The organism is Pseudomonas saxonica, assembly GCF_007858365.1.
Lineage (GTDB): Bacteria > Pseudomonadota > Gammaproteobacteria > Pseudomonadales > Pseudomonadaceae > Aquipseudomonas > Aquipseudomonas saxonica.
The window spans coordinates 1314100-1370075 of the sequence record NZ_VFIO01000001.1 but is presented as its reverse complement, the minus strand read 5'-3'; the positions used below and the strand labels follow the sequence as shown (position 1 = coordinate 1370075).

The window sequence follows — 55976 nt, the reverse complement described above, 5'->3', positions numbered from 1 at the left end:
TATCATTCCCGCTGTCAGGCAGCCAGAAAGTAAAAAGCCTCCCGGTCTCTCGACTGGAAGGCTTCGCGGCGATAGCTGCCTTTGCCTTTGGCGGGGCGTTCCTGGCGGCTGCGGAACAAGGGCTGTGCGACGATGGATTTGGCCTTGTTGGGGCGTTTGCTCATGGCAGTGACTCTCGCATGGTTTGAACAAGCGCAAATCATCGGCCAGTTTTTTTGGGTTGTCCAGTGTCAGGTTAGGCGCGGCTTAAGGTCACTCTGCTGGCAGGTTCAGGCGTTGCCCACACATTAATGAGGTCAATCGGCTCAGACTGCTCCAGGCGGAACCCGCCGCCTGCCCTTTGATTTGGGCATCAATACGCTGTGCATCCATTAGCAATTGGGCCCAGCGCTGCGCCGAATAGCGCTGCAAGGCTTTGCTCATCAACGGTTTGCGCTTGTCCCATACCGGCGGTCTGGCCTGGCTGAACGCTTTGTCCAGCGGGATGCCCTGACTGTATTGCAGTGCAATATTGGCCAGTACCCGTAGTTCTCGTGCCAGCGCCCACAAGATGACCGGCGGTTCGACCCCTTCACCTCGCAGGCCTTCGAGCATACGCAGAGCGTGCGCGGCCTCACCGTTGAGCACCGCATCGACCAGGCCGAACACATCAAAGCGCGCACTGTCGGCCACCGCCGCTTGCACGGTTTCAACCGTGATCTGGCCTTCTTCGGCCATCAGTTTGAGCTTTTCGACTTCTTGTGCGGCGGCCAGCAAATTGCCTTCAACCCGGGCAGCAATCAACTCGACGGCATCATGGCTGGCTGTCAGGCCGGCCTGTGACAAGCGCTGGCGAATCCATTGCGGCAACTGGTTGGCGTCCACTGGCCAGATCTGAATGAACTGGGTATGTGAGCCTTCAACCAGTGCTTTGCCCCATTTGGTTTTTTGGGCGCTGCCGTCAAGCTTGGGGAGGCTGATCAACAGCAGGGTGTCTTCGGCCGGACGCGAGCAATACTCGATCAGTGCCGCAGCACCTTTGTCACCAGGCTTGCCCGACGGCAGGCGCAGTTCCAGCAGGCGTTTTTCGGCAAACAGCGACATGCTCGCGCCAGCTTGCAACAGTGAACCCCAGTCAAAACTGGCGTCGGCACTGAATACCTGGCGTTCATCGAAACCCTGTTGGCGGGCAGCGCTGCGTATGGCATCTGCAGCTTCCTGGCAGAGCAACGGATCATCACCGCTGACGATGTAAACCGGAGCAAGGCTGCCTTGCAGATGTTTGGCAAGTTGGGCGGGGGCGAGTTTCATAGGGGCTTGATAGATGACGGGGCGCTTGCGCGCCCCGTATGCCTTACTGGTCTTGCAGTTCGAGTGGCGACTGCTGAGGGGTTTCTTCTTGAGCCTTGCGGGCCGCTTCAATAGCGGCAGCTTCGGCTTGAGCCCGTTCATCAGCCAGTTTTTGCAGTTCGGCCAGTTTCTCAGGCGTCAGCTGTTCAAGGCGCAGCACCATCTGCTGTACGACTTCGCGACGCATTTCCTGCTTGGCCATGGCCGCTTCTTGATCAGAACCTGTGATGTTGCTGGTGTCCTGCAAGTACATTTTATGAACTTCGATTTTGTTGCTGAGCAAAGGCAGGTGGTTCTGGCCTTCGATCTCGTAGTTCAAGACGTTGGTCAATTGATACTCAACTGTGCCGCCGACGCCTGTGTAAGTGGCCGCGCGCTGGGATTCCTGCTCGCTGGTCAGTACCAGTTTGTAAGGTGCGCTGGCGGTGATTTTGACGCCGCTATTTTCCAATACCTGACGCAGTTGGCGAACGGTATCGCCGTAGGCATTGCGCGCAGTCACATCAAGCTCGGTGATGCTCAGTTGATTGGTGCCGGTACCGCGCAGCTGAAAGCCGCAGGCGCTCAACAGAACAGCGAGACCCATCACCAGCAAATTGCGTTTGATCATGTGTAGCTCCCCTTGAAACCGGATAGGCCGACGATGCGGCCCTGAAGGCTTTAATGGGCACCTGCATTCATTGCAGGTGCCTGTTCCTGTTTAGCTGGCGACGATGTTGACCAGTTTGCCCGGCACCACGATCACTTTGCGAATCGTCAGGCCTTCGGTAAACCGGAGCACGTTTTCATTGATGCGGGCAGCCGCTTCAATCTCTTCACGGCTGGCACCGGCTGGCATGTCGATCTGACCGCGCAGTTTGCCGTTGACTTGAATAACCAGTTGCAGGGTGTCTTGAACCAGCGCGCTTTCGTCGAGTGTTGGCCACGCTGCGTCGATGATGGCACCGGCATGGCCCAACTGGTTCCACAGGTCATGGCTGATGTGCGGCGTGATCGGCGCCAGAATCAGTGCAACGGTCTCCAGGCCTTCTTGCAACAAGGCGCGATCCTGCTCGGTGGCCTGCGGGGCTTTTTCGAGCACGTTCATCACGATCATGACCTGAGCAACGGCCGTGTTGAATTTGTGATGAAGGCCGACGTCCTGGCTGGCTTGCTTGATTGCATGATGAATTGCACGGCGAACAACTTTTTGCTCGTCATTGAGGCTGGCGATGTCCAGTGCGCCGGGCAGGCCCTGGCCAACGTGGTTGTAAGCCAGACGCCAGACGCGCTTGAGGAAGCGGTGCGAGCCTTCAACCCCTGAGTCGGACCATTCCAGGCTCGCGTCAGGTGGCGAAGCAAACATCATGAACAGGCGGCAGGTGTCAGCGCCGTATTGTTCAATCATGTATTGCGGGTCGACGCCGTTATTCAGCGACTTGGACATCTTCTGCGTGCCGCCGATTTCGACAGGCAGGCCGTCACTCTTCAGCTTGGCGCCGATGATTTTGGCCTTGGCATCACGTTCGATTTCAACGTCGTCCGGGTTGAAGTAATCCTTGCCGCCGTTGTCCAGCGTACGGAAGTACGTCTCGGCAATCACCATGCCCTGAGTGAGCAGGTTCTTGAACGGCTCATTGGAGCTGACCAAGCCTTCGTCGCGCATCAGTTTATGGAAGAAGCGCGCGTACAGCAGGTGCAGGATCGCGTGTTCAATGCCGCCGATGTATTGATCAACCGGCAACCAGTGGTCAGCCGCCGATTTTTCAACCAGGCCGCCTTCATAGTGCGGCGAGGCGTAACGGGCGTAGTACCACGAGGACTCGACGAAAGTGTCCATCGTGTCGGTTTCGCGTTTGGCCGGGGCGCCACATTTAGGGCAGCTGCATTCGTAGAACTCAGGCATGCGAGCCAATGGCGAACCAGCGCCGTCGGGTACGACATCTTCTGGCAGCACGACAGGCAATTGGTCTTCCGGCACCGGAACGTCACCGCAGGTATCGCAGTGTACGATCGGGATCGGGCAACCCCAGTAGCGCTGACGGCTGATGCCCCAGTCGCGCAGGCGGAACTGGGTGCGCGACTGACCAAGGCCTTTGGCAGTCAGAGCGGCTTCGATGGCGTCGAAAGCCGCCTGGAAGTCCAGACCGTCAAACTCGCCGGAATTGATCAGCACGCCATGTTCGTTATAAGCGTCTTGCCACGGGGCCGGGGTTTCGTCGCCAGCACTGGTGCGTACGACGGTTTTGACAGGCAAGTCGTACTTTGTAGCGAATTCGAAATCGCGTTCGTCGTGTGCCGGTACTGCCATGACGGCGCCATCGCCGTAATGCATCAACACGTAGTTGGCGACCCATACCGGAAGCTTTTCGCCGGTCAACGGGTGAAGTACGAACAACGGTGTAGGCAGGCCCTTTTTCTCTTGGGTCGCCATATCGGCTTCTGCAACGCTGCCGCCTTTGCATTCAGCGATAAAGGCTTGCAGCTCGGGGTTGCCTTGCGCCGCCAGTGTGGCCAGTGGGTGCTCGGCAGCCACGGCCACGTAGGTCGCGCCCATCAGCGTGTCGGGACGGGTGGTGAACACCTTGAGTGCACCGGCTTCACCGATCGAGGCTTGATCGTAAGGGAACTGCACTTCCATGCCGCGGGATTTGCCAATCCAGTTGCGCTGCATGGTCTTGACCTGCTCCGGCCAGCCGGGCATGTCGTCGAGGCCTTCAAGCAATTCATCTGCGTAAGCAGTGATCTTGAAGTAGTACATCGGAATTTCGCGCTTTTCGATCACTGCGCCCGAACGCCAGCCGCGACCGTCGATCACTTGTTCGTTGGCCAGAACGGTCTGGTCAACCGGGTCCCAGTTCACCGTGCCGTTCTTGCGGTAGATCACGCCTTTTTCGAACAGGCGAGTGAACAGCCATTGTTCCCAGCGGTAGTAATCCGGCTTGCAGGTGGTGACTTCACGCGACCAGTCAACGGCCAGCCCGAGGCTGCGCAGTTGGGTTTTCATGTAGGCGATGTTTTCGTAGGTCCACTTGGCAGGGGCGACCTTGTTTTTCATTGCAGCGTTTTCTGCCGGCATGCCGAACGCATCCCAACCCATGGGTTGCAGAACGTTTTTACCGAGCATGCGCTGGTAGCGGGAGATCACGTCGCCAATGGTGTAGTTGCGCACATGCCCCATGTGTAGCTTGCCGCTTGGGTACGGGAACATCGATAGGCAGTAATAGGTTTCTTTGCCTGGATCTTCGCTGACTTCGAAGGACTTTTGGTTGTCCCAGAATGATTGGGCGGCGGCTTCTATTTCACGGGGCTGATATTGTTCGTGCATGGCTACTTGTACTGAATAAAGGGTGGCCTAATCCTCTTCAACATACTCAGGCGTTTGCGCGCCCGGTCAGGTTGGAGCAGGGGTTACAGGAAGTCCCGTAGCATACATGACCCCACTCTATCGAGGGAAACCTTGATTACCTCATGACTCCGTTGGTCGCAGTACCTGACCGGTTTTAGAACCACAGCTAAGCTATCTGGGGGGAGAATACAGTTTCTTAGAGTGAGGTGGACGGATGCCAGAAACGCAACGAACCGTTATAAAAACCCAGGTGTACGAGCGGCTGATTGATCGTTTGAGTGTGGCTCTTGATTCAGCAAGTACGGCAGTGCAATTGCGTAATGAGCAGCCTGTCGATTTGGAATTGCGTGGTTTGAGTCGTGCCGAGTTAGAGTTGATCAATGTGTATTTGAACCGGATGGGGCGTGAGGCTGATGTACGCCCCAAAAGCAGTGTGAGTGCGCAACAAACCCCATATAAGGCCAAGGTCATCTGGCTGAAAGACAGGGTGCAGGGAAAGTAAGGGTGAGTGACCATTCAAATCGCACCCTTGTTCAAAATCGTACACCAGCGTGTACTTCCCGGGTTGATGCAACAGGCGTGAGGGTTCAATTGTGGCCTGCCCTGTTGATGAGTCCAGTCAGCCCCCTTAGGCTTCGGGCATCTATGGAGATGCTCGATGCCTATTCGATATGTTGTTAAACACCTTCTCTTGCCGCCTGGCCTTTTTCTGCTGCTACTGGCACTTGCCTGGTGGCTGAAGGATTCGCGCCCACGTATAGCCTGTGCCCTGTTTGCGGCAGCTGTGGGTTGTTTATGGCTCATGTGTTTGCCGGTGGTGGTGCAGTGGGCTGCCCGCTCAATCGAGCGCGAACCCGCGCTAGCGCAAAGTGAATGGTCAACGCTGGCTGCGCGCGCGGATGCGATTGTAGTGTTGGGGGCGGGGCGCGAACGGGTTGATCCGGCGTGGGGCAGCGATCAGCCCACGACGCTCGGACTGGAGCGCATGCGTTATGCGGCCAGATTGGCAAAGGCATCGGGACTGCCGGTGTTGACCAGCGGTGGTCTGGACCATGGCGCACCGCCGAGCGAGGCCCAAATCATGTCGGATTCGCTGCGTGATGACTTTGGCGTGACCGTGCGCTGGAAGGAAGAGCAAAGCCGCACGACCTGGGAAAACGCACAAATGACGGCTGGGGTGCTAGTGCCTCAGGGGATCAGGCGTGTGGTCGTGGTCACCCAGGCCTGGCATATGCCGCGCTCAGTGTGGAGCTTCCAACAGGCTGGATTTGAAGTGGTGCCTGCGCCAGTGGGTTTTTTGAGCGCAGACAATGCGCGACCGTTTGGAGGCTGGATGCCGGAATATTCGGCGATCTGGCAGTCGGGTCTGTTGCTTAATGAGGCTGTTGGGCAGGTAGCTTATCGGTTTATTTACCGATGAATTGAGAATCAAAAGCCCCTCACCCTAGCCCTCTCCGCAAGTCCAAGCATCACCGCCAATCTGCTCCTCTCTCTCGGGGAGAGAGGACTGACCGTGCATGGATTCAGAATCACCGCAATTAAACGCCCTCTCCCTCTGGGAGAGGGTTGGGGTGAGGGCATTTGGCTCACACAGCTAATGCGTCTTGGCAATCCGGCTGGTCACCAGCGCCCAACCGATCAACAAACAGCACAGAATGGCCAGCGGCCAAGACCGCCATTGCAGGTACGGTGTCAGCTCATGCATGGGCACCACTTCGCCATACATGATCGCGCGTTCGAACTGCGGTATTTGCGTGGTGATCTGCCCATAGGGATCAATCAGCGCCGTAACGCCGTTGTTGGTTGCCCGGATCATCCAGCGTCCCGCTTCCAGTGCGCGCATCTGCGCCATCTGCAAGTGTTGCAACGGGCCAATCGAAGTGCCAAACCAGGTGTCGTTACTGATGGTCAGCAAAATATCGCTCTGAGCCGCAAGGCCGGCCACGAAGTCGGGGTAGACCACCTCATAACAAATCAGCGGGGCAATCTGATAGCCCTTGGCTTGCAACATGGCCTGGTCAGCCGGCCCGCGGGCAAAGTCCGACATGGGCAGGTCAAAGAACGCGATCAGTCCCCGCAACACATCCTGCAAGGGCACGTACTCGCCAAATGGCACCAGTTTCTGTTTAAGGTAATTGCCATCCGCCTCACCGACCGCCGTGATGCCGTTGAAGTAGCGCGACACATGGTGCACGTCCTGGCGTATCGGCACGCCGGTAATCAACGCTGAGTTTCGATCAGCCGCAAACCGGCTCATCATGCTCAGAAACCCTTCAGCATTTTCTTTCAGTATCGGAATCGCGGTCTCTGGCCAGATGATCAGGTCGACGCGCTTGGAGCTCAATGTCATGTCGCGGTACAGCGCCAACTGAGCATTGAGCTGCGCCGGGTCCCATTTCATGCTTTGTTCAATGTTGCCCTGAATAGCGGCCACGCTCAGAGGATCGCCCGAAGGGCTAGTCCATGCGTGGTGCTTGAGGGCCATGCCGACGCACCAAGGGCCAATCAGTAACACCGCGCTTGCGAATATAAAGGCTTTGCGTTTGGCCTTGATCAAGCGAGGCAGGTTACACAGCAGGGCTGCGGTCAATGCGAGGGTGAACGAAATCAGCCACATGCCGCCCAGCGGTGCGAGACCGGCCAGGGGGCCGTCAAGCTGGCTATAACCCGAGTAAAGCCAAGGGAAACCCGTGAGGAACCAACCGCGGAACATCTCCTGAGCGACCCACAGAGCCGCAAACGCCAATGTGTCTGCCAGCGGGGCTTCGTTGCGCCGAATCCAGCGCGCCCAGACCCAGGCGGGCAGGGCAAAGAACCAGGCGATTGCTGCGGTGAAGGCCAGCATCAACAAACCGGCCAAGAGCACGGAGGCGCCGCCAAAATTATGGATGCTGTAGTAAATCCAACTGGTACCGGCACCGAACAGGCCAAAGCCGAAGCACCAGCCCCGGCCCAGCGCCTGCTTTGGCGACAGTTCGCGCAACCCCAGGTAGAACATGGCCAAGGCAACCAGTGCCAGTGGCCATATATCGAAAGGCGCCAACGCCAAGGTAGTCAGTGCGCCGGCTACCACGGCCAGCAGGTTACCGGGCCAGCCGGGGGAGGTTATCCAGCGCATTTCATTCCTTGGTGTTGAGAGGTTCAGCGGGTAATAGGCGTCAGTCGAATCAAGTGAATTCGGCGGCTGTCAGCATTGAGGATGCGGAAGCGATAAGGCCCGATTTCAGTGACTTCGTTGCGCTTTGGCAGGTGCCCGAACGCGCTCATGACCAGACCGCCAACGGTATCGAACTCATCGTCGGAGAATTCACTGTCGAAGAACTCGTTGAAGTTCTCGATAGGGGTCAGGGCTTTGATCAGGAAATCTCCGCTGGGCAGCGGCTTGATGTAGCTGTCTTCTTCAACGTCGTGTTCGTCTTCGATATCGCCGACGATCTGTTCAAGAACGTCTTCGATGGTCACCAGCCCGGCCACGCCGCCGTATTCGTCGATCACGATGGCCATGTGGTTGTGGTTGGCACGAAACTCACGCAGCAACACATTCAGGCGCTTGGATTCAGGGACGAAAGTAGCCGGACGCAGCAGGTCCTTGATGTTGAATTTGTCGCCGTTCTCTTGAAGGATCAGCGGCAACAGGTCTTTCGCCAAGAGGACGCCCAGGACGTCATCATGACTTTCCCCGATCACCGGATAGCGCGAGTGCGCAGCATCGATGATCGCCGGGAGGAATTCGCGGGGTGTCTGGGTCGCCTTGATGCTGATCATCTGCGAGCGCGGAACCATGATGTCCCGTACTTGCAGGTCAGCCACTTGAATGGCGCCTTCGACGATGGCCAGCGCTTCGCTGTCCAACAGTTTGTTCTGATGTGCTTCGCGCAGCAGCTCAAGCAGCTCCTGGCGGTTTTTCGGCTCATGGGCAAAGGCCTGGGTCAGCTTACCTAACCATGACTTTTGCCCGTTGCTCGATCGGTCTTCGCTCATAGCGATTTACTCGTATCCCTTGGTTGTTTCAGTGGGTGTTATTCAATGTCGTCGTCAGCGTATGGGTCTGGATGACCCAATTCGGCAAGCAACGTTCGTTCCAGCGCTTCCATCTCTTCGGCTTCTTCATCTTCTATATGGTCGTAACCCAGAAGATGCAAGCAACCGTGGATCACCAGGTGAGCCCAGTGAGCATCCAGTGCTTTGCCCTGATCGGCTGCCTCGCGTTCGACCACGGCCACGCAAATCACCAGATCGCCCAATAACGGGATATCGAGAAATTCATCAGGCACGTCAGCCGGGAAGGACAGCACGTTGGTGGCGTAATCTTTCTGCCGCCACGTGTGATTTAGCTCACGGCCTTCAGCTTCGTCTACTAGACGAATGGTCATTTCTGAATCAGCCGTGCGCTGGCGCAAGGCCAGTTCACACCATTGGCGGAACTGGGCTTCGGTGGGGGCAGTGGCGTTTGTCGCCAGTTGCAGGTCAAGCTCAAGCATCTTTGCGGTAATCCTTGGCAGCAGGCAGTGCGGCGAGCTTGTCTGCGGCTTCCTGTTCATAGCGCCCGTAGGCTTCTACGATGCGTTGCACCAATGGGTGACGCACGACGTCTTTGGACTGGAAGTGGGTGAAACTGATGCCGGGCACATCCTTCAGCACTTCGATGACGTGATTAAGCCCTGATTTTGTGCCCTTTGGCAGGTCGACCTGGGTGATGTCACCTGTAATCACGGCTGTAGAACCAAACCCGATACGGGTCAGGAACATCTTCATTTGCTCGACGGTGGTGTTCTGGCTTTCGTCGAGAATAATGAAGCTGTTGTTCAATGTGCGCCCGCGCATATAGGCCAGCGGTGCCACTTCGATGATCTGGCGCTCGATCAGCTTGGCGACATACTCGAAGCCCAGCATTTCGTACAAGGCGTCGTAGAGCGGGCGCAGGTACGGATCGATTTTTTGCGACAGGTCACCCGGAAGAAACCCCAGCTTCTCGCCCGCTTCAACCGCAGGACGCACCAGCAGGATGCGGCGGATTTGCTCGCGCTCCAGGGCATCGACGGCGCAGGCCACGGCCAGATAGGTTTTACCCGTACCGGCTGGGCCAATGCCGAAGTTGATGTCGTTACCCAGAATTTCTTTGACGTAGCGCTGCTGATTAATACCGCGAGGGCGAATCATGCCCTTTTTGGTACGCAACGACACGCTGGCTTCAGCCACCGGGTTACTGGCGAGGTCTTCTACGGCAGATTCTTGCAGGAACAGGTGCACCATGTCCGGCGAAAGCTCAGAAGCTTGTGTTTCGCGGTACAGACGGCGCAGCAGGATTTCTGCGGAAGACGTCAGTTTGGGGTCGCCAATGAGCTCGAATTGATTACCGCGATTGCGGATTACGATCGTCAGGCGTTGTTCGATCAGGCGTAAGTGCTCGTCGAATTGCCCGCACAGATTGGCGAAACGGCGAGCCTCAAACGGCTCGAGAAGAAAACGATGTGGTTCGATGGGTGCGTTCAAGGTCGTATTTAGCCGCCCTTAGGCAATTAAGATGAATTGAAGGATAACGCTAGCAGGTCATGGGCGAAAGGACTTACTGAGGCGACGTAAAACCTGTAGTCGCTGCCGCAGGCTGCGAACGTCCACGCAGTGGACGCACGCTTTTCAGGGCCGAAGATGCTGGCGGATCTTATCGCAGCCTTCGCCAGCGCCAACAGGTCAATTGAGCAATGAACCCCGCAACGAGTGCGGTTGCGCCGCATCGATGTGCACGTCAGCAAACTGGCCGATCAACTGCGGGTTGTCGCAGCGGAAGTTGACGATGCGGTTGTTTTCGGTTCGACCTTGCAATTCGCCCGGGTCTTTTTTCGAGTAATCAGTGACTAGAATCCGCTGAGTGGAGCCCACCATTTGTCGGCTGATCTCAAAGCCTTGCTGATTGAGACGATGTTGCAGCGCGTTGAGGCGTTCTTTCTTGCGCTCTTCCGGGGTGTCGTCTGCCAGGTCGGCAGCGGGCGTGCCGGGCCGCTGGCTGTACACAAATGAATAGGAGAAGTCGAAACCGACGTCTTCAATCAGCTTCATGGTCTGCTCGAAGTCTTTTTCAGTCTCGCCCGGGAAGCCGACAATAAAGTCAGAACTGATGCAAATACCCGGCACGGCCGCACGCAGTTTGCGCAGCTTGGATTTGTACTCCAGTGCTGTGTGGTTGCGCTTCATGGCCGACAAAATGCGATCCGACCCGGACTGCACCGGCAAATGCAGGTGCTTGACCAACTCAGGCACCTCGGCGTGTGCCTGGATCAGGCTGTCGGAGAACTCCAGCGGGTGTGAGGTGGTGTAACGAATGCGCTCGATCCCGTCGATGGCCGCCACCACGCGAATCAATTCAGCCAGATCGGCCAAACGACCGTCTTCGGTCAGGCCGCGATAGCCGTTGACGTTCTGTCCCAGCAACGTGACTTCACGTACACCGTTTTCAGCCAGGTGAAACACTTCTGCCAGCACGTCGTCGAATGGGCGGCTGACTTCTTCGCCTCGCGTGTACGGTACGACGCAGAACGTGCAGTACTTGCTGCACCCTTCCATCACTGAGACGTAAGCACTGGGGCCGTCGATGCGGGGTTCTGGCAGGTGGTCGAATTTTTCGATTTCAGGGAACGATACGTCCACTTGCGGCAGCTTGGTGATGCGGGCCGCGTCGATCATTTCGGGCAGGCGGTGCAGGGTTTGCGGGCCGAATACCACGTCAACGTAGGGTGCGCGGTCGCGGATGGCGGCGCCTTCCTGACTGGCAACACAACCGCCAACGGCAATGACCATGTCCGGATTGGCCAGTTTCAGTTCGCGCCAGCGACCCAATTGCGAATACACACGGTCTTGCGCACGTTCGCGGATTGAGCAGGTATTAAGCAGGATGACATCCGCGTCTTCAGCGCGCGCCGTGACTTCCAGGGCTTGATGTTCACCCAGCAGGTCGACCATGCGTGAGCTGTCGTACTCGTTCATCTGGCAGCCGTGGGTTTCGATGTAAAGCTTCTTGGCCATGGGTGTTCATCAAGTGATTCAAAGAACCGCGCATTATAGGGGGCATGGCCTTTGCTTCCTAGCGTTGTGCGTCTGGTGGCTATGCTATAGTTCGCGCCCTCTTTTATATCCTCAGATGTTTACCCGCCCACCATGACCAAACGTGACGCTCCAATCTACAAGGTGATTTTCCTTAATCAGGGCCAGGTGTTCGAGATGTACGCCAAGCAGATCTATCAAAGTGATCTGTGGGGGTTTCTGGAAGTAGAGGAATTCGTCTTCGGTGAGCGCACGCAAATGGTCGTCGACCCGAGCGAAGAAAAGCTCAAAGCTCAATTTGAAGGCGTGGTACGCAGTTTTGTACCGATGCACTCGATTGTGCGCATCGACGAAGTGGAGCGGCTGGGCACTCCGAAAATCAGCGAAGCCCGCGGCGTCAGCAATGTGATGCCGTTTCCGTTTCCGATGCCGGAGAAGTAAGAAGCCTGTTTATAAAAACACCTGTCAGGTATGACAGTAGATAGTTTTTGGCAGGGGTCCTATATAGAAAGGGACTACTGGCAGCGCGGCTTGAAGTATGTCGGTAGAAATCTGAACCCATTGCTGATGAGGTGTTTATGACTACCAAAGAAATTCGTATTTCTTTAAGCGACGTCGACGGCGATAAAAAACCGGACGTATTGGTTGAGCTTTATGAAGGCAAAGAAGTCACTTTCTCAAGCTTTGTAACCGCTTCGAAGAATCCGGGGCCTTTCGATACAGTCAAAGTAAAAGTGGACGTTGATGGGGATGGTCAAACGAATGAAACGGACGATAAGTTGTTGCTGCAATTAGCGAATACGGCTGCTGAACTGCTTAAATAAAGTCGGTTTGCTGGGTTGATTTCAAGGGGCTCCTGTTCGCGAGGCGATAGCGTACAGGAGCCTTTATCAATAGAGATCAACTACCTGCCCTTCGTTATTCATGTATGCGTAGTTAAACGCGAGTTTTCAAACGTTATATCAAGGCAGCGGCGAAAACGGCGAGCGTCCGTCGGCTGATTGCAGTTCCAGCAGGTATTTGCGGAAAATCTGTCCCAGCACCTGGGTCGCGGTTTCGAGCTGGTCGCGGGGCATTTGCTCTGCCACCTGATCGGCTGTGTCCAGTGCCTCTTCGGCGCCATTGACGGCCGCCATCTTCAATACGATATACGCCTGAATGTTATTGGCCGGTACACCTTCGCCCTTGAAGAACATGGTGCCGAGCTGGTACTGGGCCATGGCGTGACCCTGCAGGGAAGCCTGCTCGAAGTAGCTCAATGCTTTATTGAGGTCGCGAGGAGTATTTTTGCCGTCGTAATAGAACTCGCCCAACTCGTATTCAGCTTCTGCATCCCCGGTTTTGGCGGCTGCTTCGCAGGCGGCAAGCGCCTCAGCCAGGTTTTCTGGCTGTGTATCGAGGGTGCAGCGACCCATTGCCGGAATCAACAACGAGTTACCGCCAGCCTGGACAAGCAGCGGCTGCAGGAGCAACAGGCAGCCCAGTGCAAGGGCGCGGCCGGTGCGGTTCATGAGATTCGACGTACCTCTGAAAGATGGGCAAGTACAACCAAGGGGTCTATAGGCGCGCATTATGAAATAAGCAGAGGCAACCTTACAAAGTCTTTACTCGTTTTTCTGCTGCCTGACCGCGATATCCGTTGATTTAAGACGATTTTGGACGGGTGGCGTAATTGAATCAGCCATTACCTGCCTAAAAAGCCGGCAAGGACGTAAGCCCTTGCCGGTTTCATGGCTTATTTCAGCGCGGCGAAGGCACGCTCGGCAGCGTCGAGAGTCAGTTTCAGCTCGGTGTCACCGTGGGCAATTGAGGTGAAACCCGCTTCAAAGGCGCTAGGCGCCAAGTACACGCCGCCTTCCAGCATCAGGTGGAAGAAGCGCTTGAACAGGTCTGCATCGCTGGCCATGACATCGTCAAAGGTGACGATGTCATCGGCGCCGCTGAAATACAGGCCGAACATGCCACCGGCCTGGGTGGTGACAAATGGGATGCCGGCCGCATCGGCGCGTTGTTGCAGGCCGTCGAGCAGGCGCGTGGTGTAGTCGCTCAGCTCGGCATGAAAGCCCGGGCGGCTGATCAAGCGCAAGGTGGTCAGGCCGGCAGCCATGGCCAGTGGGTTACCAGAGAGGGTGCCTGCCTGATAAACCGGGCCCAGCGGGGCGATGTGCTGCATGATTTCGCGTTTACCGCCGAAGCAGCCGACTGGCATGCCGCCGCCGATGATTTTGCCGAATGTGCTCAGGTCGGGTGTCACACCGTAGTGCGCTTGAGCACCGCCCAGTGCGACACGGAAGCCCGTCATCACTTCGTCAAAAATCAGTACCGCGCCATGTTTGTCGCAGAGGCTGCGCAGGCCTTGCAGAAAGCCCGGTGCTGGCGGAACGCAATTCATGTTGCCCGCGACCGGCTCAACGATGATGCAGGCCACGGTGTCGCCCACTTCATTCAGCAGTTTTTCAACGGCGTCGAGGTCGTTAAAGGTGGTGGTCAAGGTGTGCTTGGCGAAATCGGCAGGTACACCCCCTGAGCTGGGAACACCCTGGGTCAGCGCTCCAGAACCGGCTTTGACCAACAAGCTGTCGGAGTGGCCGTGGTAACAGCCTTCAAACTTGAGGATGTTGTCGCGGCCGGTAAAGCCACGTGCCAGGCGGATGGCGCTCATGGTGGCTTCGGTGCCGGAACTGACCATGCGGACCATTTCCATGGACGGCACAATCGAGCACACCAGATCGGCCATCTCGGTTTCCATGGCGGTTGGAGCGCCGTACGACAGGCCGTGCTCCAGTTGCGCACGCACAGCGTCCAGTACATCCGGATGGCTGTGGCCCAGAATCATCGGGCCCCATGAGCCGACATAATCTACATAGCGTTTGTCATCTTCGTCGGTGACGTAAGCGCCTTCGGCGTGCTTGAAGAACAGCGGTGTACCACCCACGCTTTTAAACGCGCGAACGGGCGAGTTGACGCCACCGGGGATGTGTTTCTGGGCATTGGCAAACAAGGTTTCGGAACGAGACATGATGGGCTCTCTCTGAATCAGGATTCGGTATTAAATAGCCAGCAATTGGTTGAATGCCTTGGCACGGCGAGTCACTTCCTGAGCGCTGTCAGCACCAAACAGGCCATGCACTACGGCCAGTAAATCGGCGCCGTGGGCGACCAGTGGCGCGGCATTTTCGAGGGTGATACCGCCGATCACACAAATCGGCAGTTTAAGCTGCGATCGAGCCTGGTCGAGCACGTCCAGGGTCGCGGTCGGGGCGCCGGGTTTGGTGCTGGAATTAAAGAAGCGCCCAAAGGCGACATAGCTTGCCCCTTCTTTGGCAGCTTGCTCGGCCAGATCAACCAGACTGTGACAGGTCGAACCGATGATCGCTTTTGGGCCAAGCAGTGCGCGGGCAGGGGTCAACGGGCCATCTGTCTGGCCAAGGTGCACGCCGACGCCCAGCCGGGCTGCCAGCTCGGCATCATCATTGATGATCAGCCGGGTGTTGTAACGCGCGCACAAATCGCGCAGAGCCTCAGCTTCGCGGAGTCGACGGGCGTCATCGCTGCTTTTATCGCGGTACTGCAACAGGGTTAGACCGCCATCAAGGGCCGCCTCGACATAGGCAAGCAGTTTGCCAGCAAGCAGCTGGCTATCAGTGATTGCGTACAGGCCTCGCAAGGTCATAGATCGAGCCTCTCGCGTTACGAACAGAAATCCAGTGGCAAGCGACGGGGCACAAATTGTCCTTGGCCCAGTTGCTCGGCATCGCGCAAGGTGCGCCACGTGTAGTTGAGCGCTGTTTCGACGGCGCTGACCAAGTTCTCACCGATGGCCAGCCGGCCGGCCAACGTACTGGCCAGTGTGCAACCTGAGCCGTGGTAACTGCCGGGCAAGCGATAGCAGGTGAACGTGTGGCGACTGCCGTCGCGGCTGTACAAGCGGTTGTGAACTTCGTGTTCGTCACCGTGGCCGCCGGTGATCAATAGATGTTGGCAAAAAGGCAGGAGCTTTTCAGCGCACTCATCGGCACTGCCGTCGGGCAGTTCGGCGAGGATGCGGGCTTCGGGCAAATTGGGGGTGGCAATAGTGGCCAAGGGCAGCAGGCGCTCGCGCATGGCGAAACCCACTTCGTCCTTGCCCAGGCGTCCTCCGCCGCCTGCGCGCAGTACCGGGTCGCAGACCATCGGCAGATGCGGGTTGGCCTGCAGCAATTGGACGACAGTGTCGACCATTTCCAGTGAGCCGAGCATGCCCAGCTTGACGGCCGCAACGCAGGAGTCGGTGAGTACGGCATCGGCTTGCGCCAATACCCACTCGCGATCCAGCACGCGGAAATCGCGGACATTGACCGTGTTTTGCACAGTCAGGGCGGTTATTACCGGAGCGGCGTGACAGCCTTGAGCCAGCAAGGCTTCGATATCTGCCTGCAAGCCGGCACCCCCACTGGGGTCATGGCCGGAGAGACAGAGGACAACGGGGCGAGAACTGTAGATATTCATGGTGCGCGAGCTTACCACCAAACGGTTTTTTCGGGCGCGTTCCCCGATGGCTGAAGTGTCGCGCGTGAGTATTCGTTTGTGGGCATTTTGCCACCACGTGGTATGCGCTTAAATCTCGCTGCAATGCCCGATCTAGAGCCTTTGAGAAGAATATTAGAGTGATGCATATTTGCCACTACCGCTATGTTAAAGTGACTGCAAATTAATAACAGGTTGTCTGGTAAGTGGGTCTCAAAGGGAATGAGCGGATTACCCATACTGCCAGGCTGCCACGTTGGGGCTGTATGCGCTATTTGCTGATGATGTTGTTGGGCTGGCTGCCGATGCTGGCCAGCGCAGTGGATTTTGACGAAACCACACAGAGCCTGCCCTTGGGCCGACTGATGCAAGTCTTTGAAGATTCGGGTGGTACGGCGAAGCTGGCAGATGTCATCGGCCACGACGAGCTCTTCAAGCCTCTTGATAAAGACACCTTGAATGCCGGTTATTCCCACTCGGCCTTCTGGATCAAGCTGGACTTGCGTTATCAGCCGCAGAATCCCAACACTCATCGCACTTGGTTGCTGGAGTTGGCGTACCCGCCAATGGACCAAATTGATCTGTATACCCCGGACGCATCTGGCAATTATCGGCTGGCTGCCCGAACGGGCGACTCCCTGCCTTTCGACAGCCGCGACATCAAAGAAAACAACTACCTGTTCGAGCTTAACTTCATTCCGGGGCAGCCTCAGACGGTGTATTTGCGGCTGGCCAGCCAAGGGTCGATACAGGCGCCGATTACCTTGTGGTCGGCACAGGCCTACCTCGAAAATCAGCCCGTCAGGATTTATATATTGGGTCTGATTTACGGCGTGTTGCTGGGGATGTTGGTTTACAACCTGTTTATTTACCTCAGCGTACGTGACACCAGCTACCTCTATTACATCTTTTACATCGCCTCTTTCGGGCTGTACCAACTGTCGGTCAATGGCGCCGCAGTGCAGTATTTCTGGCCGAACAATCCGTGGTGGGCCAATGCGTCCACGCCGTTTCTGATCGGTTCGGCGGCCTTTTTTGGTTGCCAGTTTGCCCGCACGTTTTTGCAAACGGCCACCCATAGCCGCAAGCTTGATTGGGCATTAAAGGCCCTGATGGCGGTGGGGGTGCTAGTGATGGTGCTCGCATTGTCGACGAGCTATGCCGTGTCATTACGTTTGGCCACCGGGCTGGCGCTGGCCTTTATCGTCACTATCTTTACCGCAGGTATCGTTGCCTGGGCACGCGGCCTGCGGGTGGCTCGTTATTTTGTGATTGCCTGGTCGGCTTTCTTGCTGGGTGGGTTGATCAACACACTCATGGTGCTCGGCTACCTGCCGAACATGTTCTTGACCATGTACTCCAGCCAGATCGGCGCAGCCATTGAAGTGGGCTTGCTGTCGTTGGCGCTGGCGGACCGGATCAATGCCATGCGCGACTTGCAGGCGCGTACGCTGCAAGAGTCCGGGCAACAGCTGGCCGCCATGAACCAGCAGTTGGCGCGTACCAACAAGCTCAAGGACGAATTCCTGTCCACGGTGACCCATGAATTGCGTACGCCTATGAATGGCGTGCTGGGGTCAATAGAGTTGATCAAGACCCTGGATTTAACCCCGGAGCTGGAGCTGTATACGCAAACGGCTGAAGGCTCGGCCCGAGAAATGATGCACATGGTCAATGGCATTCTGTCCCTGACCGAGCTACAGGCCGGGCGGCTGATCGTGCGCTCTCAGCCTTTTAGTTTGAAGAGTCTGGTGCAGAGTTTGAACATTCAGTTCGCCCCATTGGCACACACTAAAGGGCTGGAATTTTCCTATGAAGTCGCGAGCAACCTGCCCGATCAGTGGGTAGGGGATTCAGACAAGATTCGTCAATGCCTGGAGTGTCTGTTGGAGAACGCGATTAAATTCACCAGCGTAGGTGATGTGATTTTGCGGGTGACGGGCAAGACCTCTGAAGAGGCCGGTCGCTGGGCGCTGACCTTTAATGTGATCGACAGCGGCATTGGTTTTGTTCATCAGGAGCAGGGTGAGCTATATCAGCACTTCTTTCAGGTCGATGGTTCCATGACCCGAAGCTACGGCGGGTTGGGAATCGGTCTGGCGATTTGTCGACGTTTGGTGGAGTTGTTGGGCGGCCAGCTCACGCATCAATCGCAGCCGAGCAAGGGGTCTGAGTTCCAACTGTTGCTGCTACTGGATTCGCCTGTCGAGCTGCCGAGCGAGGTCGCGACAAGAGACCCGCAAGATTGTGTGATTTTACTGGTGGAAGATAACAGCGCCGACTGCAGGGTACTGCGTGGCATGCTGCTCAAATTGGGCTATCGACTGATCAACGTCGACAGCGGCGAGGCGGCAGTGACTGCTTTACGTCGCGAACACGTTGATGCTGTGATCGTCGGCTGCCCGGTTAATCCTGTTGCGCAGACGTCGGCAGGCAGGCAGCTGCTTAGCTTGGCAGACTGCGCGCAGCTGCCTGTGATGGCGATATTTGACTCTCAGGCGCACGCACAGCAGGTGCGCGAACAGGTCGATGGCATTAGCGACTACTGGATCAAGCCCCTGCGTTTTGAAGAGGTCCAGCGTACGCTTGAGCAGCGGTTATTGATGGGGCAGGATGGCATAAGCGCCTAACGTTAGGCGCTTATGCCCCTTGTGGTGGCGGCCACGCGTGCTTCACTGGGTTCATTGAACTCAGGAGCCAGCGCCATGAACCTGCATCAATTCGCCGAAACCCATCAGGTCACCAATCAACCGCCGTCTCTGGACGGTGCCAACCTGTACCGCATCGACCTGCCCTTGCAGCAGTGGGGCCAGCATTTCGGGGCAGGTTGGGCGCAGGCCCGCATTGATCACTACGGCGCATTGGCAGGCGGGCCCTTGATGGCTGCGGGGTTTCTGGCCAATGAAAACAAGCCCGTTTTTGTCAGCCATGACCGTTTTGGCCGTCGGATTGATCTGGTGGAGTTTCATCCGGCCTATCACGAGTTGATGCGTACGGCGATTGAGCACGGTTTACCGTCCTTACCCTGGGTCGACCCTAAACCCGGCGCCCATGTGGCCCGTGCCTGCATGACCTATTTGCACTCGCAGGCCGAGGCTGGCAGTGGCTGCCCCCTGACCATGACCTTTGCCAGCGTTCCGGCCCTGCGGTTGCAACCAGACATTGCCCAACTGTGGCTGCCTAAAGTGCTGGCGACCCAGTACGACCCGCGCAACGTCGACATCAGTCAAAAAGCCGGTGTGACCCTGGGCATGGCCATGACCGAAAAACAAGGCGGTACGGATGTGCGGGCCAACACCACGCGAGCCTACCCTGTGGGTGCCAGCGGGCCGGGGCAGGCGTATGAGTTGCTGGGGCACAAGTGGTTTTGTTCGGCCCCCATGTGCGATGGATTTCTGACGTTGGCGCAGACCGATAAAGGCCTGAGCTGTTTCTTGCTGCCGCGCCATCGTCCAGATGGCAGCCGTAACGAGTTCTACATCCAGCGACTGAAAAACAAGCTGGGCAACAGCTCAAACGCTTCCAGTGAGGTCGAGTTTCGTGGGGCGCTGGCGTGGATGATGGGCGAAGAAGGACGCGGAGTACCGACGATTATTGAAATGGTCGCCATGACCCGCTTCGATTGCATGGTGGGTTCCAGCGCCTTGATGCGTCAGGCGCTGACCCAGGCCAGCCATCACTGCGCTCATCGCCTGGTCGGCGGCCGGGTGCTGGCTGAGCAGCCGTTGATGCAAAACGTGCTCGCCGATCTGGCCCTTGAAAGCGAAGCTGCCCTGGCCTTGAGTCTGCGTATGGGGCGAGCGCTGGATCATTTGGATGACGCCCAAGAGGCCAAGTTCGCGCGGCTGGTAACGGCCGTGGGCAAATACTGGATCTGCAAACGGGCTCCGGCCATGATCAATGAAGCCGCCGAGTGCATGGGTGGCGCGGGGTATGTGGAAGACAGCATTCTGCCGCGTCTTTATCGCGAGGCGCCGGTCAACTCGACCTGGGAGGGTTCTGGCAATGTGCAGTGCCTTGACGTATTGCGGGCCTTGTCCAAAGAACCCGGTGTGCTTGACGCCTTGTTTGCCGAGTTGGGGGATGGCCATGGCGATGTACGTTTGGCCAAGCATATCCGCACCTTGAAGCAAGCCTTTAAAGACACTGAGGATGTTCAGTACCGTGCGCGGCAATTGACCGAGGACATCGCATTGGGCTTGCAGGCAAAACTATTGCTGGAAGCGGGCAACAGCGATATCAGTGACGCGTTCATTGCCAGCCGGTTGCACGGCAGCGGCCGGGTGTATGGCTTGTTGCCCCGTGGCCTGAATATCTCCGCTATCGTTGCCCGCTCAACACCGCAGGTGTTTTGATAATCCCGCGCCAGACCGCTCTGTGCTTTGCGCAACGATGCAGGCAAGATAAAGGTCAGCCCGTTCTGAAGACAGGATGCTTATCGTGACTGAAGATTTTATTGTCGTTGCAACCGCTGAAGAGGCCGTCGATCGCCTCGCAGCCCTCCACGAACGTGCAACCACGGCGTTGAGCCAGGCGCTCAAGCGTTATCTCAAAGACCGGCTTGAGCCCACCGCCGAGGAGCGCGCACAGTTTCGCTATCCGGAACTGCGCCTAACCTACCGCATCAATGGCGAAGTCCCGACGACGACTCGCGCCTATGCCAAGGTTCAACTGCCCGGCACCTACAGCGTAACCGTCACACATCCGGCGGCCTTCCGTAATTATTTACTGGAACAGCTGGTGCCCTTGATGCGCGATTTTACCGTCGAGGTAGAAGTGGGGGTCAGTCAGCAAGACATTCCATATCCCTACGTGGTCGAGCAGGGCGATGAGCTGGCCGGCTCAGGTGTGACCGCCGCTGCGCTGGCGCGGGTATTCCCCAGTACTGATTTGTCGGCCGCCACCGATGGCATTGCCGATGGTCTGTACGATTGGGAAAACACCGACCCGCTACCCTTGGCGCTGTTTGATGCGGCCCGTGTCGACTTTTCGCTACGTCGTCTGGTGCATTACACCGGCAGCGACTGGCGCCATGTTCAGCCGTGGATTCTGCTGACCAACTACCACCGCTATGTCGATCAGTTCATCGTGCACGGCCTTGAGCAATTGCGCGATAACCCGCGTTTTGTGCGCATGGTATTGCCGGGCAATGTGATGATCGAAAAGGCCATGGATTATGGCGAAGCCCAAGCGATTGCCGCCGGCGTGGTGTGGCACCGTTACCAAATGCCCGCTTACCACTTGCAGGCCAGCGATGGTCATGGGGTGACGCTGGTGAATATTGGCGTCGGCCCGTCCAACGCGAAAAACATCACCGATCACCTTGCGGTATTGCGCCCGCATTGCTGGCTGATGATCGGTCACTGTGGCGGTCTGCGTCAGTCGCAGACCATTGGCGACTACGTATTGGCCCACGCTTACATGCGACGCGACGGGATTCTGGACCGGGTTGTACCGCCCAACATTCCAATCCCGGCTTTGGCTGAGGTTCAGCTGGCGCTGCAAGAAGCCGCGGCGCAAGTCACTGGCGAACATGGCGATGAACTGAAAAAACGCCTGCGCACCGGTACCGTGCTGACCTATGACGACCGCAACTGGGAGCTGCGCTGGGCTCAGGAGCGACCGCTGATCAACCTGTCCCGCGCAGTGGCCGTGGACATGGAAAGCGGCACCATTGCCGCGCAGGGTTATCGTTTGCGGGTGCCTTATGGCACGTTGTTGTGTGTGTCGGACAAACCCTTGCACAGTGAAATCAAACTGCCGGGTTCGGCCAACGCTTTCTATGAGCGGGCGGTGAACCAGCATTTGAAAATCGGCATCGCTGCCGTGGAATTGATGCGCAAGCAACTGGCATCACTGCATTCGCGCAAACTGCGTAGTTTCGACGAACCACCGTTCCGCTGATAGACGATGGTCATTTGGCGATCAGGGCACTAGCATATCGAGCCCTGATCGCTAGATGTCCTTTTGTCATGTCCCGTCCTGCCCATCCCCCTGCACGCCGTCCGGCGCCCAAAAAACCTGCTGCGAGTGCAGTCGGTCGCCGCGTGGCCAAAGCCCCACCGTCTGATCCCAAGTTATTTCTGTTTAACAAACCATTCGATGTACTCACCCAGTTCAGCGATGAAGGCGGGCGGGCGACGCTCAAGGATTTTATCCCCATCCCCGGTATTTACCCGGCCGGACGCCTGGACCGCGACAGTGAAGGATTGTTGTTGCTGACCAATGATGGCCAGTTACAGGCTCGTATTGCCGACCCCAAGCACAAACTGCCCAAGACGTATTGGGTGCAAGTAGAGGGTGAACCGACGCCTGAGCAGTTGCAACAACTGCGTGATGGTGTCGAACTCAATGATGGCAAGACTTTGCCCGCCGAAGCGCGCGCCCTTGAAGAGCCCCAGCTATGGCCGCGTAACCCGCCTGTGCGGTTTCGCAAGAGCGTGCCGACATCATGGCTGGAACTGGTGATCCGCGAGGGTCGTAATCGCCAGGTGCGGCGCATGACGGCTGCGGTCGGCTTGCCGACCTTGCGACTGGTGCGGGTGCGCATAGGCGACTGGACGATCGAGGGGCTGGATCAGGGCCAATACAAGGAAGTGCCGGCGCGGCTATAGCGTGCCCGACTCGATCAGGCCGATCACCACGCTTTTGATGATGAACGCCACCACGCCCAGGCCCAACACGAAAAACAGGATAAATGACCCAAAACGCCCGGCCTTGGACTTTTTCGCCAGATCCCAGACGATAAAGGCCATAAAAACAATCAGGACGCTGACCAGAATCGTCATCATCCATTCTTCAAGCAGGGCCGGGTCCATCGGTGTTCTCCAGTGCTATGGAACATGAAAGCCGGGTCTCGTAGCAGCTGCCGAAGGCTGCGTCCGATTGCGTAGCGATCGTAAATGCAAAGTCCCGGGCTTGCAGGTACGCCCAGGTGCATGATTTTACGACGGCTTAGCCATCGGACGCAGCCTCCGGCAGCTGCTGCGAAAATGAGCAGGCATCACGTGCGCAAATGGGTCAACGGCAACTCGGTACTGTTGAGTACCTGATTGAGCACAAAACTGGAGCGCACGCTGGTTACGCCGTCGATGCGGGTCAGGTGACCCAGCAACAGTTTTTGATAGTGGTCCATGTCCGGCACCACGACTTTCAATTGATAGTCCGCGTCTATACCGGTCACCAGGCTACATTCCAGTACCTGCGGTAGCGTGCGGATCTCTGCTTCAAAATTCTCGAAGCGCTCTGGGGTGTGGCGATCCATGCCGATCAATACATAGGCGGTCAACGTCAAGCCCAGCAGCTTGCGGTCCAGCAACGCGACCTGACGCGAGATATACCCGTCGTCCTCCAATTGCTTGACCCGGCGAGAGCACGGGGACGGCGACAGGCCAATACGTTCGGCCAGTTCCTGATTAGAGATGCGCGCATCACGCTGTAATTCCGCCAAAATACTCAGATCGTATCGGTCGAGTTTGCTCACGAAGACACCCTTTGCCATAACTATTGCGTGAAAGTATCCACCTTAAGTCAAAAATTGCGCAAGTAATGTTTTATTCAGCAATCTTCGCAATCCTCTGCTGCCGTCCAAAGCCTATTCTTAACACCAGAATCACTGCCCGGACATAGAGTCCACTGCGGCCCGCCGAATCAGGCCAGCCGCGGCCGCCAACCCCACCGGGTTGCCCCGGCCCCCGGGCTACACACTGTCCACAAGACGGCGTGAGGTGAGCCAACATCACGAGTGTTGAGCCAGGACCGAAAAATTCAAAAGGCGACCGACGGGTCGCCTTTTTTTGTGCCCGAAAATAAAGTGCGCACCTGTTAGTCTCCCGCAGAACCGGATTGCGGTTTATCAGTCTTATGATTACGCCCCACCCCCTCATGAGGAACACCATGAAATCGCGCATCTGGCGTTTGGCTACTGCTGGTCTGATCTGCTTGAGTGTCGGCAGTCAGGCGTTGGCCGAAGAGCGAGGTGATGGACCCCCTCAGCATCAAAGTCGCCCGGATGGTGGGCAACAGCATGGTCAGCAACATGGCCAGCAAGGGCAGGGAGGCAACAATCACGCCCGCCCGGAGCAAGGGCAGGGGCAGGGCCGTCCGCAGGGTCAGCAGTGGAATCAGCATCAAGGCAATCAACCGCGTCCTGACAGCCATCAGCCTTCAGGCCGACCCGGTCAGCCGGGTAATAACCTTGTGATCCAGCCGCGTCCCGACACGGTGCAGCAAAACCCGCGTCCGCCCAGCGGTAATTGGCAAACCGCGCCCCGACCGCAAGGCAACTCCCCCCATTGGCAAGGCGGTGACCACTCAAGGCCTGACTACAATCCGGGTGCCCATAACGGTCGACCTGACGATAATCGCTGGCCGGGCCGACCAAATGGGCACGGCAACGGCTGGGGGCCGGGGCCACAGTACCGTCCCGGTTATATAGTTGACCGCTTCCCTGATCGCCATTGGCAGGTGCCGTATCGCGGGCAGAACTACTTCTTTTCCGGCGGCTACTGGTATCGACCCCAAGGGCCTCGTTACGTCGTCGTGCAACCGCCTTACGGGATTCGCGTAGGGTATTTACCAGACTACGCGCGAGAAGTTTTGATCGGGGGGTCGTTGTTGTTCCTCGCCGCAGGCGCTTATTACGCCTACCAACCGGCCACTCAGGATTACATCGTGGTACAGCCGCCGACCGCCATCGCGCAGCCTATGCCGCAGCCTCAAGGCAACGGTTATGACGTGGTGGCCTACCCGGCCAATGGCCAGAGCGCTGCGCAAGTCGATCAGGACCGCTACGACTGTTATCGCTGGGCGGTTGACCAAAGTGGCTTTGACCCGGCCAAAGTGACCTATGCCCCTTCGCCTGCCGTGGTGCAAACCTACCGGCAGGCTCAAGGCAATTGTCTGGGCAGCCGTGGCTATCAGGTCAATTATTAAGTGAAGTGGCTTGAGGTTTAACGACTTCCTGCGGGTCGGCGTGCACCAGCACCTCGGCCTGTGGATAAGCCTGGGTAATGGCGTGTGCCGCGTTGTCACTGATGCTGTGGGCTTGGGACAGTGTCAGTTCGCCTGGCAATTCAAGGTGCAACTGAACAAACCAGACATTGCCGGAAATGCGAGTGCGCAGATCATGCGCACCTAATACGCCGGGCACGCTGCACGCTAAGGCCAGCATGTTGTCACTGACATCGGTGGGTAATTCTTCGTCCATCAGCACAGAAAAACTCTCACGGGCGATCTGGTACGCGCTCCAGAGGATATACACCGCAATCCCCAGGCCGAACCAGGCGTCCAGTTGCGGGAAGCCCACGCTGGCCAGCACCAACGCCACCAAAATACTGCCGTTGAGCATCAAGTCTGATCGGTAGTGCAGCGAGTCGGCGCGTACCGCATTGGAACCTGTGGCCTTGACCACGCGATGTTGTAACACCAGCAGCCCGACGGTCATGACCAGCGAAAAGATGATCACGCCAATCCCGATCCACGGCGCTCCGACGGGCTCCGGGTGTTGCAGCCGTTCGACGGCCTGAAACGCAATCAGCACCGCACTCACGCCAATAAACAGGGCTTGCGCCATCCCGGCCAATGACTCGGCCTTGCCGTGGCCGTAACGGTGATCATCGTCTGCCGGGCGCAGCGCGTAATGGACGGCCAGCAAGTTAAGAAACGAGGTGACACCATCGAGCAACGAATCGGTCAAGCCGGCGAGCATGCTGATCGAACCACTGAGCCACCAGGCGATGGCCTTGGTCACGATCAACAGGCTTGCCACCGCCACTGACGCACGGGTGGCCAAGCGTAAAAGGCGAGCGTGTTCCGCGCTGCTGGTCATAGAGCGTCCTTGAGTCAGGCGGCTGGAATCAAACCGTAAAGGGCCAACTGTTGGGTGCTGCCTTTGTGTTGAATCAGGCGTGGGTCGTTCAGCGGGAAGCTATGGCCCAGTTCACTTTCAAGAATTGCCTGAAGCTTACTGTTGTCGACTTTGCCATCGGTGCTGACGGCTTCGCGCAGTTTTTCAGGGGCGATGTAGGCGGTCTTGCCCGGCGGGTAGTAAATCGCCCCGGTTGCGAAGTCGACGCCGAACGCAATCAGGCCCGGGATCACATAAAACAGCAGGCCCACGGCATCCAGTACCACGATCATCGGGTCAATCTTGCCGTCGATCTGACCGCGCCGGTCAGGGAAGAAAATACTCCCGCACGCGGTCAACTGGGTCAGCAAAGCGGCCACTACAACGCCGCCAATCACACGAGAAGGGATACGCATACACAAGACCTCGAAGGAGCTTAAAGAATCGGACTCAACATTAAGACCGTGCTTAATGCCGAACTGTTCGCCGTTATACTCGTCGCACTGTTCTGGAGCCACCATGATTTGTTTGCCGATTGATGAAGTTTTACCTGCGCTGCGTCAGGCCTTGCGTGAACGCCACGAAGCGGTGCTCGAAGCCCCGCCCGGCGCCGGTAAAACCACGCGGGTGCCGCTTGCCCTGTTGAATGAGCCGTGGCTCGCCGGGCAGAAGATTGTGATGCTCGAGCCCCGGCGCCTTGCAGCCAGAGCAGCGGCTGAACGTTTGGCCAGTGAGTTGGGCGAAAAGGTCGGCGAAACCGTGGGCTATCGGATTCGACTGGACAGTAAAGTTGGACCCAATACCCGTATCGAAGTCGTCACCGAAGGCATCCTGACCCGCCGCTTGCAGCACGACCCGGCCCTGGAGGGCGTGGGCTTGCTGATTTTTGACGAGTTCCATGAGCGTAGTCTGGATGCGGATCTTGCGTTGGCTTTGAGCCTCAATGGGCGTGAGCTGTTTCGCGATGAGCAGCCACTCAAAATCTTGTTGATGTCCGCCACTCTGGAAGGCGAGCGGTTGTCCAGTTTGCTGGACAATGCTCCTGTTGTAAGCAGTGAAGGCCGCATGTACCCGGTGGCCCTGCGCTGGGGGCGACCGTTTGTACCGGGTGAATTTATCGAGCCGCGCGTGGTGCAAACCGTCCTGGATGCCCTCAACGACGAAAGCGGTAGCCTGTTGGTGTTCCTGCCCGGTCAGGCGGAAATTCGTCGAGTCAATCAACAGCTGGCTGAGGCGCTGGGCTCGCGCAGTGACATCCTGCTTTGCCCTTTGCATGGTGAATTGGACCTGGCCGCCCAACGCGCCGCCATTGAGCCTGCGGCCAGCGGTGCGCGCAAGGTGGTGTTGGCGACCAATATCGCGGAGACCAGCCTGACCATTGATGGTGTTCGGGTCGTGATCGATGCCGGGCTGGCGCGGGTGCCGCGCTTCGATCCGGGCAGCGGCATGACCCGCCTCGACACACAGCGCATCTCCCGAGCCAGTGCTACCCAGCGCGCGGGCCGGGCCGGGCGCCTGGAGCCGGGTGTATGTTATCGCCTGTGGTCGCAAGACCAGCATGCACAATTGGCGGCGTATGGCAGCGCAGAAATTCTGCAGGCCGATCTCGCCGGGTTGGCGTTGCAACTGGCGCGCTGGGGCGTGGCCCCGCATGAACTGGTGTGGCTCGATGTGCCGCCCACCGCCAGTTATGCACAGGCTCAGCAATTGCTGGAGCGCTTGGGCGCGCTGCGCAACGGCACACTGACGCCCCACGGTGAAGCAATGGCCGAATTGCCGGCACATCCGCGCATCGCTCATTTGTTGTTGCGTGGGCAAGCGCTCGGGTTGGCTGACATGGCGTGTGACGTCGCGGCCTTGTTGGGTGAGCGCGATATTCTGCGGGGCGCCGGGGCTGATGTTCACAGCCGTCTCGCCTTGCTGTCTGGCGAAAGCCGTGCAGTACGCGGCGGGCAGGGCGGTGTGCAGCGGGCCAAGCAACTGGCCCGCCAGTATCGGGGCATGTTACGGGGCCAAGCCACGCAGCCGGTGGCCGATCCAGAGCATCCGCGCTGGCTGGGCGCCTTGCTGGCGCTGGCCTACCCCGACCGCGTTGCTCAGCAGCGCAAACCGGGTGGTGCTGAATATCGGCTGGCCAATGGTCGCGCAGCACTGTTCGGCGAAGTTGACGGCTTGATGAAACAGCCTTGGTTGGTGATTGCTGACTTGGGAAGTCGCCAGGGCCAGCGTGAAGAGCGCATTTATCTGGCCGCCGAATTTGATCCTGCGTTGCTGGACGGGGTGCTGCGCGAGCAGGTCAGCGTGGTAGATCAACTCGACTGGGACGAACGCGAAGGCGTACTGCGCGCTGAACGCCAGCGCAAAGTGGGCGAGTTGGTACTGAGCCGAGAACCGTTGACCGGTCTCGATGAAACAGCGCGCACCCAGGCATTGGTCAATCTGGTGCGGCGCAAAGGCCTTGAGCTGTTGCCGTGGACGCCCGAGCTGCGGCAGTGGCAGGCCAGAGTCACGTTGTTGCGTCAGCTCGATCTAGAGGCGCAGGGGCAAAGCGAGTGGCCGGATGTCAGCGATGGCGCTTTACTGGCCACCCTGGAAGAGTGGCTGGCACCTTATCTGGGGCGGGTATCGCGGTTAAGTCACTTTGCCAGCCTCGACCTGTCGAGCATTGTGCATAACGTGTTGAATTGGCCTTTGGGGCAGCGTCTTGATGAGCTGGCTCCGCATCACATCAAAGTACCTTCGGGCTCATCAGTGCGTCTGGACTACAGCGAGCACCCACCGATACTGGCCGTGCGCTTGCAAGAACTCTTCGGCCTGGCCGATACGCCGCGAATTGCAGGTGGGCGCCAAGTGGTGAAACTGCATTTGCTGTCGCCAGCCCGGCGTCCGGTGCAAGTGACACAAGATCTGGCCAACTTCTGGCGTAGCACCTATGCAGAGGTAAAGAAGGATTTGAAGGGGCGCTACCCCAAACACTATTGGCCTGATGACCCGTTGATCGCTGAGCCTACGGCGAGGATCAAGCCGCGCAAAACCTGATAGACCTGACGAGGGTTAATCGGAAGGCATCAAAAATTGGCCCATGACCGGCAAGTGATCGGAAATGGTCAAGGTATCTTCCTGGCGAACATAGCCATCAAGGCGCTGCAGTTTTGGACTGTAGAACAGGTAATCGAGGGTGCGATCCGGGCCATCAACCTGTGGGTCGTTGGGGAAGTGGGTCAACCATAGCTCGCGATTTATTCCCGTGGCATCCGGGTTACTCGGGATCATCGGATACCTTTCCCACAGAAAGTGCAGTTCGCTGTCAGGCGAGTAGTGTTGGCGCAAAGGGGGAGGCAAGCGCAGAAACTGGCCTATGGGCAGCAAGTTGAAATCGCCGCCAATCAACCACGGCGTGCCCTGACTTTCAAACTTGTCGAGCACGGCAGCCGTGGCTTGTACTTGCCGCTGCACAGCGCTGTTGTCGTGAGACGGAGCATCGAATTGAGTGTTGATGGCGATCAACTGACCGCCATCATTCAACGGCAGATAGCTCAGCAACAGTGCAGGCTTGGGCTGGAACTGGCGGCTGATGAAGTTGGCATCGGCCACGGGCAGTTGCAAGCGTTCGGCGTGTTCGATCTGAAAGCGGCTCAGGGTGACAAGTTTGCGGCCCACGCTGCCGAAAATATGCCGGTCGGGCACGAAGTCGGCTTTCCAGGTAAAGGCCTGGCTGCTGCACGGATACAGGTCAACCAAACGTTCTTGCAGCAGCGCCAGTTGATCCTGGTAATCGCTGGCCTTGGCGTTTTCATCGACTTCTTGCAGCAGCACCAGGTCGGGCCGCTCATCACGTATGACCCGCGACACTTCATCCAGGCTGTAAGCCATGTCTTCGCGGGTGGGCTGTGTGTCGGGGCCGCTGCCGTCCGCCAGGTTGTACCAGAAGACGTAGCGCTTGCCCGCCAGGTACTGAACGTTCCAGGTCATGACCTTCAGCGCTTGCCCCTGCGTGAGTACCGGGGCGGTGGTCGGGCACGAAAGCGCCAGCACCTCTTTGGCCTCGGGACGCCACGTCAGGCTGTAGATCAAGCTTGCCAGCACCCCTGCGAGCAGCAGCAAACCTAACAGGATGTGGCGCAGGAAACGTGGCATGGGCTCGGCTTATGACGTAGCAAGGAATTGGCGAGCATACCGGACGACCGTTCGACACCCAAGGAGCGATCAATAAGGAATCGTGCTCATTTGCTGTCAAACGATTCGCTGATTAGCATAAACAGGCGGAATACAACGACTGTCAGAAACAGCTGCAAGAAGCTGTAGAGGCTATCAAGCGCCAGTGACAAGAACAGGTTTTCATCCTTTGGGAACGCTGAAAAGGTCAGTTCTTTCAACAGCATCAGCGGTGCCAGTACGGCCGCCACGCACGTAAATATCTGCCAGAAATGCCCTCGGCTCATCAGCACGCTGGACTTTAACGCTGCCAGTGGCCCTTCACCGCGTAATACCAGTCGGTACTCGGAAAATGCAAAGACGATGGTCATGAAAATACCGGGCAGAACCAATATCGATAGCCCTAGCACAATGGCCAGCGTGCTGATGGCGGATAACAAGGCGAAGTTGGGCCAGAGGGACAGCGCGCGCGCCAGCAGGTCACTATTACGGGGCGATTCACCCCGGCTGCGAGCATCCAGAAACAGAATCAGGGCGCCCGTGTACAGCGGGTACACCAGCAAGCCGACCAGCAGGTCATAACCGGGTGAAGCATCCGGCCCCGAAGCGCTGCTGACCATCTGCGTGATGATCGTTTCAAGAACAATCAGCGGCAAGCACAGCATGACGATCTGGCCCAGATTACGCTGGGTGAAGTAAAGGGCGTCGCGAAGAACAGTCATCGGGTTCATGGTTGGGTATCGGCAGTCAAAAGCGGTGTGTCACTTTAACCGATGAATTTACAACTTTAAGCAAATGTTGCTCAGGATCAGCATGAACCTACAGCTGAGCGGTTTATCCGCGCAAAGGTTCGGCAGGCTGGCATACTGCTGCCTTGTTATTTAGCTCATTGCCCGAAAGTCCGGGCTCCCAGAGGTTTGCCGGTGAAAAAAATTGCGGTCTTTGCGGATGTGCAGAACCTTTATTACACGGTTCGCCAAGCTTATGGCTGCCATTTCAATTACGCCGCGCTCTGGGCTGATATCAGCAAACGCGGTGAAATCGTCGAGGCGTATGCCTATGCGATTGATCGGGGTGACAGCAAACAGCAGCAATTTCAGCAAATACTGCGCAACCTCGGTTTCACGGTGAAACTCAAACCCTACATCCAGCGCAGCGATGGTTCGGCCAAGGGCGATTGGGACGTAGGGATCACCATCGACATCATGGACTCGGCGGCCAATGTCGATGAAGTGGTGCTGGCTTCGGGTGATGGTGACTTCGACCTGTTGCTTGAGCGTATCGCCAGCAAACACGGGGTCGAAACCGTGGCCTATGGTGTGCCTGGCCTTACCGCCAACTCATTGATTCGCGCTGCTACGCGCTATGTGCCGATTGAAGGCAGCTTGCTGCTGAAATAACGCCCCATTTTTACAGGATTGATCAGCTTTGGAACGCATTGCGGTAATTGACTTTGAAACCACCGGCATCTCTCCGAGCAGCAGTTGCCGGGCGACTGAAATTGCCGTGGTGATTCTTGAGCAGGGACGTATTGTTGAGCGTTATCAAAGCCTGATGAATGCCGGCGTGCGAGTGCCGGGGTTTATCGAGCAGCTCACGGGTATCAGCAACGCCATGTTGCGTACGGCGCCATCGGCTGAGCAGGTGATGAATGAGGTCAATGAATTCGTCGGTATCACGCCACTGCTGGCGCACAACGCGGCCTTCGACCAAAAGTTCTGGGATTTCGAGATGGGGCGCATCAAGCGCACCCGCTTGCAGAATTTTGCCTGCTCTTTGCTTTTGGCGCGCCGCTTGATGCCTGAAGCCCCCAATCACAAGCTGGGGACGTTGACCACGTTCGCTAACTTGCCTCACACGGGTCAGGCTCACCGGGCCATGGCCGACGCTGAAATGGCCGCTAACCTGACCACTCACCTGGCTGTGCGATTGCGCCAGCAACATGGTGTGCGTGAGTTGAATCACGAACTGTTGCGCGGCTTGCAGAAAGTCCCGGCGGCGAAAGTGACTGAACACTTGAAGCGTTATCGCGGTTTTTAACAGCACCCTCACCCCAACCCTCTCCCAGAGGGAGAGGGGGCTGATTGGCGGTGTTGCGCAGATCTGCTTTTGCCTTTAACTCCCACTGCACTCAAGGGAGAGAGGCTGATTGGCGGTGTTGCGCAGATCTGCTTTCGACTTTAACTCCCACTGCACTCAAAGGAGAGAGGCTGATTGGCGGTGTTGCGCAGATCTGCTTTTGCCTTTAACTCCCACTGCACTCAAGGGAGAGAGGCTGATTGGCGGTGTTGCGCAGATCTGCTTTTGCCTTTAACTCCCACTGCACACAAGGGAGAGAGGCTGATTGGCGGTGTTGCACAGATCTGCTTTCGACTTTAACTCCCTCTGCACTCAAGGGAGAGAGGCTGATTGGCGGTGTTGCGCAGATCTGCTTTTGCCTTTAACTCCCACTGCATTCAAGGGAGAGAGGCTGATGTGGGGTGTTGCACGGATCTGCTTTTGCCTTTAGTCCCCTCTCCCTCCGGGAGAGGGCTAGGGTGAGGGCGCTTTTGATTTTGAAAGAAAAGTGTACGGTCACTTTTGGTGCGTTCTGTTACTTATTATTTCTTTCTTCGTTGTCTAAACTCCCCAGTCCCCTGCCTCTGCCTTTGAGCTGCCTTCATGCCTGCCGCACGCCGTTTTCCGCTTCAACTGATCGGTGCTTTTTTCGCCTTGTACGTTATCTGGGGCTCGACCTATCTCGCCATCCGCATCGGTATTGAATCCTGGCCGCCGTTGATGATGGCCGGCGTGCGTTTTCTCATTGCAGGCAGCTTGATGTACGCCTATATGCGCTGGCGCGGGGCGCCTTCGCCGACGGCCATCCAGTGGCGTTCGGCAGCCATGATCGGCTTTCTGCTGCTGGCCTGCGGCAACGGCGGCGTCACGTTGGCCGAACACTCCGGCGTGGCGTCAGGCGTCGCCGCGTTGGCCGTGGCTACCGTGCCTTTGTTTACATTGCTGTTCGGTTACTTCTGGGGCGCGCGTAATACCCGTCTGGAATGGGCCGGCATCATTCTCGGATTGATCGGCATCGGCATGCTCAACCTGGGCTCCAACCTGCAAGCCAGTCCGATAGGCGCCGCGATGGTGATTTTTGCCGCCGCCGCGTGGGCATTTGGCTCGGTGTGGAGCCGACACTTGCCGCTGCCCGTCGGACCGATGGCCAGCGCGGCTGAAATGCTTGCGGCAGGTGCCATGCTGCTGGCGGCCAGCCTGCTCAGTGGCGAGCGCATGACCCATATGCCCACCGCTGCTGGCTGGGGGGCGCTGCTGTATCTGGTGATCTTCGGCTCGATCATCGCTTTCAGTGCGTATATGTACCTGTTGAAAAACGTGCGCCCGGCCGCTGCCACCAGCTACGCCTACGTCAACCCGGCCGTGGCGGTTATGTTGGGCATTGCCTTCGCCGGCGAAACCATCGGTGTAGAAGAGTGCCTGGCGATGGCGGTCATCATCAGCGCCGTGGTGTTGATCGGGTTGCCGCAGTGGCGTAAGAAGAATCCCGCCTGAATTAGGGTAAACTGCGCGCCATTGCACCTCTGCGCTGACCTTTTTCGACGGTATTCCCATGACATTCGCCACCCTTGGCCTCATCGAGCCCTTGCTGCGCGCCCTTGAGGCGCTCGGCTACAAGACCCCAACCCCGGTTCAGGCCCAAGCGATCCCCGCAGTGCTGGCAGGCCGTGACCTGATGGCCGCAGCCCAGACCGGCACCGGCAAAACCGCGGGTTTTGCCCTGCCGTTGTTGCAGTCGCTGACCATGGAAGGGCCGAAAGTCGCCAGTAACATGGTGCGTGCACTGGTGCTGGTACCGACCCGCGAATTGGCCGAGCAGGTGCACGAGAGCATTCGCCAGTACGCTGAACACCTGCCGTTGAGCACCTATGCGGTGTACGGCGGCGTCAGCATCAACCCGCAAATGATGAAAATGCGCAAAGGCGTAGATGTGCTGGTGGCTACACCGGGACGTCTGCTCGATCTTTACCGTCAAAAAGCCATCAAGTTCACGCAACTGCAAACGCTGATTCTTGATGAAGCTGACCGCATGCTCGACCTCGGCTTTACTGAAGAGTTGAAGGACATTTACCGCGTACTGCCGAAAAAGCGTCAGACCCTGCTGTTCTCGGCGACGTTCTCAGACCCGATTCGCTTGTTGGCCGAGCAGATGCTCGACAACCCGCTGAGCATCGAAGTCAGCCCGCGTAACGTAGCGGCCAGCAGCGTTAAGCAGTGGATCATTCCGGTGGATAAAAAGCGTAAGCCGGAGCTGTTTTTGCACCTGCTGCGCACCCAGCACTGGAAACAGGTACTGGTATTCGCCAAGACCCGCAACGGCGTGGACGAACTGGTCGGCAAGCTGCAAGCGCTGGGTATCAATGCGGATGGCATTCACGGCGACAAGCCTCAAGCGACGCGCCAGCGTGCGCTGGATCGTTTCAAGGCCAGCGAAGTACAGATTCTGGTGGCGACCGATGTGGCAGCCCGTGGTCTGGACATCGAAGACTTGCCGTTGGTGATCAACTTCGACATGCCAATTGTGGCCGAAGACTACATTCACCGTATCGGCCGCACTGGCCGTGCGGGGCAGAAGGGCGAAGCCATTTCGTTTGTGTGCGCCGATGAAGTGAACATGCTGTCGGCCATTGAAATGCTGACCCGCCAGACCTTGCCACGCCATGAGCAGCAGGACTTTGAGCCTGAGCACCGTGTGCCCGAAACCGATGCCAGCGGGCAGGTGATCAAAAAGCCGAAGAAGCCCAAGAAGCCGAAAACCTCGGGCGGTGGTGGTAAGCGCAACCTGGGCAAGTGGGTCGACAGCGGTGAAGCTGCGCCGTCCGAGCCATCGGTCAAGCCGGTGCGCAAAGTGCCTGTGTTCAACACCGGCCCGCGCAAGCGCAAGCCTTAAGCGTTAAGCCAGCTTAAAACCCCCAACCCGGCGGCGCGGCCACTGGCAAAACAGCCCGTGAGCAAATAGCCGCCGGTGGGGGCTTCCCAATCGAGCATTTCGCCTGCGCAGAAGACGCCGGGTAATGGCTTGAGCATCAGGTTTTCATCCAGCGCCTCAAATCGCACGCCTCCCGCACTGCTGATGGCCTCGTCCAGTGGGCGCGCCTTCACCAGTTTGAGGGGCAGCGCTTTGATCGCTTTGGCCAGTCGTGCCGGGTCATTGAAGTCTTCAGCGCAGGCCAGTTCACGCAACAGCGCCGCTTTCACACCATCAAGTCCCAACTGGCTGTGCATATGTTTGCTCATCGAGCGCGAGCCGCGAGGCTTGGCCAGTGCGGCGGCTACTTTATCCACAGCCTTGCCCGGCAGCAGGTCGATCAGGATCGTTGCGCTGCCCTGTTGGTTGATAGCCTCTCGAATCGGTGCTGACCAGGCGTAAATCAAACTGCCTTCAATCCCGCTGGCGGTAATCACGCACTCGCCCAAGCGCGGGGTACTGTGCTCCTGTGCGATGGCGATGTTTTTCAGCGGTGCCCCGGCGAATTTACTGCGCAGCACCTCACTCCAACCTTGTACATCAAAGCCACAGTTGCTCGGCTGCAATGGGGCCAGCTCGACCTTGTGCTCAGCCAACAGCGGCATCCACGCACCATCGGAACCCAGTCTGGCCCAACTGCCGCCGCCCAGCGCCAGAATGACCGCATCGGGTTTGCAGCGCTTTTCGCCGTCGGGGCTGTCGATGCGCAACTGACCCTCGGCGTCCCAGCCCAGCCAGCGATGGCGGGTGTGGATAACCACACCGCTGTCGCGCAAACGCTTGAGCCAGGCGCGCAGTAGCGGGGCGGCTTTCATGTCGGTGGGGAAGACACGGCCTGAGCTGCCGACGAAAGTTTCAATACCCAAGTCGTGAATCCACTGACACAAGGCATCAGCGTCGAATGCCCGCAGCAGCGGGGCCATCTGCGGCGCACGTTCGGCATAGCGGGACAGGAAGGCCGGGTAGGCTTCGGAGTGGGTGATGTTCATGCCGCCCACGCCAGCCAGCAAAAACTTGCGGCCCACGGACGGCATGCTGTCGTAGAGGTCCACGTGTACGCCTGCCTGACTCAACACTTCGGCGGCCATTAAACCGGCAGGGCCCCCGCCAATAATGGCGACGTGACGGGAAGCAGAGGAGGTAGGCTGAGTCATGACAAGGCTGCAAATCGGCGAAATAAGTCGGGTATTCTACCTGAGCAGGTCGCAGATCTCCCGTAGCAGCTGCCGAAGGCTGCGTCCGAGCGCGCAGCGGTCGCTCAGTCAAAGCTCGCGGTTTATACGACTGCTGCGCAGCCGGACGCAGCCTTCGGCAGCTGCTACGAGGATAGGTGTGTGCTGCTGTACGAAAAACATACAGTGCTGTGCAGGCTATATGGTCTGTGGCCTGCAAGGGCTTTCACTCAGGTTATCCACAGGCAGTTCCACAGGCATTGTGGGTAAAAAATCACGCCTCAATGACACCCTGATGACAGCCAGACCTTTTGTGCACTGTGATGCAAGATTCCATGGCGCCGTGCCAAGGCTTTGCGGTCTTTGCTGTAACCACCGCCAATCACGCCGACCACCGGAATATCGCGGCCCAGGCAATGACGCATCACGCGCTCATCGCGCTCGGAGACGCCCGCATCCGTCAGTTTCAGATAACCCAGGGCATCGTCTTTGTGCACGTCGACGCCGGCGTCATACAGCACCAGATCCGGCTGGTACAACGGCAACAAATAGTTCAGTGCCTCATCGACCACTTGCAAGTATTCAGCATCGCCCATACCCATTGGCAAGCCGATGTCCCAGTCGCTTTGCGCCTTGCGCGCCGGAAAGTTCTTTTCGCAGTGCAGGGAAACCGTAATGGCGTCTGGCGTATGTTCAAGGATGCGCGCTGTACCGTCACCTTGATGCACGTCGCAGTCAAAAATAAGCACCCGATTGACCCGGCCGCTTTCCAGCAGGTAGCGGCTGATGACCGCCAGATCATTGAAAATGCAAAACCCCGCCGGATGGTCGTAATGCGCATGGTGAGTGCCGCCGGCCAAGTGGCAGGCCAGCCCATGCTCAAGGGCTTGTTCGGCGGCCAATAGTGAGCCGCCTACAGCGCGAATAGTGCGACGCGCCAGGGCTTCGCTCCACGGCAGGCCCAGGCGACGTTGATCCTCACGCGCCAACTCCCCGGCCATATAGCGCTCGATGTAGGCGCGGTCATGGGCCAGCGCGAGGATATCCACAGGGCACAGTTCGGGGCGCAACAGCTCGGCATCACGGGTCAACCCGGTGTCGATCAGGTGATCGCGCAACAAACGGAACTTGTCCATCGGAAAGCGATGCTCTGCCGGGAATTCAGGGCTGTAATCATCGTGGTATATCAGCGGTACAGGCATAGGGAATTCACGTCTGAGCGAGCGCGGAATATTAACAGCGCTGTACACTGCTCAACAGTTGAAAAGCCCGGTCACCAATCGGAGAGGCCTGATGGAGCAGATCAAAGAACTCGAAAGCCCTCGTTTGTTGTTGCGCCCCTGGCGCGACACTGATTTGCCCGAGTTTGCTGCGATGTGTGCTGACCCTCAGGTGATGCGCTATTTTCCTGCGCACTTGAGCCGCCTCGAAAGTGCCGCCTTGATAGGCCGCATACGCGGCCATTTTGCTGAGCACGGCTACGGTTTTTGGGCGCTGCAACGCAAGGACTCCGGCGAGTTCATTGGCTTCACCGGGCTGGCGAATGTCAGTTTTGCCGCTGCGTTTACCCCGGCGGTTGAAATAGGCTGGCGGCTGGCGCGAGAGCACTGGGGGTTGGGGTACGCCAGCGAGGCTGCCTGGGCGGCCTTGCGCTGCGGGTTTGATCGTTTGGCACTGGATCAGGTGGTGTCATTCACCAGTGAAGCGAATCTGCCGTCACAAAAGGTCATGCAAGCGATTGGTATGCACCACGACCGCGAAGGTGATTTTGAACACCCGCGCCTGCTGCAAGGGCATCCATTAAGGTCGCATGTGCTGTACCGCATTTCGCGGGCACAATGGCTGGAAACCCTGCACGGCTAGGTCGATGTAGAGCGACGCAAGTCGAAATTTTGTTGAGCGCCGTCCTCCGATGTACGGCGCTACTGCTTTGTGTGAGGAGAATCGGAATGAGCCAAGTGTTGGATGATCTGGTCAATTTGCTGACGCTGGAGCCAATCGAAGAAAACCTCTTTCGTGGCAGCAGTCAGGACTTGGGCTTTCGCCAGTTGTTCGGCGGTCAGGTACTTGGGCAATCGCTGTCGGCCATGAGCCAGACGGTTGAAGACGCCCGCCACGTGCATTCAATGCACGGTTATTTTTTGCGCCCCGGCGATGCCAGCCTGCCCGTGGTTTATCAGGTCGACCGCGTGCGCGACGGCGGCAGTTTCAGCACCCGCCGGGTAACGGCCATTCAGAAGGGCCAGCCGATTTTCACCAGCAGCGCTTCGTTCCAGTACGACGAAGTGGGGTTTGAGCATCAGACATCAATGCCCGATGTGGTTGGCCCGGAAAACCTGCCGTCCGAGCTGGAGATGATTCGCCAGCGTGCGCACCTGATCCCGGAGTCGATGCGCGAAAAATTGCTGTGCGCAAAACCGATCGAGTTTCGCCCGGTCGTTGGCGAAGACCCGTTCAACCCTGCGGTCTCTGACCCCATCAAATACGTGTGGTTTCGTGCCGACGGCACGCTGCCCGATACCCCGGCCCTGCACAAATACCTGCTGGCCTATGCTTCGGACTTCGGCTTGCTGACCACCTCGTTGCTGCCCCACGGCAAAGGCGTGTGGCAAAAAGACATGCAGGTTGCCAGCCTCGACCACGCGCTATGGTTTCATGCCGACTTGCGTGCCGATGACTGGCTGCTCTACGCGATGGACAGCCCCTGGGCGGGCAACTCGCGGGGATTCTCCCGTGGCAGCGTTTATAACCGTGCGGGCCAGTTGGTCGCATCGGTGACTCAGGAAGGCCTGATTCGCCATCGCAAGGACTGGGCATGACGCTCAAAGACATCAGCCATTGGGTGTTTGACATGGATGGCACCCTGACCGTTGCTGTGCATGACTTTGCCGAGATTCGCCGTGCGTTGGGTATCCCGGCGGATGAGGATATTTTGACTCATCTCAATGCCTTGCCAGCGCAGCAAGCCGCAGCCAAACACGCGTGGTTGCTTGAGCATGAACGTGAGCTGGCCAAGGCATCCAAAGCTGCACCCGGCGCGGTTGAACTGGTGCGCGATCTGGCTGGGCGGGGTTATCGCCTTGGGATATTGACGCGCAATGCGCGGGAGTTGGCGCTGATCACCCTGCAGGCCATTGGCCTGGCCGACTGCTTTAAGCCTGAAGATGTGCTGGGGCGTGAGTGTGCGATGCATAAACCTGACCCGGACGGCCTGCTGAAACTGGCGCGAGCATGGCAGGTGGAGCCTGCCCGGATGGTGATGGTGGGCGATTACCGTTTTGACCTGGACTGCGGGCGCGCGGCGGGCTGCAAAACCGTGCTGGTCAACGTGCCGGTCAATCCCTGGCCGGAATTGACGGACTGGCATGTGCAGGACTGCATCGAGCTGCATGCGTTGGTTACATCCCCGTAGCAGCTGCCGAAGGCGGCGTCCGATTGCGCAGCGATCGTAATAATTAAGCCCCGGATCTTACTGGGACACTCAGGCGTCTGAATTTACGATTGCTGCGCAATCGGACGTGGCCTGCGGCAACTGCTACGGCGTCCGGCTCAGTGCCCGAACAACGCCTTTTGCCCCTCGGGTGAGGTGAACATCTGGTCGCCGTTGTGCCCAACGCCGGGCACTTCAACCAATCGTTGATTGAGCCCCTGTGGATGGCGTTGAGTCAGGTATTCAACGTAATTCTTGCCGCGTACCAATCTGAATGCACCCTGTGCCTCGGCCTCACAGCTTTTATCCAGCGCCGGATGATTGGGGTCAGTGTCTTTAGCGCCTAACAAGTAGGTGATGTCACGTTCAACGTAGGCCTGTTCAAGCGCCTGCTGCTTCTGCCCTTTGGCATACGCGGGCAGGTCTATAAGCCCGTATTTCCACGTATTGAAGCCTGGGCAACTGGCCTGGTCAAAGGTTGGAACGGGCCGCTGCGCCGTGAAATAAGCGTAGGACGACGGATTGGCAACCACGTAACGCACCTTGATGCCTTTGGCTTTCAACGCCGTATCGGCCTGAGTTGTCAGGGCGTAGCGTTGCACCACTTGGGCACCGCCTGAATGCCCGGCAATCACCACTTCGCGTAACTCCGGGAAGCGTTTGCGGTCGCCAAGTCGCTCAAGAATGTGATCAAGCGCCGCATACGAACTGAGGGGTTGCGGCCCAAGGGCGGGAGCCCCGGCCATCCAGTCGTTACCCTGCCAGCGCAACACGGCGTCCGGCAGAGCGTGACGGTTAATATCGGTTTGATTCAGAAACTGCGGCGCGATGATCAGGGTTGTGGATAACTGCCCGGCCTGAGTCGCTGCCTGTTCAGCGCTGTGCAAGTAGGTCTGGGCATTGCGCAAGCGCCCGTGAATGACAATCAGCGCCCGTTGCACGCCGGGCAGTGGTTGTTTCCAGTTCTGGCTGACGCCGACACTCAACTCGCCGGGGCCGATGTTCATGTGCTCGGGGCTTAATACCTTAACCCCATGCTCGGCAGCATGAACCATCGCGCTCACCATCAGCACGCCCATCAGCGAAGCGATCACGCGCAGTGCCATTTACAGGGCCCTTGCCGAGAAGGTGTCGCATTGATTGATATTGCCTTGAGCAAACCCGGTCTTGAACCACTTGACCCGCTGCGCCGAGGTGCCGTGGGTGAACGAGTCCGGCACTACGCGGCCGCGGCTTTGTTGTTGCAGGCGGTCATCACCAATGGCATTGGCGGCGTTCAGCGCCGACTCAATGTCGCCAGCCTCCAGCCAGTTATGACGCTTTTGCGCCAGATTGGCCCACACCCCGGCAAGGCAGTCGGCTTGCAACTCCTGACGCACCAACAACCCGCCGTCACCTTCCATGCGCTGGCCTTGCTGGCGAGCCATCTGCATTTTTGAGGAGATGCCCAGCAAGGTTTGCACGTGATGGCCCACTTCATGGGCAATCACATAGGCTTGCGCGAAGTCGCCCGAGGCTTTGAAGCGTTGCGCCATTTCCTGGAAGAAGCTCATGTCCAGGTAGACCTTCTGGTCAGCCGGGCAATAGAACGGGCCGCTGGCTGCTGTGGCATAGCCGCAGGCCGAACCTACCTGCCCACGAAACAACACCAGTGTCGGGTTTTTATAGTTGCGACCCGACTGCTGAAAAACCTGTGCCCATGTGTCCTCGGTATCGCCCAGTACGGCGCGTACAAAATCGGCTTGTTCGTCATTGGCTGGCGGCGCATGCCCGGCTTGCTGAGTCACTTGGGGGGCGGATTGCTCGGTCAGTTGGCCGCTTAATTGCCCGAGAATCTGCATGGGGTCCTGGCCGGTCAGCAGGCCGAAGCCGACAATCACCACCACCGCCATCAAGCTCAGGCCTTTGCCTCCCCCGAAACGCATGCCTCCACCGCCGCCGCCAGTGCTTTGATCGCGCACATCTTCAACGTTGTCGCTACGACGGCCTTTTTTCCAAAGCATGGAGGAATCCTCTGATAAATCGTGTCTATAAGTGTTGTTGCTGAGACCTGACTGCGCCAGCCCGGCTGTCAGACGTTTCTTGGGTGGAGTCCTTTAAAAAGACTCAAAGGGGTTATGACAGTTCCAGACCTCCGGCTCAAGTGGTTGAATAGCGCCTGAACCGCAGATCGCGCCTGGAGTTGTTATCCCTGTGAATATAGATACCCGCATCAAATACCGTCATCTGGTGTGCTTTCTGGAAATGGCACGCCAAGGCAGTCTGGCGCGGGCGGCGGATGTGTTGGCGGTGAGTCAGCCGGCCATGTCCAAGACCCTCAAGGAGTTGGAAGCCTTACTGACGGTCAGTCTGTTTGTACGCAGTAAAAGCGGAATAAGCCTGACTGAGGCCGGGGTAGCCTTCCTGCGTTACGCGACGCCATCGGTGCAAGCGTTACGCGAAGGGGTCAATGCGCTGCGCGGCGGCGAATATGCGGGCGGGGTGGTGCGCCTTGGCGTGCTGTCGACCGTGGAGAGCGTGTTGATCCCTGAACTGGTGCGCCGTCTGCATCGCCAGTACTCCTCATTGGTGGTGAGTGTGGTGACGGGGCCCAGCGCTTATTTGCTCTCGCAATTGCGCGTAGGGGATGTGGATCTGGTGGTGGGGCGAATGACCGACAGCCCGGAAATTCAGGGAATGAATTTCGAACATCTGTACAGCGAGTCCATGACGTTGGTGGTTCGAGCCGGACACCCGTTGACCCGCGAGCCGCTGGATCGAAGCCTGCTGGAACATTACCCGTTGGTGTTGCCGCTCGCCAATACGACCATACGCGCGTACGCCGATAGCTTGTTTGTGCAATGCGGCATCAACCCGTCCCGCCAGCGCCTGGAAACCTTGTCCGTCACCTTGAGCCGCCGTTATGTGCTGTGTAACGACGCCGTCTGGATCGCGCCACTGGATGCGGTGCGCATGGATCTGGCCAGTGGCGAGTTTTACGAACTGGACGTGGGGCAGCGTGAGCCGGGCGGTTCTATCGGCATTTGTCGCAACGCCCATGTGCCGGTGTCGTTGTCTGCGCAAGGGTGCATCGAGGTGCTCCGTGAACTGGGGCAGGCGTATGCCGCAGGGGTTTATCCATAACTGAATGGTTATGGATGGGCCGGGCCTTTTCAGTAGTCCTTGTTCGCCTGTTGTTTAAACTGCTGGCTTACCGTGCAGCCTATAAAAACAACAGGAGATCGACATGTCTGATGCAGACAGCCGGCGCTTTGTCATTCGTGACCGCAATTGGCACCCCAAAGCCTTGACCCCGGATTACAAAACCTCCATCGCCCGCTCCCCGCGCCAGGCGTTGGTGAGCATCCCGCAATCGGTCAGCGAAACCAGCGGGCCTGATTTTTCCCATCTGAAATTCGGCCAATTCGACAATGACCTGCTGCTCAATTTCAACAATGGCGGGTTGCCGATAGGCGAGCGGATTCTGGTCTCGGGTCGCGTCTGCGATCAGTACGGCAAGCCGATTCCCAACACCCTGGTGGAGATGTGGCAAGCCAACGCCGGTGGCCGTTATCGCCACAAGAATGACCGCTACCTGGCCCCGCTCGATCCTAATTTTGGCGGTGTGGGCCGTACCTTGACCGACAGCCAGGGCTATTACAGCTTTCGTACGGTCAAACCCGGCCCCTACCCGTGGCGCAATGGCCCTAATGACTGGCGTCCGGCGCATATTCACGTCTCGGTCAGTGGCCCGTCGATTGCCACACGCTTGATTACCCAGTTGTATTTCGAAGGCGATCCATTGATTGCGATGTGCCCGATTGTTAAGTCGATTGCCAACCCCGAAGCGGTGCAAAGCCTGATCGCCCGTCTGGACATGGGGGCCGCCAATCCGATGGATTGCCTGGCGTACCGCTTTGATATCGTGCTGCGCGGCCAGCGTCAGACTCACTTCGAAAATCGCTGAGGAGCTAGATCATGCCTATCGAACTGCTACCGGAAACGCCTTCGCAAACGGCTGGCCCTTACGTCCATATCGGTCTGGCGCTGTCCGCTGCCGGTAATCCGCCGCGCCCCGAGGAGGTCTGGAACGAAATGGCCAAGCCCGACGCACCGGGTGAGCACATTGTGCTGCAGGGCAATGTCTATGACGGTAATGGCCATCTGGTGCGCGACTCTTTTCTGGAACTGTGGCAAGCCAACCATGAAGGGCGCTACGACGAAGTGTTTGATTCGCAAAAGTCGTTCAACAGTTTTGGCCGCACTGCCACCACGTTTGATGCCGGTGAGTGGACGTTGAACACCATCAAGCCGGGCGTGGTAAACACGGCTGGCGGTGTGCCGATGGCGCCGCATATCAACGTTTCGCTGTTTGCCCGTGGCATCAACATCCATTTACAGACGCGGCTGTACTTTAGTGATGAGCCTGAGGCCAACGCAAAGTGCCCGGTGCTCAACCTGATTGAGCAGCCGCAACGGCGTGAAACCTTGATCGCACAGCGCTGCGAAGTGAATGGCAAACCGGCTTATCGCTTTGACATTTATATTCAGGGTGCGGGCGAAACGGTGTTTTTCGATTTTTAACGCTTAGCCGCGTGCGCGGCGTTGCTGCCACGCCGCGGCCAGCCCGCTCAGGCAAATAATGGCGATGCCGATGCGGGCTGACAGGTCGGGCATGTGGCCAAAAAGAAACCACCCCAATAGGCCGGAGAACACAATCTGGCAATAGCTGAACGGCGCCAGCAGCGCCGGTGCAGCCACCCTGAAAGACTGCGTGAGCAACAAGTGCGCGGTCATGCCCAGGGTGCCCAGCGCCAGCATGGCCAGGCCGTTAATAAACGTGGGGGTCTGCCAAAAAAAAGGCACCAGCGCGCTCATCACGATTGCATTGAACAGCCCGGCAAAGAAGTTGCTGGTGGTCGGGCTGTCGTAGGCACTGAGTTTGCGCGTCAGGATCTGGTAACAGCAGAAGCAAAGCGCCGCAGCCATCGGTAGCAAAACCGCGGGCGTGAACAGCGCGCCGCCGGGATGGATGATCACCACCACGCCGATAAACCCGCACACCACCGCCAGCCACTGGCCTTTCGAGACCTTTTCGCCTAACAACGGGCCGGACAATGCCGCCACCAGCAACGGGGCGATAAAGTTCACGGCGGTGTTTTCCGCCAGAGGAATAAACAGCAAGCCGTAGGTGAAGAACAACCCCGAACCCAGCAGGCAGATGGCACGCAGCACTTGCAGCAGCGGCCGAGTGCTGCGCAATACGCTCAGCCCGGACTGGGGCAGAAAAATCCCCGCCATCAATACGGTGTGCACTAGATAACGCGCCCACACCACCATCACCACGGGGTAGATCCCACTGAGGTATTTGGACAGTGCGTCATGGCTGGAGAACAGCGCAGTGGCTGTGACAATCAGCAGAATCCCTTTCAGAGGGTGGTTAACACCTGAAAGTGGCGTGGGGAGTGTCATCGAGCACCTCTATTGAAGGATGGCGTGCCGAGCGTCGGGCTTAGCCCAACGCTCACAAGAGGTTCGATTGAACTCGCGTATCAGACCTGCGGGATTTTTCGCGGAGCCATAAAGTACATCCAGACTAACGCAATAAAATACATGGCTGGAATCATGGTGAACAACACGGTGTAGTTGTTGTTTGTGACGGTCAGCACATAGCCGACAAACTGGGTCATAAACATACCGCCGATGGCGGCGCACATGCCGCCAAAGCCGAACACCGTGCCCATCATGTGCTTAGGCGTGTAGTCCATCACCATGCTCCACACGTTGGCCGTCCAGGCCTGGTGCGCGCCCAGCGCCAGCGCGATGGCACCCACGGCCATCCAGAGGTTGCTGGAGCCTGCGGCCAAGACCACGCCAATAATCGCAACGGCGCACATTGCCATCGACACCAGTCGCGCCTTGACTGCCGCCATACCCCGTTTGATCAAGACCGAAGACAAGATGCCGCCACCCACGCTGCCGAAGTCGGCGGTGATGTAGATGATGATCAGCGGTATGCCCATCTGCGTGACACTGATGCCCAGGTTGTATTGCTGATTGAGGAAGGGTGGCAACCAATACAGGTAAAACCAGAACACCGGCGCGGTCATGGCATAGGACAGGGCAAAGGCCCACGTACCGCGCATCTTCAGGATGGTGGAGAACGAAACGGTGGTTTGCTCCGGCTCTTTTTCTTGCTGGATATACGCCAGTTCCTCCTTGGAAACGGTCGGGTGGTCTTCGGGGTTGAAGTACTTCAGGCCCCAGAAGATCAGCCAGATACCGCCCAGCGCAGACATGCACAGAAACGCGGCCTGCCAGCCCCAGACATGCAGCACCAGCGGCAGCATCATGGGGGTAAACATGGCGCCCACGTTAGTCCCGGCGTTGAAGATACCGCTGGCCACCGCACGTTCCTGAGCCGGGAACCACAGACGCGTGGTTTTTACACAGGCCGGGTAGTTGGCGGCTTCGGTCACTCCGAGAATGAAGCGGCAGATCATGAACCCGACGGCTGAGGTGGCCAGACCGTGCGCGCCGGTGGCCAGGCTCCATAGCAGCACGGCGCAGAAGAACACACGCTTGACGCCGATGCGGTCAATCAAGCGGCCCTGAAGGACGAAGCCAATGGCATAGCCGACCTGAAACCAGAAGTTGATGTTGGCGTAATCCATCGCCGTCCAGCTCATCTCTTTGGCCAGAACCGGTTGCATCACACCCAGTGCGGCGCGATCGATGAAGTTCAGCGTGGTGGCGAAAAAGACCAGCGCGAGCATTCCCCAGCGGGTCTTGCCGCTCGCCATGGCACCGCGGATCTTGCCCCCGATGCCCGGGTGCGGAACGCTCTGGGCAGGCGTGGTACGTGCAGTCTGAGAAGGGACCATGAGGTGTTTACCCGTTTCTTGGAATTGTTGTTTTGGTGTGGCGCATGTGTAGCAAGTCATACGGGTTTGATGGTGGCGACTGGATAAAAAACCGTCAATTCACCACAGGGCATAGTGTTCGATAATCGCACATAAAACTAACTGGTTGGTACACAGTGATTGCTCAATAATAGAGTGCCCTTAATAATCAGGCTATCAAGAATTGCCGTCGTCTAGCGGCCATGCCATTGCCGGGGAGTTATAAATGAAGCGCTCGATTGCCACTGTTTCCTTGAGCGGCACCCTGCCGGAAAAGCTGGACGCCATCGCGGCGGCGGGTTTTGACGGGGTCGAAATCTTCGAGAATGACCTGCTGTATTACGACGGCAGCCCGCGTGAAATACGCCAGATGTGTGCCGATCTGGGGCTGACCATCAGCCTGTTCCAGCCCTTTCGTGACTTTGAAGGCTGCCGCCGTGATCGGCTGGCACGCAACCTGGATCGCGCCGAGCGCAAGTTCGATTTGATGCAGGAGTTGGGCACTGATCTGGTGCTGGTGTGCAGTAACGCGGCCGCCGACTCAGTGGGCGACCGGCAGATTCTGCTGGATGACCTGAGCCTGCTGGCCGAGCGTGCTGGCGCGCGCGACCTGCGCATTGGCTACGAAGCGCTGGCGTGGGGGCGACACGTCAACACCTGGCAACAGGTCTGGGACCTGGTTCGCCAGATCGACCACCCGAATCTGGGCGTGTTACTCGACAGCTTCCACACCTTGTCGCTCAAGGGTGATCCGTCTGGGATTGCACAGATCCCCGGTGACAAAATCTTCTTTGTGCAAATGGCCGACGCGCCGATTCTGGCGATGGATGTGCTGGAGTGGAGTCGCCATTTCCGCTGTTTTCCGGGGCAGGGCGAGTTCGACTTGCCGGGCTTTTTGGCGCCGATCATTGAAACTGGCTACACCGGGCCGTTATCGCTGGAAATCTTCAACGACGGTTTTCGCGCCGCGCCGACCCGTGCCAATGCGGCCGACGGGTTCCGTTCGTTGCTCTATCTCGAAGAGAAAACCCGCGAGCGGCTCATTGAACAGGCCGCTCCGGCGCCCGTCCTGGAGCCGTTGTTTGCGCCGCCCAAGGCCAGCGACTACGACGGTGTCGAGTTCCTCGAATTCGCGGTGGATGAAAGTCAGGGCGCCAAACTGACCCACTGGCTGGAGCGCTTGGGGTTCAGCAAAGTGGGGCAGCACCGCTCGAAAAATGTCAGTTTGCTGCGCCAGGGCGAAATCAATCTGATCCTCAATGCCGAGCCCTATTCATTTGCCCATAACTTCTTTGAAGCCCACGGCCCTTCGTTGTGTGCCACGGCGATTCGGGTGCAAGACAGTGCCAGCGCGTTGGCGCGGGCGGTGGCGTACAAGGGCCAGCCCTACCGTGGGTTGGTCGGGCCCAATGAGCTGGAGTTGGCGGCCGTGCGTGCGCCCGATGGCAGCCTGATTTACCTGGTAGACAAAGACGCTGCCGGTAAACCGTTGTACGAGTCGGACTTCAACTTGAGCGCTGCCATTACACCGCAGGCCGGGCTCAAGCGTATCGACCATATGGCGATGGCGTTGCCGGCGGATAGCCTCGACAGTTGGGTGCTGTTTTACAAAAGCGTGCTCGATTTCGAGGCCGACGATGAAGTGGTGTTGCCCGACCCTTACGGTCTGGTTAAAAGCCGTGCGCTGCGCAGCCGATGCAGCTCAATCCGTTTACCGCTCAATATTTCCGAAAACAGAAACACAGCCATTTCCCATGCCTTGTCGAGTTATCGCGGCTCGGGCGTGCACCACATTGCGTTTGAATGCGACGACCTGTTTGCTGAAGTCAGCCGCGCCAAAGAGGCGGGCGTACCGTTACTCGACATCCCGCTCAACTACTATGATGACTTGGCGGCCCGTTTTGATTTTGATGATGAGTTTTTGAGCGAGTTGGCCTATTACAACGTGCTGTATGACCGTGACGCCAAGGGTGGCGAGTTGTTCCATGTGTACACCGAGCCATTTGAAGGGCGATTCTTTTTCGAGCTGCTACAGCGCAAAAACGGCTATGCCGGTTATGGTGCGGCCAACGTGGCGGTGCGTTTGGCGGCTATGGCCAAATCACGCAGCGGCGCTGTTCGCCAGGCCAAGCTGTAAAGGCATGGACTCATACGATGGGCGTCTTCCCTCGCAGGTCGGGGCGGCCCATAATCGCCGCCATCTTTCGATGGCCGTGAGCCTCCAATGACTTTGAAACCAGAAGCCGACGCGCAAGCTGCGGCTGCCGAACCGCGTAAAAGCCGTAAGAACAACCCGCAAAAGACTCGGGAAAATATCCTTCAGGAAGCCTTGGTGGAGTTTGTCCAGCAAGGCTTGTCCGGTGCGCGGGTGGACGCCATCGCCGAGCGCACGCGTACCTCCAAGCGCATGATCTATTACTACTTCACCAGTAAAGAGCAGCTCTACGTTGAGGTTCTGGAGAAGTTATACGGGGACATCAGGGGCATTGAGAGCCAGATGCCTCTCGACGAGCTTGAGCCGGTGCAGGCGATTCATCGGCTGGTGGAGTTCACCTTCGACCATCACGACCAGCATGTTGATTTTGTGCGGATGGTCAGTGTCGAAAACATTCACAAGGGCGAGTACATCAAGCGTTCGGAAGGGATCAAGGCGACCAACGACACGATTGTGCAGGCGCTTGACGGGGTATTACGCAGAGGCGTTGAGCAGGGTGTTTTTCGGGCAGGGCTAAATGCACTGGACGTTCACCTGCTGGTCAGTTCGTTCTGTTTTTATCGGGTGTCGAACCGCTACACGCTGGGTGAGATATTCCAGATCGACTTGTCGGATGATCAGATCAAACAGCGTCATCGGGAGATGATCTGTGATTCGGTGTTGCGCTATCTAAAAGCTTAAAAGCAAACCCTCACCCTAGCCCTCTCCCAGAGGGAGAGGGGACTTAAAGCAAAAGCAGATTGCGTAATGACACAGAACCAGTCCCCTCTCCCAGAGGGAGAGGGGACTTAAAGCAAAAGCAGGTTTGCGTAATGACACAGAACCAGCTCTCTCTCCCAGAGGGAGAGGGGACTTAAAGCAGACCGCACGCGGCTTCAAAATCACCACACATTAGCCCCCTCTCCCTTTGGGAGAGGGTTGGGGTGAGGGTAGCGGTGCCTTACCGACGAACCAGCAACACACCCGACTCCATGTGGTGAGTCCACGGGAACTGATCAAACACGGCGCAACGCTCGATACGATGCGTATCGTGCAGTTGGGCAATGTTCTCGGCCAATGTCAGCGGATTGCACGAGATATACAGAATGTTGTCAAAACGACGGGTCAACTCGCAGGTGTCCGGGTCCATGCCCGCACGCGGCGGGTCAACGAACACGCTGCCAAATTCGTAGCCCTTCAGGTCTACCCCCTGCAAGCGACGGAACGGACGCACGTCATTCAACGCTTCGGTCAATTCCTCTGCCGACAACCGAACCAGTGTGACGTTATCCACAGCGTTATCGCGCAGGTTATTGAGCGCGGCATTCACTGAGGTCTTGCTGATTTCAGTCGCCAGCACGTTGCGCACCCGGGTCGCCAGCGGCAGGGTGAAGTTGCCATTGCCGCAATACAGCTCCAGCAAATCATCCGAACGTTCGCCCAGTGCTTCATACGCCCAATTGAGCATCTTCTGGTTGACCGTGCCGTTGGGCTGGGTAAACGCGCCTTCAGGCTGCTGATAAGTGAAGGTGCGACCCGCCACGTCCAGCTTCTCGACCACGTAATCGCGACCAATCACCGTGCGCTTGCCTTTGGAGCGACCAATCACGCTGATGTCCAGGTCTTTGGCCAACTGTTCGGCAGCCGTGTGCCAGTGCTCGTCCAGCGGGCGGTGATAGCACAGAGTGACCATCGCATCGCCGGCCAGCGTGGTCTGAAACTCCACCTGAAACAGCTTGTGGCTCAGGGCCGCGCTGGCTTGCCAAGCGGCTTTGAGCTGCGGCATCAATTGATTGATGCGCAGGCTGGCAATCGGGAAGTCTTCGATCAGGATCGGCGTACGTTTGTCGTCCTGGGCGAACATCGCATAGTGACGCTCGCCGCCTTCGCGCCACAGACGGAATTCGGCGCGCAGGCGAAAGTGCTTGAGGGGCGAGTCGAACACCAAAGGCTCGGGGGCATCAAAGGGCGCCAACAACTCGCGCAGACGATTGGCCTTGGCCTCTAGCTCAACGGCGTAGGTAGCAGCATCAAACGGCAAAGCACTCATGCGGGGAACCAACCTAGCTTGACCACAAACAGAATCGACAGAATGATCAACGGCGCGTTCAGCTCGCGGGCGCGCCCCGACAGCAACTTGATCACCGTCCAGGAAATAAAGCCGAAGGCGATGCCGCTGGCGATGGAGTAGGTGAACGGCATGGCCAGTGCGGTGATGACCACCGGCGCGGCAACGGTGATGTCTTCCCAGTCGATTTCAGCCAGGCCACTCATCATCAGCACGGCCACAAACATCAACGCCGGGGCAGTAGCAAAGGCAGGAACGCTGGCAGCCAGTGGCGAGAAGAACAAGGCCAGCAAGAACATGATGCCAACCACGATAGCGGTCAGACCGGTACGGCCACCGGCGCTCACGCCTGCTGCCGACTCGATGTAGCTGGTGGTGGTCGAGGTGCCCAGCAGCGAACCGGCCATGGCCGCGGTGCTGTCAGCGATCAGGGCACGGCCCATTTTTGGCATGTGGCCGTCTTTGCCCATCAGGCCTGCGCGCTTGGCAACACCAATCAGGGTGCCCGAGTTGTCGAACAGGTCAACGAACAGGAAGGCGAAGATCACGCTGATCAAGCCAATGTCCAGCGCACCTTTAATGTCCAGTTGCAGGAAGGTCGGCGCCAGAGACGGCGGCATCGACACCACGCCACCAAACTCGGTCACGCCCATCAGAATCGAAACAAAGGTCACGGCCAAAATGCCGATCAGCACGGCGCCGCGCATTTTCAGGGCTTCAAGGGCGATGATCAGGGCAAAGCCGAGGGACGCGAGGACGACTTTAGGCTGGGTCAGATCACCCATGCTCAGCAAGGTGTCTTTGTTGGAGATCACAATGCCGGCGTTTTTCATGGCAATCAGCGCCAGGAACAGGCCAATGCCGGCTGCAATCGCTGAACGCAAAGGCAGCGGGATGCTGTTGATGATCCATTCGCGGATACGGAAGATCGACAACAGGAAGAACAGCACCGCCGAAATAAACACCGCACCCAGCGCCACTTGCCAGGTGTGGCCCATGTGCAGCACTACGGTGTAGGTGAAAAAGGCATTCAGACCCATACCCGGCGCCAGGGCAATCGGGTAGTTGGCGATCAGGCCCATGACAGCGGAGCCAATCGCGGCCGCCAGACAGGTGGCCACAAAGACCGCGCCTTTATCCATGCCTGTATCACCCAAAATGCTCGGGTTCACAAACAGGATGTAGGCCATCGCCAGAAACGTGGTGATACCCGCAAGTATCTCGGTGCGCACGTTGGTATTGTGTGCCTTGAGTTGAAACAGCCTTTCCAGCATGCCAGTCCCCGTGGCGCCCAATGCGCCGTAATTAAATCGTTTTCAACAGCAAAGCACAGACCTCTTGGATCTGAAGATTATCTGTCGCTCGGAAAAAGCCGCGCATCATACCAGCAGCGTGGGCGTCTGGCTGCCTTGGTTACCCCAGCGGGCGATGTTTTGTAACGAGGAGGGCACAGGCATACTGCGTGCCAAGTTTTGGGGGGATTTATGAAGCGTACGTTCACAGGTTTTATTGTCTTTTTCGGGCTGCTGGCCAGTGGCATGTTGCACGCTGCGCCGGCCATGCCGTTGAGTGCTGTTGAAATTCTCAAGGTGGTGTCGCGAACCTGCGCCGTAGAGGATGTTTCCGACGCTCGGGAGCAAACCCGATGCGATCACAATGGCCCGAATATCAAGGTGTATGTGCTTGAACGGGGCTATGGCGGCCAGCCGAATGTGACGCTCAATGGCCAGAAAATCGACGGTGTTCGTGCCCCTGTTTGCAACCGGGGCACTGGGCTGGATGACTGTCAGCGGGGTGGAACCACCACGGGTTACCTGTATACCTTCGATCTGGGTAACAAAAACGAAGGTTGGTTTGAGTTCAGTAACACCTCACTGGTGCCGCCGCACACTCGGTTGGGTGCGCGGCTGTTTATAAAGTGAAGCTGGCCTAAGCTCACAGAACCTCTGTGTGAGAACGCTTATGACCTATAGAGCCCTGATACCTGTAGCCGAAGGTGTTGATGACCTGCAAACCGTGACCCTGATCGATGTGCTGCGTCGGGCAGAAATCGAAGTGGTGGTCGCCAGTATCGAAGGGCGGCGCATGTTGACCTGCGCCCGAGGCACCCGACTGACGGCCGACGGCATGCTGGTCGACCTGCTGGCGCAGCCGTTTGACTTGATCGTATTGCCGGGTGGCGTGGTGGGGTGTGAGCATTTGGCGGCGCATCAGCCCGTGATGCAAATGGTTAAGGAACACGCACGGGCAGGTCGCTTTTATGCCGCCATTGCGCAGGCCCCCGTGTTGGTGTTGCAGGCATACGGGGTGCTTAAAGGACGGCGCATGACCTGCATTGAATCGGTGAGCGATCAACTTTCGGGGTGCAACTACGTTGATCAACCCGTGGTAGTCGATGGCAACTGCATCACGGCGCAAGGCTCGACGGCGGCACTGGCCTTTGCCCTGACGCTGGTGGAGCTGCTGTGCGGCAAGGCCCGCCGTAATGCCCTAGCAAACCTGTAGCCGCTGCCGAAGGCTGCGATCGGCGACGCAGTCGTCGTAAAGTCAACAACGTGTGCGATCGCTTCGCAATCGGACGCAGCCTTCGGCAGCTGCTACGAGAGGGGGCTACTTTTTAGCGGGTTCCACCATCCGGTCGCGGTTGGCCAGCCCAGGGAACAGTTTTATCCACAGCCCCGTGACCACCAGCGTGCCGACCCCACCCAGCACCACAGCGGGCACAGTGCCCAGCCAATGCGCCGTCACACCGGATTCAAACTCGCCCAGTTGATTGGACGCACCGATAAATACCCCGTTGACGGCGCTGACGCGGCCGCGCATTTCATCCGGGGTTTCGAGCTGCACAAAAGAAGCGCGGATCACCATGCTGATCATGTCTGCGGCGCCCAGTACCACCAATACGGCCAGTGAAAACCAGAACGACGTCGACAGCCCGAAGGCGATGGTGGCGACTCCGAATATGCCCACGGCGGTAAACATGACGCGCCCCACCTTGCGGTACACCGGGAAGCGGGCCAGCCATAAGGACATCAGCAAAGCGCCGACTGCCGGAGCCGAGCGCAACATGCCCAGCCCCCAAGGGCCGGTGAGCAGGATGTCTTTGGCAAATACCGGCAACAATGCCGTCGCGCCGCCCAGCAGCACCGCAAACAAATCAAGAGAGATCGCGCCAAGTACGTCCGGACGGCTGCGAATAAAGCGAATGCCCGCCAACAGCGAGTCCAGCGTGGCCTTGGCTTTAGTGAGCGGTAACTGGCGGGCGGGCAGGGTGCTCATCAGCAGGGCCGCAATCAGGTACAGCGCCACGCTGGGGCCATACACCCACACGCTGCCAAACGCATACAGCAACCCGCCCACCGCGGGCGCAACAATAGTGGCCGACTGTTGTGCGGCCTGCGCCGCCGCGACGGCACGCGGGAACAGTTCGGCCGGTACGATCGAGGGCAGTAATGCCTGGGTTGCGGGCATCTCGAAAGAGCGGGCCGCGCCCAGTGCAAAGGCCAGCGCAAAGATCATTTCACGGGTGATGTGGTCAGTTGCACTGCTGATCGCCAAGGTCAACGCGATCATGGCTTGCAAGGACTGACACAGGGCCGCCACTTTGCGCCGGTCATAGCGATCGGCCACATGCCCGGTGTGCAGCATAAAGAGAAGGCGTGGCGCGAATTCGATCAAACCGACCCAGCCAAGGTCCATCACACTGCCAGTCAGTTGATAGAGGTTCCAGCCAATGGCCACGGTCAGCATTTGAAAGGCGCTGGCGGTGAAGATACGGGCAAACCAAAAGGCCACAAACGGCCGGTGGTGACGGAGCAAAAGAGGCTGGCTGGTCATTGATGACATCGTGGCAAGGGGCGGGGTATGCCAAGATTATCATTTTTATGTAACAAACAATGACTTGGTTGGCCGCGTGTATAAACGGGTCGTCAGGGCGATGAAAAAGTGCGTCCTTTTGGCGCTCTTACAGTTCCGGCAACGGTCTATTTCAAGGCCTGGGGCAACCTGTCACGCGACAACAAACCACATTAGCGTCATGCCGATATTGGACTACTCTTGCTTCAATGCTTGATCCAGATCAAAGCGTTTAAAGGCTTACTGGAGTGGCCAGACGGCCAGATCCCTTTGAGTATTGGTTTATGAGAGCGAAGCCTGATTCGCCAAAACCATCGCCCGCTGGGCAGTTGGATTCCGGTGTCCTGCCGGAGTTCTGAACGACCTGATACCTGATAGAGGAAGACATATGTTCGGTTTGGAGGCTCTCGATCTCGCCCGAATTCAGTTCGCGTTTACCGTGTCGTTTCACATTATTTTTCCCGCCATTACCATCGGTCTCGCCAGTTATCTCATGGTGCTCGAAGGCATGTGGCTGAAAACCCGTGACGATACCTACCGTGATCTGTACCACTTTTGGTCGAAGATTTTTGCAGTCAACTTTGGGATGGGCGTGGTGTCCGGCTTGGTCATGGCGTATCAGTTCGGCACGAACTGGTCACGCTTCTCTGACTTTGCGGGTGCTGTAACCGGGCCTTTGTTGACCTACGAAGTACTCACCGCATTCTTCCTTGAAGCCGGTTTTCTGGGCGTTATGCTGTTTGGCTGGAACCGGGTTGGTCGTGGCATGCACTTCTTCTCGACCATCATGGTCGCTGTCGGCACGCTGATCTCGACCTTCTGGATTCTGGCGTCCAACAGCTGGATGCAGACCCCTCAGGGCTTCGAAATTATCGATGGTCGAGTGATTCCGGTGGACTGGCTGGCGGTGGTGTTCAACCCTTCCTTCCCGTACCGCCTGGCGCACATGGCAACAGCAGCCTTTGTAGCGACTGCCTTCTTTGTGGGTGCGTCGGGGGCCTGGCACTTGTTGCGCGGGCGTAATACCCCAGCGATTCGCCGCATGTTTTCGATGGCCATGTGGATGGCCCTGGTGGTTGCCCCTGTGCAAGCCTTCATCGGTGATGCTCACGGTTTGAACACTTTGAAATATCAGCCGGTGAAAATT

General features: G+C 58.0%; 53 protein-coding genes (1 of these 53 running past the window's edge). 25 read left to right on the top strand and 28 right to left on the bottom strand.

Features of this window, described 5'->3' with window-relative positions:
* Window positions 1-14: 14 nt before the first annotated feature.
* From arfA to leuS, 4 genes are all read right to left on the bottom strand, one after another.
* Window positions 15-164 carry an alternative ribosome rescue factor ArfA gene (arfA, locus tag FJD38_RS06380; RefSeq protein ID WP_003444166.1) on the bottom strand — a complete coding sequence of 50 codons (150 nt, stop codon included), beginning with the start codon at window positions 162-164 and terminating at the stop codon, window positions 15-17.
* Between the two features lie 88 nt (window positions 165-252).
* Window positions 253-1290, bottom strand: coding sequence for a DNA polymerase III subunit delta (holA, locus tag FJD38_RS06375; RefSeq protein ID WP_146384427.1), 1038 nt, complete (start codon window positions 1288-1290; stop codon window positions 253-255).
* Between the two features lie 43 nt (window positions 1291-1333).
* Complete coding sequence (locus FJD38_RS06370; RefSeq protein ID WP_146384425.1) at window positions 1334-1939, bottom strand: LPS-assembly lipoprotein LptE; 606 nt, start codon at window positions 1937-1939, stop codon at window positions 1334-1336.
* A gap of 90 nt (window positions 1940-2029) precedes the next feature.
* Window positions 2030-4636, bottom strand: a complete 2607-nt coding sequence (gene leuS, locus FJD38_RS06365; RefSeq protein WP_146384423.1) for a leucine--tRNA ligase — start codon at window positions 4634-4636, stop codon at window positions 2030-2032.
* A gap of 235 nt (window positions 4637-4871) precedes the next feature.
* Between leuS and FJD38_RS06360 the strand changes: the two genes are divergently transcribed.
* Together FJD38_RS06360 and FJD38_RS06355 are read left to right on the top strand one after the other, a co-directional pair.
* Window positions 4872-5159, top strand: a complete 288-nt coding sequence (locus tag FJD38_RS06360; RefSeq protein ID WP_122783217.1) for a hypothetical protein — start codon at window positions 4872-4874, stop codon at window positions 5157-5159.
* Between the two features lie 156 nt (window positions 5160-5315).
* Complete coding sequence (locus FJD38_RS06355; RefSeq protein WP_146384421.1) at window positions 5316-6077, top strand: YdcF family protein; 762 nt, start codon at window positions 5316-5318, stop codon at window positions 6075-6077.
* Between the two features lie 174 nt (window positions 6078-6251).
* Here the strand turns inward: FJD38_RS06355 and lnt are convergent, their stop codons facing one another.
* The 5 genes from lnt to miaB all read right to left on the bottom strand — a co-directional run bounded on the left by lnt (window position 6252) and on the right by miaB (window position 11677).
* Window positions 6252-7775: an apolipoprotein N-acyltransferase gene (gene lnt, locus FJD38_RS06350; RefSeq protein ID WP_146384419.1), complete on the bottom strand. Its 1524-nt coding sequence runs from the start codon at window positions 7773-7775 to the stop codon at window positions 6252-6254.
* A 23-nt stretch (window positions 7776-7798) separates the two neighbouring features.
* Entirely contained in the window at window positions 7799-8638 is an 840-nt protein-coding gene (locus FJD38_RS06345) for an HlyC/CorC family transporter (protein WP_122783214.1), read from the bottom strand.
* Between the two features lie 38 nt (window positions 8639-8676).
* Complete coding sequence (gene ybeY / locus FJD38_RS06340; protein ID WP_146384417.1) at window positions 8677-9138, bottom strand: rRNA maturation RNase YbeY; 462 nt, start codon at window positions 9136-9138, stop codon at window positions 8677-8679.
* Window positions 9131-10150, bottom strand: a complete 1020-nt coding sequence (locus FJD38_RS06335; protein WP_122783212.1) for a PhoH family protein — start codon at window positions 10148-10150, stop codon at window positions 9131-9133. The genes ybeY and FJD38_RS06335 overlap by 8 nt, the downstream gene beginning before the upstream one ends.
* A gap of 198 nt (window positions 10151-10348) precedes the next feature.
* A complete protein-coding gene (gene miaB, locus FJD38_RS06330) occupies window positions 10349-11677 on the bottom strand; it encodes a tRNA (N6-isopentenyl adenosine(37)-C2)-methylthiotransferase MiaB (RefSeq protein WP_122783211.1) in 1329 nt (442 codons plus the stop codon).
* A gap of 132 nt (window positions 11678-11809) precedes the next feature.
* Here miaB and FJD38_RS06325 point away from each other — a divergent pair, with 132 nt between their 5' ends.
* Together FJD38_RS06325 and FJD38_RS06320 are read left to right on the top strand one after the other, a co-directional pair.
* Window positions 11810-12136 (top strand): DUF1820 family protein, encoded by a 327-nt coding sequence (locus FJD38_RS06325; protein ID WP_122783210.1) that lies wholly within the window; start codon window positions 11810-11812, stop codon window positions 12134-12136.
* Between the two features lie 137 nt (window positions 12137-12273).
* Window positions 12274-12519 (top strand): hypothetical protein, encoded by a 246-nt coding sequence (locus FJD38_RS06320; RefSeq protein WP_146384415.1) that lies wholly within the window; start codon window positions 12274-12276, stop codon window positions 12517-12519.
* A gap of 138 nt (window positions 12520-12657) precedes the next feature.
* Here FJD38_RS06320 and FJD38_RS06315 read toward each other — a convergent pair whose 3' ends face one another.
* The 4 genes from FJD38_RS06315 to FJD38_RS06300 form a co-directional block, all read right to left on the bottom strand.
* Window positions 12658-13206: a tetratricopeptide repeat protein gene (locus FJD38_RS06315; protein WP_146384414.1), complete on the bottom strand. Its 549-nt coding sequence runs from the start codon at window positions 13204-13206 to the stop codon at window positions 12658-12660.
* Window positions 13207-13430: 224 nt separating this feature from the next.
* A complete protein-coding gene (hemL, locus tag FJD38_RS06310) occupies window positions 13431-14714 on the bottom strand; it encodes a glutamate-1-semialdehyde 2,1-aminomutase (RefSeq protein ID WP_122783208.1) in 1284 nt (427 codons plus the stop codon).
* A 30-nt stretch (window positions 14715-14744) separates the two neighbouring features.
* Entirely contained in the window at window positions 14745-15368 is a 624-nt protein-coding gene (thiE, locus tag FJD38_RS06305; protein WP_146384412.1) for a thiamine phosphate synthase, read from the bottom strand.
* A gap of 17 nt (window positions 15369-15385) precedes the next feature.
* Window positions 15386-16183 carry a hydroxymethylpyrimidine/phosphomethylpyrimidine kinase gene (locus FJD38_RS06300; RefSeq protein WP_122783206.1) on the bottom strand — a complete coding sequence of 266 codons (798 nt, stop codon included), beginning with the start codon at window positions 16181-16183 and terminating at the stop codon, window positions 15386-15388.
* A 284-nt stretch (window positions 16184-16467) separates the two neighbouring features.
* Between FJD38_RS06300 and FJD38_RS06295 the strand changes: the two genes are divergently transcribed.
* From FJD38_RS06295 to FJD38_RS06280, 4 genes are all read left to right on the top strand, one after another.
* Window positions 16468-18831 carry a hybrid sensor histidine kinase/response regulator gene (locus FJD38_RS06295; protein WP_146384410.1) on the top strand — a complete coding sequence of 788 codons (2364 nt, stop codon included), beginning with the start codon at window positions 16468-16470 and terminating at the stop codon, window positions 18829-18831.
* A gap of 75 nt (window positions 18832-18906) precedes the next feature.
* Entirely contained in the window at window positions 18907-20556 is a 1650-nt protein-coding gene (locus FJD38_RS06290) for an acyl-CoA dehydrogenase family protein (protein WP_146384408.1), read from the top strand.
* Window positions 20557-20632: 76 nt separating this feature from the next.
* Window positions 20633-22105, top strand: a complete 1473-nt coding sequence (amn, locus tag FJD38_RS06285; RefSeq protein WP_167654232.1) for an AMP nucleosidase — start codon at window positions 20633-20635, stop codon at window positions 22103-22105.
* A gap of 143 nt (window positions 22106-22248) precedes the next feature.
* The gene (locus FJD38_RS06280) at window positions 22249-22815 is read left to right on the top strand and encodes a pseudouridine synthase (protein WP_167654247.1); all 567 of its coding nucleotides are present in this window, start codon (window positions 22249-22251) and stop codon (window positions 22813-22815) included.
* Here FJD38_RS06280 and FJD38_RS06275 read toward each other — a convergent pair.
* Window positions 22810-23019: a DUF2788 domain-containing protein gene (locus FJD38_RS06275; RefSeq protein ID WP_122783202.1), complete on the bottom strand. Its 210-nt coding sequence runs from the start codon at window positions 23017-23019 to the stop codon at window positions 22810-22812. The two genes, FJD38_RS06280 and FJD38_RS06275, sit on opposite strands and share 6 nt — an antisense overlap.
* Before the next feature lie 185 nt (window positions 23020-23204).
* Window positions 23205-23684 (bottom strand): Lrp/AsnC family transcriptional regulator, encoded by a 480-nt coding sequence (locus FJD38_RS06270; RefSeq protein ID WP_122783243.1) that lies wholly within the window; start codon window positions 23682-23684, stop codon window positions 23205-23207.
* Window positions 23685-24097: 413 nt separating this feature from the next.
* On the opposite strand from FJD38_RS06270, the gene FJD38_RS06265 reads away from it, so the two are divergent.
* Complete coding sequence (locus tag FJD38_RS06265; protein WP_146384406.1) at window positions 24098-25135, top strand: DUF6515 family protein; 1038 nt, start codon at window positions 24098-24100, stop codon at window positions 25133-25135.
* Here the strand turns inward: FJD38_RS06265 and FJD38_RS06260 are convergent.
* On the bottom strand, window positions 25125-26030 hold the full coding sequence (locus FJD38_RS06260; protein ID WP_146384404.1) for a cation diffusion facilitator family transporter: 906 nt from the start codon (window positions 26028-26030) through the stop codon (window positions 25125-25127). The two genes, FJD38_RS06265 and FJD38_RS06260, sit on opposite strands and share 11 nt — an antisense overlap.
* Before the next feature lie 14 nt (window positions 26031-26044).
* On the bottom strand, window positions 26045-26464 hold the full coding sequence (locus FJD38_RS06255; protein WP_122783242.1) for a polyribonucleotide nucleotidyltransferase: 420 nt from the start codon (window positions 26462-26464) through the stop codon (window positions 26045-26047).
* A gap of 103 nt (window positions 26465-26567) precedes the next feature.
* On the opposite strand from FJD38_RS06255, the gene hrpB reads away from it, so the two are divergent.
* Entirely contained in the window at window positions 26568-29087 is a 2520-nt protein-coding gene (gene hrpB / locus FJD38_RS06250) for an ATP-dependent helicase HrpB (RefSeq protein ID WP_146384403.1), read from the top strand.
* Window positions 29088-29102: 15 nt separating this feature from the next.
* Here hrpB and FJD38_RS06245 read toward each other — a convergent pair whose 3' ends face one another.
* Window positions 29103-30185 (bottom strand): endonuclease/exonuclease/phosphatase family protein, encoded by a 1083-nt coding sequence (locus FJD38_RS06245; protein ID WP_146384401.1) that lies wholly within the window; start codon window positions 30183-30185, stop codon window positions 29103-29105.
* A gap of 86 nt (window positions 30186-30271) precedes the next feature.
* Window positions 30272-30934, bottom strand: a complete 663-nt coding sequence (locus tag FJD38_RS06240; protein ID WP_146384399.1) for a YciC family protein — start codon at window positions 30932-30934, stop codon at window positions 30272-30274.
* A 192-nt stretch (window positions 30935-31126) separates the two neighbouring features.
* On the opposite strand from FJD38_RS06240, the gene FJD38_RS06235 reads away from it, so the two are divergent.
* The 4 genes from FJD38_RS06235 (at window position 31127) to rhlE1 (ending at window position 35151) form a co-directional block, all read left to right on the top strand.
* A complete protein-coding gene (locus FJD38_RS06235; protein ID WP_122783196.1) occupies window positions 31127-31603 on the top strand; it encodes an NYN domain-containing protein in 477 nt (158 codons plus the stop codon).
* A 28-nt stretch (window positions 31604-31631) separates the two neighbouring features.
* Window positions 31632-32243 carry a 3'-5' exonuclease gene (locus FJD38_RS06230; RefSeq protein ID WP_146384397.1) on the top strand — a complete coding sequence of 204 codons (612 nt, stop codon included), beginning with the start codon at window positions 31632-31634 and terminating at the stop codon, window positions 32241-32243.
* 621 nt (window positions 32244-32864) lie between these two features.
* Complete coding sequence (gene yedA / locus FJD38_RS06225; RefSeq protein ID WP_146384395.1) at window positions 32865-33755, top strand: drug/metabolite exporter YedA; 891 nt, start codon at window positions 32865-32867, stop codon at window positions 33753-33755.
* 58 nt (window positions 33756-33813) lie between these two features.
* A complete protein-coding gene (rhlE1, locus tag FJD38_RS06220; RefSeq protein ID WP_122782238.1) occupies window positions 33814-35151 on the top strand; it encodes an RNA helicase RhlE1 in 1338 nt (445 codons plus the stop codon).
* On the opposite strand, the gene FJD38_RS06215 is transcribed toward rhlE1, so the two are convergent.
* Complete coding sequence (locus tag FJD38_RS06215) at window positions 35148-36383, bottom strand: TIGR03862 family flavoprotein (protein ID WP_146384393.1); 1236 nt, start codon at window positions 36381-36383, stop codon at window positions 35148-35150. The genes rhlE1 and FJD38_RS06215 overlap by 4 nt on opposite strands.
* A gap of 299 nt (window positions 36384-36682) precedes the next feature.
* Entirely contained in the window at window positions 36683-37603 is a 921-nt protein-coding gene (locus tag FJD38_RS06210; RefSeq protein WP_146384391.1) for a histone deacetylase family protein, read from the bottom strand.
* Window positions 37604-37694: 91 nt separating this feature from the next.
* Here FJD38_RS06210 and FJD38_RS06205 point away from each other — a divergent pair, with 91 nt between their 5' ends.
* The 3 genes from FJD38_RS06205 to FJD38_RS06195 all read left to right on the top strand — a co-directional run bounded on the left by FJD38_RS06205 (window position 37695) and on the right by FJD38_RS06195 (window position 39813).
* A complete protein-coding gene (locus tag FJD38_RS06205) occupies window positions 37695-38264 on the top strand; it encodes a GNAT family N-acetyltransferase (protein ID WP_146384389.1) in 570 nt (189 codons plus the stop codon).
* An 86-nt stretch (window positions 38265-38350) separates the two neighbouring features.
* The gene (tesB, locus tag FJD38_RS06200) at window positions 38351-39220 is read left to right on the top strand and encodes an acyl-CoA thioesterase II (RefSeq protein ID WP_146384387.1); all 870 of its coding nucleotides are present in this window, start codon (window positions 38351-38353) and stop codon (window positions 39218-39220) included.
* Complete coding sequence (locus tag FJD38_RS06195; protein WP_122782243.1) at window positions 39217-39813, top strand: HAD family hydrolase; 597 nt, start codon at window positions 39217-39219, stop codon at window positions 39811-39813. Before tesB ends, FJD38_RS06195 begins: the two co-directional genes overlap by 4 nt.
* Window positions 39814-39950: 137 nt before the next feature.
* On the opposite strand, the gene FJD38_RS06190 is transcribed toward FJD38_RS06195, so the two are convergent.
* Window positions 39951-40937, bottom strand: coding sequence for an alpha/beta hydrolase (locus FJD38_RS06190; protein WP_122782244.1), 987 nt, complete (start codon window positions 40935-40937; stop codon window positions 39951-39953).
* Window positions 40938-41834: a KPN_02809 family neutral zinc metallopeptidase gene (ypfJ, locus tag FJD38_RS06185; protein ID WP_122782245.1), complete on the bottom strand. Its 897-nt coding sequence runs from the start codon at window positions 41832-41834 to the stop codon at window positions 40938-40940.
* A gap of 190 nt (window positions 41835-42024) precedes the next feature.
* Here ypfJ and pcaQ point away from each other — a divergent pair, with 190 nt between their 5' ends.
* The 3 genes from pcaQ to pcaG all read left to right on the top strand — a co-directional run bounded on the left by pcaQ (window position 42025) and on the right by pcaG (window position 44394).
* On the top strand, window positions 42025-42954 hold the full coding sequence (gene pcaQ / locus FJD38_RS06180; RefSeq protein WP_146384385.1) for a pca operon transcription factor PcaQ: 930 nt from the start codon (window positions 42025-42027) through the stop codon (window positions 42952-42954).
* Between the two features lie 103 nt (window positions 42955-43057).
* On the top strand, window positions 43058-43777 hold the full coding sequence (gene pcaH, locus FJD38_RS06175) for a protocatechuate 3,4-dioxygenase subunit beta (protein ID WP_122782247.1): 720 nt from the start codon (window positions 43058-43060) through the stop codon (window positions 43775-43777).
* Between the two features lie 11 nt (window positions 43778-43788).
* Entirely contained in the window at window positions 43789-44394 is a 606-nt protein-coding gene (pcaG, locus tag FJD38_RS06170; protein ID WP_146384384.1) for a protocatechuate 3,4-dioxygenase subunit alpha, read from the top strand.
* Window positions 44395-44397: 3 nt separating this feature from the next.
* Here pcaG and FJD38_RS06165 read toward each other — a convergent pair whose 3' ends face one another.
* Entirely contained in the window at window positions 44398-45282 is an 885-nt protein-coding gene (locus tag FJD38_RS06165) for a DMT family transporter (RefSeq protein WP_122782249.1), read from the bottom strand.
* A gap of 80 nt (window positions 45283-45362) precedes the next feature.
* Window positions 45363-46694, bottom strand: coding sequence for an MFS transporter (locus FJD38_RS06160; RefSeq protein ID WP_122782250.1), 1332 nt, complete (start codon window positions 46692-46694; stop codon window positions 45363-45365).
* 244 nt (window positions 46695-46938) lie between these two features.
* Between FJD38_RS06160 and quiC the strand changes: the two genes are divergently transcribed.
* Both quiC and FJD38_RS06150 read left to right on the top strand, forming a co-directional pair.
* Window positions 46939-48849 carry a 3-dehydroshikimate dehydratase QuiC gene (gene quiC / locus FJD38_RS06155; RefSeq protein WP_146384382.1) on the top strand — a complete coding sequence of 637 codons (1911 nt, stop codon included), beginning with the start codon at window positions 46939-46941 and terminating at the stop codon, window positions 48847-48849.
* Between the two features lie 87 nt (window positions 48850-48936).
* Window positions 48937-49608 carry a TetR/AcrR family transcriptional regulator gene (locus tag FJD38_RS06150; RefSeq protein WP_146384379.1) on the top strand — a complete coding sequence of 224 codons (672 nt, stop codon included), beginning with the start codon at window positions 48937-48939 and terminating at the stop codon, window positions 49606-49608.
* A gap of 259 nt (window positions 49609-49867) precedes the next feature.
* Here the strand turns inward: FJD38_RS06150 and trmA are convergent, their stop codons facing one another.
* The gene (gene trmA / locus FJD38_RS06145; RefSeq protein WP_146384378.1) at window positions 49868-50956 is read right to left on the bottom strand and encodes a tRNA (uridine(54)-C5)-methyltransferase TrmA; all 1089 of its coding nucleotides are present in this window, start codon (window positions 50954-50956) and stop codon (window positions 49868-49870) included.
* Window positions 50953-52248, bottom strand: a complete 1296-nt coding sequence (locus FJD38_RS06140; protein ID WP_146384376.1) for an NCS2 family permease — start codon at window positions 52246-52248, stop codon at window positions 50953-50955. The genes trmA and FJD38_RS06140 overlap by 4 nt, the downstream gene beginning before the upstream one ends.
* A gap of 210 nt (window positions 52249-52458) precedes the next feature.
* On the opposite strand from FJD38_RS06140, the gene FJD38_RS06135 reads away from it, so the two are divergent.
* Window positions 52459-52896 carry a DUF4879 domain-containing protein gene (locus tag FJD38_RS06135; protein WP_146384374.1) on the top strand — a complete coding sequence of 146 codons (438 nt, stop codon included), beginning with the start codon at window positions 52459-52461 and terminating at the stop codon, window positions 52894-52896.
* Window positions 52897-52936: 40 nt separating this feature from the next.
* The gene (locus FJD38_RS06130; protein WP_146384372.1) at window positions 52937-53479 is read left to right on the top strand and encodes a DJ-1 family glyoxalase III; all 543 of its coding nucleotides are present in this window, start codon (window positions 52937-52939) and stop codon (window positions 53477-53479) included.
* Between the two features lie 105 nt (window positions 53480-53584).
* Here the strand turns inward: FJD38_RS06130 and FJD38_RS06125 are convergent, their stop codons facing one another.
* Window positions 53585-54811, bottom strand: a complete 1227-nt coding sequence (locus FJD38_RS06125) for an MFS transporter (protein ID WP_146384370.1) — start codon at window positions 54809-54811, stop codon at window positions 53585-53587.
* Window positions 54812-55217: 406 nt separating this feature from the next.
* Between FJD38_RS06125 and FJD38_RS06120 the strand changes: the two genes are divergently transcribed.
* A protein-coding gene (locus FJD38_RS06120) for a cytochrome ubiquinol oxidase subunit I (protein ID WP_122782258.1) crosses the window boundary here: on the top strand, window positions 55218-55976 show its 5' portion. It continues 681 nt past the right edge of the window; the window shows 759 of its 1440 coding nt (coding positions 1-759); its start codon is at window positions 55218-55220; the stop codon falls past the right edge of the window.

What these genes read in the sequence shown, in the direction of transcription:
- FJD38_RS06240 (WP_146384399.1), bottom strand. Translation starts at nt 30,934, where the DNA reads ATGAACCCGATGACTGTTCTTCGCGACGCCCTTTACTTCACCCAGCGT.
- FJD38_RS06360 (WP_122783217.1), top strand. Translation starts at nt 4,872, where the DNA reads ATGCCAGAAACGCAACGAACCGTTATAAAAACCCAGGTGTACGAGCGG.
- hrpB (WP_146384403.1), top strand. Translation starts at nt 26,568, where the DNA reads ATGATTTGTTTGCCGATTGATGAAGTTTTACCTGCGCTGCGTCAGGCC.
- trmA (WP_146384378.1), bottom strand. Translation starts at nt 50,956, where the DNA reads ATGAGTGCTTTGCCGTTTGATGCTGCTACCTACGCCGTTGAGCTAGAG.
- hemL (WP_122783208.1), bottom strand. Translation starts at nt 14,714, where the DNA reads ATGTCTCGTTCCGAAACCTTGTTTGCCAATGCCCAGAAACACATCCCC.
- tesB (WP_146384387.1), top strand. Translation starts at nt 38,351, where the DNA reads ATGAGCCAAGTGTTGGATGATCTGGTCAATTTGCTGACGCTGGAGCCA.
- arfA (WP_003444166.1), bottom strand. Translation starts at nt 164, where the DNA reads ATGAGCAAACGCCCCAACAAGGCCAAATCCATCGTCGCACAGCCCTTG.
- rhlE1 (WP_122782238.1), top strand. Translation starts at nt 33,814, where the DNA reads ATGACATTCGCCACCCTTGGCCTCATCGAGCCCTTGCTGCGCGCCCTT.
- FJD38_RS06215 (WP_146384393.1), bottom strand. Translation starts at nt 36,383, where the DNA reads ATGACTCAGCCTACCTCCTCTGCTTCCCGTCACGTCGCCATTATTGGC.
- holA (WP_146384427.1), bottom strand. Translation starts at nt 1,290, where the DNA reads ATGAAACTCGCCCCCGCCCAACTTGCCAAACATCTGCAAGGCAGCCTT.
- FJD38_RS06320 (WP_146384415.1), top strand. Translation starts at nt 12,274, where the DNA reads ATGACTACCAAAGAAATTCGTATTTCTTTAAGCGACGTCGACGGCGAT.
- yedA (WP_146384395.1), top strand. Translation starts at nt 32,865, where the DNA reads ATGCCTGCCGCACGCCGTTTTCCGCTTCAACTGATCGGTGCTTTTTTC.
- FJD38_RS06315 (WP_146384414.1), bottom strand. Translation starts at nt 13,206, where the DNA reads ATGAACCGCACCGGCCGCGCCCTTGCACTGGGCTGCCTGTTGCTCCTG.
- ypfJ (WP_122782245.1), bottom strand. Translation starts at nt 41,834, where the DNA reads ATGCTTTGGAAAAAAGGCCGTCGTAGCGACAACGTTGAAGATGTGCGC.
- FJD38_RS06345 (WP_122783214.1), bottom strand. Translation starts at nt 8,638, where the DNA reads ATGAGCGAAGACCGATCGAGCAACGGGCAAAAGTCATGGTTAGGTAAG.
- FJD38_RS06195 (WP_122782243.1), top strand. Translation starts at nt 39,217, where the DNA reads ATGACGCTCAAAGACATCAGCCATTGGGTGTTTGACATGGATGGCACC.
- FJD38_RS06370 (WP_146384425.1), bottom strand. Translation starts at nt 1,939, where the DNA reads ATGATCAAACGCAATTTGCTGGTGATGGGTCTCGCTGTTCTGTTGAGC.
- leuS (WP_146384423.1), bottom strand. Translation starts at nt 4,636, where the DNA reads ATGCACGAACAATATCAGCCCCGTGAAATAGAAGCCGCCGCCCAATCA.
- FJD38_RS06160 (WP_122782250.1), bottom strand. Translation starts at nt 46,694, where the DNA reads ATGGTCCCTTCTCAGACTGCACGTACCACGCCTGCCCAGAGCGTTCCG.
- pcaG (WP_146384384.1), top strand. Translation starts at nt 43,789, where the DNA reads ATGCCTATCGAACTGCTACCGGAAACGCCTTCGCAAACGGCTGGCCCT.
- FJD38_RS06245 (WP_146384401.1), bottom strand. Translation starts at nt 30,185, where the DNA reads ATGCCACGTTTCCTGCGCCACATCCTGTTAGGTTTGCTGCTGCTCGCA.
- FJD38_RS06300 (WP_122783206.1), bottom strand. Translation starts at nt 16,183, where the DNA reads ATGAATATCTACAGTTCTCGCCCCGTTGTCCTCTGTCTCTCCGGCCAT.
- FJD38_RS06265 (WP_146384406.1), top strand. Translation starts at nt 24,098, where the DNA reads ATGAAATCGCGCATCTGGCGTTTGGCTACTGCTGGTCTGATCTGCTTG.
- FJD38_RS06140 (WP_146384376.1), bottom strand. Translation starts at nt 52,248, where the DNA reads ATGCTGGAAAGGCTGTTTCAACTCAAGGCACACAATACCAACGTGCGC.
- amn (WP_167654232.1), top strand. Translation starts at nt 20,633, where the DNA reads ATGCTTATCGTGACTGAAGATTTTATTGTCGTTGCAACCGCTGAAGAG.
- pcaH (WP_122782247.1), top strand. Translation starts at nt 43,058, where the DNA reads ATGTCTGATGCAGACAGCCGGCGCTTTGTCATTCGTGACCGCAATTGG.
- FJD38_RS06135 (WP_146384374.1), top strand. Translation starts at nt 52,459, where the DNA reads ATGAAGCGTACGTTCACAGGTTTTATTGTCTTTTTCGGGCTGCTGGCC.
- FJD38_RS06125 (WP_146384370.1), bottom strand. Translation starts at nt 54,811, where the DNA reads ATGACCAGCCAGCCTCTTTTGCTCCGTCACCACCGGCCGTTTGTGGCC.
- ybeY (WP_146384417.1), bottom strand. Translation starts at nt 9,138, where the DNA reads ATGCTTGAGCTTGACCTGCAACTGGCGACAAACGCCACTGCCCCCACC.
- FJD38_RS06130 (WP_146384372.1), top strand. Translation starts at nt 52,937, where the DNA reads ATGACCTATAGAGCCCTGATACCTGTAGCCGAAGGTGTTGATGACCTG.
- thiE (WP_146384412.1), bottom strand. Translation starts at nt 15,368, where the DNA reads ATGACCTTGCGAGGCCTGTACGCAATCACTGATAGCCAGCTGCTTGCT.
- FJD38_RS06275 (WP_122783202.1), bottom strand. Translation starts at nt 23,019, where the DNA reads ATGGACCCGGCCCTGCTTGAAGAATGGATGATGACGATTCTGGTCAGC.
- FJD38_RS06290 (WP_146384408.1), top strand. Translation starts at nt 18,907, where the DNA reads ATGAACCTGCATCAATTCGCCGAAACCCATCAGGTCACCAATCAACCG.
- miaB (WP_122783211.1), bottom strand. Translation starts at nt 11,677, where the DNA reads ATGGCCAAGAAGCTTTACATCGAAACCCACGGCTGCCAGATGAACGAG.
- lnt (WP_146384419.1), bottom strand. Translation starts at nt 7,775, where the DNA reads ATGCGCTGGATAACCTCCCCCGGCTGGCCCGGTAACCTGCTGGCCGTG.
- FJD38_RS06255 (WP_122783242.1), bottom strand. Translation starts at nt 26,464, where the DNA reads ATGCGTATCCCTTCTCGTGTGATTGGCGGCGTTGTAGTGGCCGCTTTG.
- FJD38_RS06325 (WP_122783210.1), top strand. Translation starts at nt 11,810, where the DNA reads ATGACCAAACGTGACGCTCCAATCTACAAGGTGATTTTCCTTAATCAG.
- FJD38_RS06190 (WP_122782244.1), bottom strand. Translation starts at nt 40,937, where the DNA reads ATGGCACTGCGCGTGATCGCTTCGCTGATGGGCGTGCTGATGGTGAGC.
- FJD38_RS06260 (WP_146384404.1), bottom strand. Translation starts at nt 26,030, where the DNA reads ATGACCAGCAGCGCGGAACACGCTCGCCTTTTACGCTTGGCCACCCGT.
- FJD38_RS06205 (WP_146384389.1), top strand. Translation starts at nt 37,695, where the DNA reads ATGGAGCAGATCAAAGAACTCGAAAGCCCTCGTTTGTTGTTGCGCCCC.
- FJD38_RS06150 (WP_146384379.1), top strand. Translation starts at nt 48,937, where the DNA reads ATGACTTTGAAACCAGAAGCCGACGCGCAAGCTGCGGCTGCCGAACCG.
- FJD38_RS06165 (WP_122782249.1), bottom strand. Translation starts at nt 45,282, where the DNA reads ATGACACTCCCCACGCCACTTTCAGGTGTTAACCACCCTCTGAAAGGG.
- FJD38_RS06295 (WP_146384410.1), top strand. Translation starts at nt 16,468, where the DNA reads ATGCGCTATTTGCTGATGATGTTGTTGGGCTGGCTGCCGATGCTGGCC.
- FJD38_RS06355 (WP_146384421.1), top strand. Translation starts at nt 5,316, where the DNA reads ATGCCTATTCGATATGTTGTTAAACACCTTCTCTTGCCGCCTGGCCTT.
- quiC (WP_146384382.1), top strand. Translation starts at nt 46,939, where the DNA reads ATGAAGCGCTCGATTGCCACTGTTTCCTTGAGCGGCACCCTGCCGGAA.
- FJD38_RS06210 (WP_146384391.1), bottom strand. Translation starts at nt 37,603, where the DNA reads ATGCCTGTACCGCTGATATACCACGATGATTACAGCCCTGAATTCCCG.